Origin of the sequence: Microbacterium sp. CH1, from assembly GCF_001595495.1 — a bacterium.
GTDB lineage: Bacteria > Actinomycetota > Actinomycetes > Actinomycetales > Microbacteriaceae > Microbacterium.
In genome coordinates this window covers 1-55482 of sequence record NZ_LOSO01000019.1, presented here as the reverse complement: position 1 = coordinate 55482, position 55482 = coordinate 1, and the positions used below count along the sequence as shown (strand labels likewise).

Here is a 55482-nt window from a genome sequence, read left to right as displayed (position 1 = left end):
ACCTCGTGCCGCTCGAGGCGCACCCGATGGACGAGGTGCGCACCGCCGTGAGCCTGATCGGCGCATCCGACCCCGAGGCCGGCGGTTCCGTGCTCGACGCCGGTGGCAGCCCCGAGCAGAACCTGGCGCGCAGCATCCGCCTGTTCGCCGCGCTGCCGGCCATCGTCGCCTACGGCCAGCGTCGCCGTCGCGGCCAGGAGCTCATCGCTCCGCGCGACGACCTCGACTACTCGGCGAACTTCCTCTGGATGACCTTCGGGGAGGAGGCCGACGATGTCGTGGTCGACGCGTTCAACCGATCGATGATCCTCTATGCCGAGCACTCCTTCAACGCCTCGACCTTCACCGCCCGGGTCATCACCTCGACCCTCAGCGACATCTACTCGGCGGTCGTCGGCGCCATCGGCGCGCTCAAGGGCCCGCTGCACGGCGGGGCGAACGAGGCGGTGCTGCACATCTTCACGGAGATCGGCTCGGCGGACGCCGTCGAGGCCTGGCTCGACAAGGCCCTCGCGGAGAAGCGCAAGATCATGGGCTTCGGGCACCGCGTCTACAAGAACGGCGACTCCCGCGTGCCGACGATGAAGGCCGCGCTGGACACCCTCGTCGCGCACTACGGCCGGGAGGACGTCGCCGCGCTGTACGACGCGCTGGAGTCGCAGTTCGTCGAGCGCAAGGGGATCCACCCGAACCTCGACTACCCGTCCGGTCCCGCATACAGCCTCATCGGCTTCGACACCCTCACCTTCACGCCGCTCTTCGTCGCGGCACGGGTGACGGGGTGGACCGCCCACGTCATCGAGCAGGCCGGCGCGAACGCCCTGATCCGCCCGCTGTCGCACTACGACGGCCCCGACGAGCGGCACATCGCCCGCTGACGGCGTTCAGAGCGTGCGGAGCCAGCGGCGCAGCCGGCTCCGTGCGTTCGCGTACGGCGACGAGGTGTTGAGCGAGATCATGCGTCCGAGCGTCCACCGCCGGTACCAGGGGGCGCCGTAGAGCTCCTCCTCCGAGCGGTCGCGGACGAGCTCCACGATCCGGCGTTCGGCATCGTCGAGGCGGGCGCGGAGGTCGTCCCAGGACTCGTGCTCGTGCTCGCGGTAGAAGCGGAGCGCGAGTGACCCGAGGTCGTTCCACGCCGCACCGGGCGCCGGGAACTCGTCGGGGAGGCCGGCGGCGCGGCGCTCGTTCCAGACGAGGACCTGCTCGTTCCAGCCGATGAGGTAGGCCACGAGATCGGCGGGACTCATCGAGGTGCCGGCTGCGTGCCCCGGGAGCACCTTCTCCCGGACGTGGGTCGCAGGTACCCGGTCGAGGTCGTCGGACAGCCGGGCATAGGACGTCTCGATGGCGGCGAGCAGCTGCTCCTTCGTCGCGGGGACGCCGGACATCGCCCCACCTCCGTTCGAATCGCCTGATTGGCTCCATTCTCGCCCGGGATGGGGCCATTCGCGCGATTCGAAGCGGTAGCGTGCCGACGGCCCCGGGTCAAGCGGATGCGGCGGATTTCCGGGAGGAGTAAACCGGATCCGGGACGACAGCGTGTCCCGCGAGAAGGAGGCCCCCATGTCCGCGTCCGACGTCACCGTCAAGGAGGTCCGGTCGCTCGTCCCCGCGCGCATGGACCGGCTCCCCTGGTCGCGCTTCCACTGGATGATCGTCGTCGGACTCGGGTTCTCCTGGATCCTCGACGGCCTCGAGGTGCAGATCGTCGCGGCCAACGGCTACGCGCAGACGCTGGGGATGGGCCCGGCCGAGGTCGGCCTCGCCGGCACCTGCTACCTGCTGGGCCAGGTGTTCGGCGCCCTCGTGTTCGGCCGTCTCGCCGACCGCCTCGGCCGCAAGAACCTCTTCCTGCTCTCGCTCGGGGTGTACCTCGTCGGCTCGGCCGTCGCCGGCCTCGCGTTCGCCCCCTGGTTCTTCTACATCTGGCGCTTCGTCGCCGGGGCGGGCATCGGCGGCGAGTACGCGGCCATCAACTCGGCCATCGACGAGATCATCCCCGCGAGGTACCGCGGCCGGGTCGACATCGCCATCAACGGCACCTACTGGGGCGGTGCGGCCCTCGGCGCCGTCGCCAACATGTTCTTCCTCAACACCGACATCCTGCCCGCCGACATCGGCTGGCGGCTGAGCTTCTTCCTCGGCCCGATCCTCGGCCTCCTCATCATCTGGCTGCGACGGCACATCCCGGAGAGCCCGCGCTGGCAGATGACGCACGGCCGCGAGGAGGAGGCGGAACGCAACGTCGACGAGATCGAGGAGCGCATCCGCAAGGAGGGCAAGACGATCGAGCCCGTCGACGAGAGCAAGGCCATCACGGTCAAGGAATACGGCAGCGTCCCGTTCCTCGTGATCGCGAAGGTGCTGTTCAAGAAGTACCCGCGGCGCACGCTCGTCGGCATCACGATGATGGTCACGCAGTCCTTCCTCTACAACGCGATCTTCTTCACGTACGCGCTCGTGCTGGAGAACTTCTACGACACCCCGCCGGCATCCGCGTCGCAGTACTTCATCGTCTTCGCGGTGGGCAACCTCGCCGGCGCCCTCATCCTCGGCCACTTCTTCGACACGTGGGGTCGTCGGCGGATGCTGTTCGGCACCTACGTGCTCGCGGGACTGATCCTGCTCGTCAGCGCCTTCCTCTTCAACGCGGGCGTGTTGAACGCGGGCACGCACACGGCGTTCTGGTGTGCATCGTTCTTCTTCGCCTCGGCCGGGGCCTCCGCCGCCTATCTGACGGTGAGCGAGATCTTCCCGCTCGAACTGCGCAGCCAGGTGATCTCCTACGTCTTCTCGATCGGGCAGCTCGTCGGCGCCGTCGCCCCGGTGCTCTACGGCGCGCTGATCGGTGCGAGCGCGGAGTCCGGCGACCGCGGTCCGCTGTTCTGGGGCTACGTGCTCGGTGCGGCCATCATGATGTTCGGCGGTGTCGTGTGCGGCGTCTTCGGCGTCAGTGCCGCCGGGAAGTCGCTGGAGGACATCGCCGATCCGCTCTCGCTCGTCGAACCGGCGAAGAAGGGTGTCACCCCGGGTGCGGAGGCCGGCTCCTGAGGGGCGGCGCTAGCGGGCGAGCCAGTTCCGCAGGGAGCGCGTGACGAACGGAAGCACCCAGTACGTCATGATCGGCGTGAGCACGAGGGTGGTGATGAGCACGCGGAGCCACAGCGGCACGGCGTCCCATCCCGGCACCGGGCTCATGGCGTAGGTGAACGCGAGGTTCACGGGGAAGAAGCCGAGCCAGATCGAGACGGCCTGCTTCCACCGCGGCGGCGCGGGGGCGACGGTCACGGTGCTGGTCGTGCCATCCGGGTCGACGACGGGGATGGAGCCCGTGGACGGCTCGTCGAACCACCCCTCGATGCCGGAGCGGCGCTTGGACCGCTCGCTGCGGACGAAGCCCTGGCCCATCGACAGCCACCACGCGCGTTCCGCGGACTGCTCCCACGCGGTGAGCGCGTCCTCGCTCGCGAACCGGTAGAGCATGTGCCAGACCTGGGAGTCCTCGCCGGCACGGACCCAGCCGGAGCCGAGGAATCCCGGGTACTTCGTCGCGAGGTTCACCCCGGTCTGCACCCACGCGGTGGCCTCGGCGATGCGCTCCGGGTCGACCTCGCGGCGGATGGAGACGGTGACGGGCGCGGATGCGGACATGGTGCGGTCCTCGGGGGTGAACGGCGTCGGGGTGCGGACGCGGGGTGGCGGCGCCAGGGTCGCGGCGCCTGGTCGATTCTAGTTCCCGTTCGAGTCGCGCGATTGGCTGTAAATCCGGGCCGGATGCCGCCATTCGCGCGATTCGAACGCGGGGTCACCGCCCCAGCGCCGACGCCACACGGCGGATCAGTTCCTCGGGTCTGTGGAGGAGGGGTGCGGTGACCTCGATCACCGTCCACCCGGCAGCCCGCAGCGCCGCGACCCGCTCGACATCCCGTGCCCACTGCGCGCCGTGCACCATGCCGTGGTACTCCGCCGCGACGCGTTCGGCCTCCCAGACCATGTCAACGCAGGCCAGGAAGCGGCCCCGGTCGTCGAACACGTCCACGTTGAGCTGGGGCTCCGGGATTCCGGCCGCGACCAGGAGGCACCGCAGCCGGCTCTCCCGCGGCGACCACGAGTCCTCCCGCACCAGCTCGACCGCCTCCCGCAACCGTGCCGCCCCGCGCCTCCGCCCTGCCGCCAGCATCTCCCGCAGCTCGTCGACCGTCGCCCACGGCTGCCTCCCGAGGTCCGGCCGCCCGACGCCCGGTCTCCAGCGCCGGCAGAAGTAGTCGCCGAGGGCCACGAGGTCCACCAGCGGCAGCGTGCCGAGGGAGACCCAGGTCGCGGCGGGGGAGGTCACCCGGAGGCCGTCCCGATAGCGGATCGAGGTGAGGCTGGACAGTGTGCGGTGTCCGGTCACGCCGCGGGCGCGGGGGAACGGGATCCCGCCGGACGCACTGACGTGGAGGGCGAGGTCGTCCGCCGTCGCGATGCCTCCGTGATCGTCGAAGGCGAGCGGCAGTGGGCCTCCCCAGATCGACACGGCCGTCTCGTGACTGAAGAAGTGCCCCGTGTGCAGGATCGGGGCGTAGGACTGTGCTCGCGCCACCCGCGCGTGCCGCTGCCGCTCGTACGGGTCTGCGATGTCCAGCCCGGGAGCCGGGCGGGGGTGCACGCGGACCCCGTGGAACGGAGCCTCGAGGTCGGACCCGCGCAGCCGTCCGCGACTCACGCCGTGCAGTCGCGCCGTCCGGACCGCGAAGTCTGCCTCGAAGCGGGCCGGAAGCTGCTGTCGTCGTCCCATGCCCCCACGCTCCCACCCCCGGCGGCCGCGGCGGGGTCGGTCTCCACAGCCCCGGTTCGAATCGCGCACTGTGCTCCATCCCCGGCCGAAATGGAGCAAAGCAAGCGATTCGAAGGAAGAGAAGACCCCCGCCGACCCGATTCGGCGGGGGTCTCGGGAGCGAGAGTGCTCACCGTGTGCACGGGAGACGCGACTACCCGATCCGGTCTGAGTCTGTGCCGTGCATCTGCAGTTGTAATCGGCCCGGATGTCCGGCGGGTGAACGGCCGGAGAACGGGCGACGGCGGCATCCGAACGCACGGCGACGAGAGATACAAGGACGTCCTCGTATTTTCACGGTCGTCGGAGTAAACTCGCCGATGTGCCAAAGTGGGCACGGAGGGATGTCGCACAATGACCCGTACTATCCCGCACTTCGTGGGCGGAACGCATGTCACCCCGGAAGACGGCCGCTTCGCCGACGTCTTCGACCCGAGCACCGGAGCCGTGCAGGCCCGGGTGCCGCTCGCGTCCGCGGAGGAGGTACGCCGCGTCATCGCGAACGCCGAGCAGGCTCATGCCGCGTGGGCGGCGACCAACCCGCAGAAGCGCGCCCGCGTCCTCCTGCGGTTCCTCGACCTCGTGCAGCAGGAGATGACCTCGCTCGCCGAACTCCTCGCGAGCGAGCACGGCAAGACCGTCGACGACGCCAGGGGCGACATCCAGCGAGGGCTCGAGGTGATCGAGTTCTCCGCCGGGGCCCCGCACCTGCTCAAGGGCGAGTACTCCACCGGGGCCGGGGCGGGCATCGACGTGTACTCGATGCGGCAGCCGCTCGGGGTCGTCGCGGCGATCACGCCGTTCAACTTCCCCGCCATGATCCCGCTGTGGAAGGCGGGTCCCGCGCTCGCCGCCGGCAACGCGGTGGTGCTCAAGCCCAGTGAGCGCGACCCCTCGGTGCCGGTGCGCCTCGCCGAGCTCTTCCTCGAAGCGGGGCTGCCGGCCGGCGTCCTCAACGTGGTGCACGGTGACAAGGAGGCGGTCGACACGCTGCTCACCGACGACCGGATCCGCGCGGTCGGCTTCGTCGGCTCCACGCCCATCGCCGAGTACATCTACGCCACCGCGGCCGCCCACGGCAAGCGCGCGCAGTGCTTCGGCGGCGCGAAGAACCACATGATCGTGATGCCCGACGCCGACCTCGACCAGGCCGTCGACGCCCTCATCGGCGCCGGCTACGGCTCCGCAGGGGAGCGGTGCATGGCCATCTCGGTCGCCGTGCCGGTCGGCGAGGAGACGGCAGACGCCCTCGCGGCCAAGCTCACCGAACGCGTCGCGCAGCTGCGGGTCGGACCGTCCCTCGCAGCAGACGTCGAATACGGACCCCTGGTCACCCGCGCAGCGGTCGAGCGGGTCGAGGGCTACATCCAGCAGGGGATCGACGAGGGCGCGACGCTGCTCGCCGACGGCCGCGGCTTCACGGTCGACGGGCACGAGGAGGGCTTCTACCTCGGACCGACCCTGTTCGATCACGTCACGACCGACATGGCGATCTACCGCGAGGAGATCTTCGGCCCGGTGCTCGTGATCGCCCGCGCCGCCGACTACGAGGAGGCGCTGCGCATGGCCTCCGAGCACGAGTACGGCAACGGCGTCGCCATCTTCACGCGCGACGGTGACGCCGCCCGCGACTTCGCCGCTCGGGTGGAGGTCGGGATGGTGGGCGTGAACGTGCCCATCCCGGTGCCGATCGCCTACTACACGTTCGGCGGCTGGAAGCGCAGCGGCTTCGGCGACCTCAACCAGCACGGCGCCGACGCCTTCCGCTTCTACACGAAGACCAAGACCGTGACGAGCCGCTGGCCGTCGGGGATCCGCGAGGGCGCCAGCTTCGTCATCCCCACCATGCATTGACCCTTCGACAGGCTCAGGGACCCTTCGACAGGGCTCAGGGACCCAGATCTTAAGGACACGCGATGACCATGACCACCGTCACCACCACCGATGAGGAGCGCGAGGCGATCCTCGACGCCGTGCGAGAGTTCGCCGATGCGGAGCTCGCCCCGTTCGCGGCCGAACGCGACGAGAAGCACCTGTTCCCGCGGGAGTCGCTGCAGCGCGGCGGCGAGCTCGGCCTCGGCGGGATCTACGTGAGCGAGGAGTTCGGCGGCACGGGCCTCACCCGCGTCGACACCGTCGCCATCTTCGAGGAGCTCGCCAAGGCCGACCCCGCCGTTGCCGCCTACATCTCCATCCACAACATGGTGGTCTGGATGATCGACACCTACGGCGACGACGAGCAGCGGTCGCGCTGGCTGCCGTCGCTGACCGCCATGCAGGAGTTCGGCGGCTACTGCCTCACCGAGCCGGGGGCCGGATCCGATGCGGCGAACATCGCGACCAGTGCCGTCCGCGAGGGCGACGAGTACGTGCTGACCGGGGTGAAGCAGTTCATCTCCGGAGCCGGTGAGGCCGCGGTGTACGTCGTCATGGCGCGGACCGGCGAGCCGGGAGCCCGCGGGATCAGCGCCTTCCTGGTCCCCGGCGACGCGGAGAACCTGAGCTTCGGTGCTCCGGAGAAGAAGATGGGGTGGCACGCGCAGCCCACCCGGCCCGTGATCATGGACGGCGTGCGGGTGCCGGCGTCGGCGATGCTCGGCGACGAGGGACGCGGTTTCGCGATCGCGATGTCGGCGCTCAACGGCGGCCGCCTCAACATCGCGGCGTGCTCTCTCGGGGGCGCGCAGGCCGCGCTCGACAAGGCCGTGCAGTACGTGCACGAGCGCGTCGCGTTCGGGGAGCCGCTGGCGGAGAAGCAGTCGATCCTCTTCGCGATCGCCGACATGCGCACCGACCTGCAGGCCGCGCGGCTGATGGTGCGCGACGGCGCGGAGGCCGTCGACGGGAAGGCTCCGGATGCGACGATGCGCTGCGCGATGGCCAAGCGCTTCGCGACCGACGCCGGCTTCGAGGTGGCCAATCGCGCCCTCCAGCTGCACGGCGGTTACGGCTACCTGCAGGACTACGGCATCGAGAAGATCGTCCGCGACCTCCGCGTGCACCAGATCCTCGAGGGGACGAACGAGATCATGCGCCTGATCGTCGGGCGGGAGATGCTGCGACCCGCGGGGTCGACGTCGATGCGGAGCGCATCATGACCCGCGTCGCCTTCCTCGGGCTCGGGCACATGGGGTTGCCGATGGCGAAGAACCTCGTCGCCGCCGGACACGAGGTGCACGGCTTCGACCTCGTGCCCGCGGCCATCGAGGCGGCGCGGGCGGCCGGGATCCCCGTGGCGGCGAGCGGCGCGGAAGCGGTGGCGGACGCGGAGGTCGTGGTGACGATGTTCCCGGCGGGAAAGCACGTCATCGAGGCCTACCGCACGGAGCTGCTGGCGGCCGCGCGCCCCGGGACGCTGTTCATCGAATCGTCGACCATCGCGGTGGACGAGGCGCGGGCCGCCCATGCGCTCGCGCTCGCCGCCGGCCACCGGCACATCGACGCTCCGGTCTCCGGAGGTGTGGTCGGGGCGGAGGCCGGGACCCTGGCGTTCATGGTCGGGGGTTCCGACGACGACTTCGCGGCGGCGCTGCCGCTGCTGGAGATCATGGGGAAGCGCATCGTGCACTGCGGCGGACCGGGGCTCGGACAGGCGGCGAAGGTCTGCAACAACATGGTGCTCGCGGTGTCGCAGATCGCCGTCGCCGAGGCCTTCGTGCTGGGCGAGCGGTTGGGACTCGAGCATCAGGCCCTGTTCGACGTGGTGTCCCAGGCGTCGGGGCAGTGCTGGGCGCTCACCACGAACTGCCCCGTGCCCGGTCCGGTGCCCACCAGCCCCGCGAACCGGGACTACCAGCCGGGGTTCGCGGGAGCCCTCATGGCGAAGGACCTCGGTCTCGCGCTGCAGGCCATCGAGCAGACCTCGACGGACGCGCGGATGGGTCGTCTGGCGCAGGAGCTGTACGCCGCCTACGCCGCCGGCGACGGCGCCGCCCGCGACTTCTCCGGCATCATCACGGAGATCCGCGGCTGACCTCCCGCTTTCGAATCGCCTGAATGGTCGCAAATCCGGCCGAAATGCAGCAAATCGGGCGATTCGAAGGAGAGGGTGGATGACGACAGGAAGGCGGGAGCGATGACCGAGTACGAGACGATCCTGGTGGAGCAGCGCGGACGCGTGGGCTGGATCACCCTCCACCGGCCGGAGGCGCTCAACGCGCTGAACAGCCGGCTCGCCGAGGAGGTCACCGCCGCCGCGCAGGCCTTCGATGCGGATGATGGTGTCGGAGCCATCGTCGTGACCGGCTCCGAGAAGGCCTTCGCGGCCGGCGCCGACATCAAGGAGATGGAGGGCATGTCCGCGGCGGAGATGCTCGAGACCGACCACTTCGGCGTCTGCCACGACTTCGCGGCCGTGCGCACCCCGGTCATCGCGGCGGTCTCCGGGTTCGCGCTCGGCGGCGGCTGCGAGCTGGCGATGATGTGCGACATCATCCTCGCCGCGGACACCGCGAAGTTCGGACAGCCCGAGATCAACCTCGGAGTGATCCCGGGCATGGGCGGCACCCAGCGGCTCATCCGCGCGGTGGGGTACTACAAGGCGGCGGAGCTCGTGCTGTCCGGCCGCTTCATGGGCGCCGAGGAGGCCGAGCGCTCCGGACTCGTGTCCCGTGTCGTCCCCGCGGGGGATCTCCTGTCCGAGGCGACCACCCTTGCCGAGACGATCGCGTCGAAGTCGCTGCCGTCGGTCTACGCCGCCAAGGCCGCGCTCGATGCCGCCTTGGAGACGGCGCTGTCCGAGGGCCTCGCCCACGAGAAGCAGGCATTCGCGGCGCTGTTCGACACGCACGATCAGAAGGAGGGGATGGCGGCCTTCCGCGAGAAGCGCACGCCGGACTTCCAGAACCGCTGACCGCGGGGCAGAGGTCAGCCGCGCAGGGACTCCACGATCTTCGAGATCCGGCGCTCGCGCGTCGCCTCCTGCTTGGCCTCGGCGACCGCCCTGGCGTGCTCCTTGCGCGCCGACGGGGAGAGGGCGTCGAAGGCCGCGCGCACGGCCGGATCGGCGTCGAGGGCGGCGGCCAGCGCCGGCGGCACCTCGACCGTGCGTTCCGCGGTGTCGAGCCGGATCACGGCGTCCACCTCCTGATCGATCTCGACCCCGAGGTCTGCGCGGGCGGCCTTGCTGAGACCGATCATGTTCTCGCCGCCCATGCGGGCCAGGCGCAGGCGCGCGGTGCGCCCGCCGATCGTGACCGCGACCGGGAAGGCCTTGCCGGCGTCGAAGGACGCCACCTGCTCGTCGGTGAGGAGGATCGCCGCGGCGGGGCCGCGACCGGTGAGGACGGTGTGCACGCGCAGTTCGCTCATGCAGGAAGAGTACGCCCGCCGTCCTCGATCGCGGCGACGAGAGCGGAGTTGCGTTCGGCGATCAGCCGTTCCATGTAGCGGCCGAGCACGAGGGCGTCGACGACGCGGCCGAGGGGCCCGAAGGGTGACCGGAACACGATCGTGTCGCGCATGAGTGTGCCGCGAGCTCGAACCGGGGCATCAGAGCGGTTCGGGGAGGGGGCGCGGGTCGATGAAGTCGCCGGCGTCGCGGCGCAGACGGGCGACGATGGCGACGAGCTCGGCGGCGTCGGCCTCGCTCATGCCGGGGTCGGCGAAGACGTCGGCGTTAAGGGCGGTCGTGGCGCGCTCGACGAGATCGCGGCCGGCCGCGGTGAGGGCGAGCATCGCGGCGCGCCCGTCGTGCGGGTGCGGTTCGCGGATGACGAGGCCGTCGCGCACGAGGCGCTCGGCGGTGCTCGTGATGGTGGTGGCGTGGACCTGCAGGCGCGCGACGACGCTCGACAACGGCAGGCGTCCGGCACGGCTGAAGGCGAGCAGCCGCAGCACCTCGTAGCGGGCGAAGCTCAGGGCGAAGGGCTTGAGGGCCGCGTCGACGCGGGCCAGGAGGAGCTGCTGGGCGCGCATCACCGAGGTGACCACCGTCATGCCGTCCGCGGCCTCGGTCCAGCCGTGCGCGATCCACTGCCGCTTCGCCTCGGCGAGCGGGTCGACGGGAAGCGGGCGGGGTCGGACCACGTCTCTACGGTACCGGGGGAGTCCGCCCCCGGCCGTCAGCGGCGAGCCGCGGGGCCCGACTGTCGACTATGTATACATTGGCGGCCGAAATCGGGGGTACCACCTGCGGATCCCTCCGCCTTTGGCTACATAGAAGAGCGTGCGGATAGACTCAGCGTGTCGTGAGGAGCATTCGATGAAGATCTTCGTCCTGGTCAAAGAGGTACCGGACACCTATGGCGATCGCACGTTGAATCTCGAGACCGGACTCGCCGAACGCGGGGCCGGGGATGTGGTCCTCGACGAGATCACGGAGCGGGCCCTCGAGGTCGCCCTGGCCCACGCCGACAAGAACGAGGGCACCGAGGTCGTGGCCCTCACGATGGCGCCCGAGAGCGCGACCGCATCCGTGCGGCGGGCCCTCGCGATCGGTGCCGCCTCTGCGATCCACATCGTCGACGAGCAGCTCGTCGGCGCCGACCTGGGCCTCACCGCCGAGGTGCTCGCCGCCGCGATCCGCCGCGGCGCCCCCGACCTCGTCATCACCGGCAACCTGTCCACCGACGGCGCCGGCGGCGTCCTCCCCGCGATGCTCGCCGAACACCTCGGCTGGGCGCAGGCCACCGCCCTCACCGCGGTCGAGATCACCGCCGAGGGCGTCACCGGCACCCGCGGCGCCGACGCGGGCAACCAGCAGGTGACCGCCCCGTTGCCCGCCGTGATCTCCATCACCGAGGCGCTCCCGGACGCCCGGTTCCCGAACTTCAAGGGCATCATGGCGGCGAAGAAGAAGCCGCTGGAGGTGCTGTCCCTCGCCGACCTCGACGTGTCGGCCGACCCGGCACTCGCTCCGCGCACCATCATGACCGCGGTCTCCGAGAAGCCTCCGCGGGCGGCCGGGGTCAAGATCACCGACGAGGGCGATGCCGCCGAGAAGCTCGTCGAGTTCCTCGTGCAGAACAGGCTGGTGTGACATGGCGTACCCCGAGAACCCGATCCTCGTGCTCCTCGACGTCGACCCGTCCGGTGCACTCGCCAGCAGCACCGCCGGACTCCTCGGCGCGGCGGCAGGCATCGGCACACCGGTCGCGGTGATCGTCGGCGGTTCCGAGGCGGCGGTCGCCACGGCCGCGGAGGCCGGAGCCGCGATCGTGCTCACGGCCGACGGCGACCCGTCCGCGCTGACCGTCCCGATCGTCGACGCGCTGCAGGCCGCCGCCGCGCAGGTGCAGCCCGCGGCCGTCCTCATCTCGAACTCGATCTCCGGACGCGATGTCGCCGGCCGGTTCGCGGTGCGGACGAAGAGTGCGCTCGCCGTGGACGCGGTCGGGGTCTCCCGCGACGACGAGGGCATCGTCGCCCACCACTCGGTCTACGGCGGGGCGTATCTCGTCGACGCCGCCGCGACGTACGGCACGCTCGTCGTCACGGTGCGCCAGGGTGCGGTGGAGGCCAGGGCCGAGGCGGTCGCCTCCCCGCAGGTCGAGCAGCTCGCGGTCGCTCCGTCCGGAGCGGTCGCCGCGACGGCGGGCCCCGTCGAGACCGTCGAGGCCACCTCGTCCCGGCCCGAGCTGCGCGGAGCGACCCGCGTCGTGTCGGGCGGCCGGGGTCTCGCCTCGAAGGAGAAGTTCGTGCTCGTGGAGGAGCTCGCCGACGCCCTCGGAGCCGCGGTCGGCGCCTCGCGCGCCGCCGTCGACGCGGGCTACATCCCGCAGTCCCACCAGGTCGGGCAGACCGGGGTCTCGGTGTCGCCGCAGCTCTACGTCGCGCTCGGGATCTCCGGCGCGATCCAGCACCGCGCCGGCATGCAGACGTCGAAGAACATCGTGGCGATCAACAAGGATCCGGAGGCGCCGATCTTCGACGTCGCCGACTTCGGCATCGTCGGGGATGTGTTCACGATCGTGCCGCAGGTGATCGCCGCGCTCGAGGCGCGGAAGAAGTAGCCATGGCGACGCGGGTGCTGCGCCGCGGGCTTCCGCGGGTGCCGGGCGGCGAGCCGTGGCCGCCCGCCGAGGTGACGGTCGAGACCGTCGATGCGGTCGAGGTGGCCGCCGTCGAGGCTCCGGAGTCGGCGCCGGTGTCCGCGACGACGGAGCGCGTGGAGCGCAGCGCCGCCGAGGTCGAGACCGCTGACGCGACCCCCTCTCTTCCGGAGGACGCCGCCCCGCGCCCGACTCTCCGCCGGGGCCTCCCGCGCGTCCGGGGCGGCGAGCCGTGGCCGCCGGCCCAGGCCGCGCCGGCGGTGTCGGCCGTCGCCGCGGTGCCGGCCGAGACGTCACGTGCCGCGGTCACGGCGCCCGACGCTCCCGCTGCCGAGCCGGCTGCCGCCACGTCCGCTGCCGCGACGCCCGCTGCCGCGACGCCCGCTGCCGCGACGCCCGCTGCCGCGACGCCCGCCGGAGCCCCCAGCATCCGCCGCGGACTGCCGCGTGTCCCGGGCGGCGAGCCCTGGCCGCCCGCCGGGACCGTGCCCGCTCGTGCGACCCCCGACACCTCCTCGGCCGCAGCGGCGGACGCCCCCGCGATCGCGGAGACTCCGGCTCCGGCCGCGGCACCCGCGGCGGCGGAGCCCGCGGTCCCCGGCACCGCGCTCGCCCCGGCCGCCGACATCAGCACGCCGCTGCCCTGGACCCGCACGGTCTGGAACGGTCGTGCCCCCCGACACCTTCCGGCCGCCGCCTCGACCACCCCGACCGCTCGCCGGCGTCCGACCTGGACCCAGGCGATCGCGGCGCTGTTCGGCGCCGCCGCTCTCGGTGTGCTCGCGGCCGCGGCCGTGGCCCTCGTCCGCACGCTGCTGAGCCTCCCCTTCATGCAGGACTTCCTGGCCGCCTTCCCGGGCGAGTACGAGCCGCCGATCCCGGTCGAGCCCGGCTTCGCGCCGTGGGTCAACTGGGCGCACTTCTTCAACATGTTCCTGATCGTGCTGATCATCCGCTCGGGGCTGCAGGTGCGCACCGAGAAGCGTCCGAGCGTCTTCTGGACGCCGCGGAACAACCCGAAGGGCAAGATCAGCCTGAACCTCTGGTTCCACCAGGCGCTCGACATCCTGTGGCTGCTGAACGGCGTGATCTTCGTGGTGCTGCTGTTCGCCACAGGGCACTGGGTGCGGATCGTGCCGACGAGCTGGGAGGTCTTCCCGAACGCGCTGTCGGCGGCGCTGCAGTACATCTCGTTCGACTGGCCGCACGAGAACGGCTGGAACAACTACAACAGCCTGCAGCAGCTCGCCTACTTCGTCACCGTCTTCCTCGCGGCACCGCTCGCCGCCGTCACCGGGTTCCGCATGTCGGGGCTCTGGCCCAAGAAGGCGGAGCGCCTGTCGAAGGCGTATCCGGTGGAATGGGCGCGCGCCCTGCACTTCCCGGTGATGCTCTACTTCGTGGCGTTCATCATCGCGCACGTCGCGCTCGTGATGCTGACCGGCTTCCTGCGCAACCTCAATCACATGTTCGCCGCGCAGGATGCCGCGACGTGGACAGGGTTCTGGGTGTTCATCGCCTCGCTCGTCGTGATCGCGATCGCGTGGGTCGCGGCGCGGCCGCTCGTGCTCGCGCCGATCGCGAAGGTCTTCGGCAAGGTCTCGGGGCGCTGATCCATGACCGACCGCACCGCCATCGAGGAGTACTGGCGCGAGGCCCGCATCGCGCTGCCGCACCTGCCCGAGGCCCTTCCCGAGGCGTGGGGTTTCGGCGCGACGCCGGAGCACGCCGACGAGCTCCTGGAGCTCGTGCTCCGCGGCATCAAGGTGGGCACCGCGTCCTCCGTCTGGGACTACGAGGAGACGGGGGATCCGCTGCCGACCGTCGGCGAGCTCAGCATCATCCTCGACGGAACCGGCGCCCCGCGCGCCGTGATCGAGACCACGGCGATCGACATCGTGCCGTTCGACGAGGTCGACGAGGCGCACGCGTTCGCCGAGGGGGAGGGGGACCGCACCCTGGCGCACTGGCGCGAGGTGCACGAGCGCTACTGGCGCACCCACTCCGAGAACCCGCGCGGCTACGAACCTGACATGCCGGTGCTGTGCGAGCGCTTCCGGCTGCTCCTGCCGGCCGGCACGGAGGACTGAGGAGAGGGAGATCATGGCAGAGGCCTACATCGTCGACGCGGTCCGTTCGCCGGTCGGACGCCGTGGCGGCGCTCTCGCGGAGATCCACCCCGCCGACCTCGGCGCGCACAGTCTGCGGGCCCTCGTCGACCGGACCGGCATCGACCCCGGCGCCGTGGACGACGTGATCCTCGGAGCCATCGATGCGATCGGCGGGCAGGCCGGGAACGTCGCGCGCACCGCGCTGCTCGTCGCCGGCTTCCCGGAGCACGTGCCCGGCGTGACGATCGACCGCCAGTGCGGATCCAGTCAGCAGGCCGTGCACTTCGCCGCGCAGGCGGTGCTCAGCGGCACCGGCGACCTCGTGATCGCCGGCGGGCTGCAGAACATGTCGCGGATCCCGCTCACCGCCGCCGCGACCGTCGGCCGGGAGTACGGCTTCACGACGCCGTACGCCGAGTCCCCCGGATGGCAGGAGCGGTACGGCGACCAGGAGATCTCGCAGTTCCGGGGCGCGGAGCTCATCGCCGAGCGCTGGGACATCTCGCGCGAGGAGATGGAGCGGTACGCGCTGGAGAGCCACCGCCGGGCGGCCGTGGCCCAGGACGAGGGGCGGTTCGCGGCGGAGATCGCGCCGCTCGCCGGGCTCGGCCATGACGAGGGCGTGCGCCGGGACACCACCCTCGAACGCATGGCCGGCTTGCCGCCGCTCGCGCCCGGCGGACGGATCACCGCCGCGGTCGCGTCGCAGATCAGCGATGCATCGAGTGCCGTGCTCATCGCCAGTGCGCGGGCGGTGCAGGAGCACGGCCTCACCCCGCGCGCTCGCATCCACCACGTCTCCGTCCGCGGCGACGACCCCGTACTCATGCTCACCGCGCCGATCCCGGCGACCCGGCACGCGCTGGAGCGCACCGGGCTCCGGATCGAGGACATCGACCTGTTCGAGGTCAACGAGGCGTTCGCCTCGGTCGTGCTCGCCTGGATGCGCGAGACCGGTGCGCCGCACGAGAAGGTCAACGTCAACGGCGGCGGCATCGCGCTGGGGCACCCGATCGGCGCGACCGGCACCCGCATCCTCGCGACCCTGCTCAACGAGCTGGAGCGCACCGGCGGCCGGTACGGCCTGCAGACGATGTGCGAGGGCGGCGGCGTCGCGAACGTCACGATCATCGAACGCCTCTGAGTGCAGACGAAAGGGCCGCCTCGCGGGGCGGCCCTTTCGGTGAAGACGAGGGTCAGGGGCGCACGAAGCGGACCTCGGTGAGCGTCTCGCCGAGGAACGGCTCGGTGTGCGCGGCGCCGTCGAGGTGGAATCCGTTGCGCGTGTAGAAGCGGTGCGCGCGGGGGTTGTCCTCGGCGACCCAGAGGTAGAGCGGCTCGTCCTTCTCGACGGCCGCATCGAAGAGCTTCTGCCCGATGCCGGTCGAGTGGTACGCGTCGAGCAGGTAGATGAAGTACAGCTCGCGGAACGCCGGGGCGTCCTTGTCGCGGGCCGGCCCCGAGCCGACGAAGCCGACGATCTCGCCGTCGACGAGCGCCGCGTTCATCTTGAAGTCGGGACCCTGCGCCGCCCAGTGCGTCCAGAGCTCGGCCATCCGGCGGGGGGAGACCTTCTCCAGCGCCGCCTTGCTGATGAGGTGATCGTAGGTCTCGTGCCAGCACTGCGCATGCACGCGACCGAGGGCTTCCGCATCCACATCACGGACCGGACGGACGATGACTTCGGGCTGGGCTTCGGCGCTCATGCGGTGACTCTACGGCGGGTCCGTGGAAATCGGAAATCGGGACGACGGCCCCCGAGAGGCACTCCGACGGCATGGAGGAATCGGACAACGAAGTTCGACCGTCGTGCGCGGATGGCTACGATCAGTCCTCGTGAATGTGATCTGGCGGACCCTCCTCGTGATCCTCGGTGCGCGTCGCCGCGTGCGGCAGGGGAAGACCCTCGACCCCACCGCCGTCGGCACCGTCACCGTGACCACCCTGCCGACCGACCTCGACATCCTCCGCCACATGAACAACGGCCGCTATCTGTCGCTGTTCGACCTCGGTCGCTGGGACCACCTCATCCGCGCGGGGTTGTTCGATGTGATGAAGGACCAGGGCTGGTACGCGGTCGTGTCGAGCGAGACGATCACGTTCCGCAAGTCGCTCCAGCTCTGGCAGCGGTTCGAGGTGCAGTCCCGGTTCATCGGGCACGACGAGAAGGCCCTCTTCCTGGAGCATCGCGCCGTGGTCGGCGGCGAGGTCTACGCCCGGGCCATCGTGCGGGCCCGCGTGCTGCGACGCTCCGGCGGCACGGTCAGCAACGAGGAGCTCTTCGCCGCGGTGGGCAAGCCCGACGGGGTTCCCGAGATCGACGCGTGGGTGCACGACTGGGCGGCCGCGTCCGCCCTGCCTCCCGTACGTACCCCCGCCCCCAGCATCTGGAACTGACCCGACTCCGGCCCGCACGGTCGGGCACCCCGGGATTCCGCGACCGGAGACCTAGGGTGGTCACATGGCAGAGTCGTCGTCATCCTCCGCGGAGGCGGGGGCATCCGCATCCCTCGCCGATCAGGCCGTCGAACTCGCGCGCCGCTGGGTGATCGAGGCGGCCGCGGCCGACGTCGACCCCGCCGCGGAACGCCTCGCCGGAGTCCTGCGCGACGCCAACGGTCTGCCGTTCACCCTCGGTTTCGTCGACGGCGTGATGCGCCCGGAGAGCCTGACCGCCGCGGCCGCCCAGCTGCGCCGGATCGCGCCCATCGTGCCGGAGTTCCTGCCGTGGTACCTGCGCTCCGCCGTGCGGCTCGGCGGCGGCGTCGCCCCGGTGCTGCCGACACCGGTCGTCCCCCTCGCGCGGCGGGCGCTGCGCGAGATGGTGGGGCACCTCGTGGTGGACGCGCGGCCCGCGAAGCTCGGACCCGCGATCGAGAAGCTGCGGGAGTCGGGGTCGCGTCTGAACCTCAACCTCCTCGGGGAGGCGGTGCTGGGCGAGGCGGAGGCGCAGCGGCGGCTCGACGGCATCCACGAGCTCATCCGGCGTCCGGACGTCGACTACGTGTCGGTCAAGGTCTCCGCGATCGTCAGCCGCATCTCGATGTGGGGCTTCGACGAGGTCGTCGACCGGGTCGTGGAGCGGCTGCTCCCGCTGTACGTGACGGCGGCGGCAGACGGCACCTTCATCAACCTCGACATGGAGGAGTATCGCGACCTCGACCTCACGATCGCCGTCTTCACACGGCTCCTGGAGGATCCGCGGCTCGCCGGACTCGAGGCCGGGATCGTGCTGCAGGCCTACCTCCCCGACGCGCTCCCGGCGCTGCAGGAGCTCACCGCCTGGGCGCAGGACCGCGTGATCCACGGGGGAGCCCGCATCAAGGTGCGCCTCGTGAAGGGCGCGAACCTCGCGATGGAGCACGTCGAGGCGACGCTGCACGGGTGGACGCCCGCGCCCTACGACACCAAGCTCGACACCGACGCCAACTACCTGCGCTGCCTCGACTGGGCGCTGCGGCCCGAGCACACGTCGGCCGTGCGGATCGGCGTGGCCGGCCACAACCTCTTCGGCATCGCCCACGCGTGGCTGCGGGCCGGGGAGCGGGGCGTCCGCGACGCGGTCGAGTTCGAGATGCTGCTCGGCATGGCTCAGGGGCAGGTGCAGGCGGTGTCCCGCGAAGTCGGTCCGGTGCTGCTGTACGTGCCGGTCGTGGCGCCCGCGGAGTTCGACGTGGCCATCAGCTACCTCGTGCGGCGGCTGGAGGAGAACGCGTCGTCCGAGAACTTCCTCTCCGCGGCGTTCCACCTGCACGACGACGAGACGCTCTTCGCCCGGGAAGCCGACCGCTTCCTCGACGCGCTCGACCGGGCGGCCGACCCCGCCCTCGCCCTCGGCCCGCGGCGCACGCAGGACCGCCTCGCGCCGGTGCACGAGTCCGTGCGGCCGGCGCCGGTCAGCCCAGTCGCGGAGGCCGATCTCACCAAGGCCGTCCTCGGCATCGTGCGCGGCTCGGACGACGCCGACACCGGCGCCTTCCTCGAGACCGCCGTGTATGCGGCGCGCGAGCGCGGGGAGGACACCGGGGGTGCCCCGGGCTTCGCGAACACGGCCGATACGGATCTCGCCCTCCCCGCCAACCGCGAGTGGGCGGCGGGGATCCGCGCACGGCTCGCGGACTCGACGGTCGGGACGGAGGTCCTGGACGCGGCCCGCGTCGACGACGCCGACGACCTCGGTCGCATCGTGCGCGGTGTGCAGGGTGCGGCGGCGGCCTGGGGTGCGCGTCCTGCAGCCGAACGGGCCGAGGTGCTGCTGCGGGCGGCGGCGGCGCTCGAGTCCCGGCGTGCGGAGCTGATCGAGGTCGCGGCGGTGGAGACGGGCAAGGTCTTCGCCGAAGCCGATGTCGAGGTGAGCGAGGCCGTCGACTTCGCCCGGTACTACGCCGCGACCTGCCGTGAGCTCGACGCGATCTCCGGCGCCGTGTTCGTCCCCGCCCGCGTGACCGTCGTCGCGCCGCCGTGGAACTTCCCCCTCGCGATCCCCGCGGGTGGCGTGCTGGCGGCGCTCGCCGCGGGCTCCGGCGTGGTCCTGAAGCCCGCCCCGCAGGCGCGGCGGTGTGCGGCGGTGCTCGTGGAGGCACTGTGGGACGGCGGCGTGCCCCGTGAGGCTCTCGCTCTCGTCGACATCGAGGAAGGCGACCTCGGCCGTGCCCTCATCACGGACGAGGCGGTGGACCGGGTGATCCTCACCGGGTCGTGGGAGACCGCGGCGCTGTTCCGCTCCTGGCGTCCCGACCTGCCCCTGCTCGCGGAGACCAGCGGCAAGAACGCCATGATCATCACGCCCTCGGCCGACCTCGACCTCGCCGTGGCCGACCTCGTGAAGAGCGCGTTCGGTCATGCGGGGCAGAAGTGCTCCGCGGCGTCGCTCGCGATCCTCGTCGGGCCGGTGGGGCGCTCGCAGCGTTTCGCCCGTCAGCTCGCCGACGCGGTGCGCTCGCTGCGGGTCGGCTGGCCTTCGGATCCGCTCGCCGAGGTGGGCCCGGTCATCGAGAAGCCCGAGGGCAAGCTCGCCTGGGCTCTCTCCGAGCTGGAGGGCGACGAGCGGTGGCTCATCGAACCCGCCCTCGACCCCGCCGACGACGGCAGCGGACGGCTGTGGCGCCCGGGCGTGCGGGTCGGTGTGCAGTCCGGTTCCCGCTTCCACACCGAGGAGTTCTTCGGACCAGTCCTCGGGGTCATGCACGCGCCGACCCTCGCCAAGGCCGTCGACCTGCAGAACGCCGTCGCCTACGGTCTCACCGCGGGTCTGCACACACAGGACCCCGACGACCTCTCCTTCTGGCTCGACCGCGTGCAGGCCGGGAACCTCTACGTCAACCGCGGCACCACCGGGGCGATCGTGCAGCGGCAGCCGTTCGGCGGGTGGAAGCGCTCCTCCGTCGGCGCCGGTGCCAAGCCGGGCGGGCCGAACCACCTCATCGGACTCGGGTCGTGGCGCGCCCAGCACGGGGCCCCGGCGTCGAGCACCCTCCATCTGCGGGGGCTCGACTCCCGGATCACGGGGCTCATCGAGGCGGCGCAGCCCTCCCTCCCGTTCGAGTCGTTCGAGTGGCTCCGGCGGTCCGCCCTGTCCGACGCGTTGGCCTGGGACCGGGAGTTCGGTCGGGTGCGGGACGTCTCGCGGCTGGAGATCGAGCGCAACCTCTTCCGGTACCGGCCTGTGCCGGTGGAGATCCGCGCCACCGAGGACGCCGCCCTGCACGACCTGCTGCGGGTCGTGATCGCGGGAGTGCGCGCGGGGGCAGGCTTCGTCGTGTCCACTCCGGTCGGGCTTCCGGCGGGCGTGCGGCATGCTCTGGGTGACCTCGACGCCGTGGTGTTCCTGGAGACGGAGGACGAGTGGCTCCAGCGGATGCAGGTGGCCGAGGAGTCCGGGGCCTCGGGAGATGCGGGTGTTCCGGTACTTCCGCGGCATGGGCGCGTGCGGCTCGTGGGCGGACGGGAGTCGGTGGCGGCGCTGCGCTCCGCGCTGGCGGTGGCCACCGGCGGTGACCCGGACCTCGCGGTGTACGACGCGGAGGTGACGGCGGCGGCCCGCATCGAGCTCCTCCCGTTCGTGCACGAGCAGTCCGTCTCGATCACCGCCCACCGCTACGGGAACCCCGACCCCTGGAGCGCCTCCGTCATCTGACCCCCGCCCGTTTCGGTGCGGAGGCAATAACGCGCCGCTCGGGCCCGCCAGGGGTCCGTTTCTGATCCCGGCCCGCCGTGGCGCCGCGCCCTCTCGGGTGCGGGTGCGAAAAGGCGCCACTCCGGGCTTGCGGGGGTGCGTTTCTGATCCCACCCGACCGGGGCCGGCGCGCCGCTTTCGGTGCGGGTGCGAAAGAGGGCCGCCTCGGTGCTGCTCGGGTGCGATTCTGATCCCACCTCGGGGCGTACGCGTCTCCACGACACGGGTGCAAAAATGTGCCGCTCCGGAGCGACGGGGGTGCGTTTTCGATCCCGCCTTCCGGGAATGGCCGGGCTCCGCTTCGGTACGGGTGCGAAAAGGTGCTCCTCCGGATCGATGGGGGTGCGTTTTCGATCCCGCCTGCGAGGGTGTGCCGGACTCGGCGGGGTGCTGCGGGGAGGGGACGGGAGGTTCCGGGGACGCGGGATCGAAACGGCGCCGTCGTGGGTCTGCGGAGGGGCGTTGTTGATCCCGCGGCGCGGGGTGTGGGGGAGTGGGCGGCGTGCGGGATCGGAAACGGGCGGGAGAGGCCGTGCGGGGGTGCGATTGTGATCCCGGGAGAGACTGCGGCGAGGGGCGAGGGGCGAGGGACGAGGGGCGGGAACCGGGGGTGTAAAAGATTCTTGACACGGGGGACGGGCGGGCGTAGTTTCGTGTCAAGAATTTTTGACACGAGGAGATTCGCATGGTCTACGAGGAGCGCAACGTCTGGGCCGGGCTCATCGTCAGCCCGATCGTCGCGGTCGTCTACGTCGTGCTGCTGCTGCAGCAGGCCGGCGGCGGACCGCTCACCGCCACGGACTGGTTCCCGCTGATGCTGTGGACGATCGGCGGGGGCATTGTCGGGACGATCGTGCTCAGCGTCCTCTGGGGCATCGTCGCCGGGATGTCCGATCCGGACGGCGTCGGCCGCTCCGACATCCGCGACCGGGACATCGGCCGGATGGGAGCCCGGGTGGAGCAGGCCTTCGTCACCATCGCCGGCCTCGGGGTCATCGTCCTCTGCGGTCTCGGCGCCGACGTGTTCTGGATCGCGAACACCATGTTCGCCGGGTTCCTCGTGGCGGCCGTCGTCGGCGGTGTCGCCCGGGCGATCGCGTACCGCCGGGGGCTCCGCTGATGGTCAAGCCCACCCTCGTCTCCAACACCATCCGCGCCCATCGCGAGCGCGCCGGACTCACGCAGGCCGAGCTCGCCCGCACGATCGGGGTCACCAGGCAGACCCTCATCGCGATCGAACAGCAGAAGTACTCGCCGACACTCGAGCTCGCGTTCCAGATCGCCCGGGCGTTCGGGGTCGGGATCGACGACCTGTTCGCGTATCCGACCGACCCCGGAGGTGCCGCATGACCGAGACCATGCCCGCCTGGACCCGCGCGACGTACGGCCCGGCCGCCGGGACGACGCTGACCCACGTCCCCGTCCCGCAGCCGCATCGGGGCGAGGTCGTGCTGCGTGTGCAGGCCACCGCCCTCAACGCCGGCGACGTGCGGCTGCTCCTCGGCGACCCGCTGCTCGTCCGGCCGTTCTTCGGGCTCACCCGACCGAAGAACCCGGTGCGGGGGCTCGACGTCGCCGGCACCGTCGTGGCGGTCGGCGCGGACGTGGTGAACGCCGAGCTCGGCGAACTCGTGGTGGGGGAGCTGCAGGGCGGAGGAGGGCTCGCCGGCGCCGCGCGCATCGCTGCCGACCGCGTCGTGCCCGTCCCGCCCGACGTGACACCCGAGGCGGCGGCCTGCCTGCCGATCGCTGGAGGCACCGCGTGGCAGGCGCTCGATGCCGCCGGGGTGGGGCTGCGGCACCGCGCGCAGCGGGTCCTCGTGATCGGAGCGTCCGGCGGCGTGGGGACGTTCGCCGTGCAGCTCGCGGCGCTCCGCGGGGCCGAGGTCTGGGCGACGTGCGGCGCGCACAACGCCCTGCTGCTGGAACGCCTCGGAGCCGTGCGCACGCTCGATCACCGCACGTCTCCGCTCACGCATCTGCCCTCCTCCCGGTTCGACGCCGTCATCGATGTGGCGGGAGGTGTGCCGATCCGCGAGCTGCAGCGGCTCGTCCGCCCGGGCGGTCGCGTGGTGCTGGTGACCGGAGACGGCGGACGAGTGCTCGGTCCGGTGCCGCGGATGATCCGCGCCGCCGTGCTCTCGCTCCGCGGACCCCGGGTGGTGTCTCTCGCGGCCACCTCGCGCCCGGAGATCCTCACGAAGCTGCTCGAGCTCGTGGAGGAGGGGCACCTCGTCCCCGTGATCGAGCGCGCGTATCCGTTCGACGAGGCCGTGTCGGCGCTGGCACACGTCGAGGCCGGGCACACGGTCGGCAAGGTCGTGGTGACGCAGCGCGAGGGCTGAGCGCGACACGGGACGGATGCTGGTGGCGCCCAGGGTCCGGTGGCACAATGGTCACCGGCGTGCCCGAGTCGCATCTTCCCCTCCGCCTCTTCCGAGCAGGGGGTCGAAGGACCGCCGGGCCCCTGGACAGCGTCCGCCGCGCCCGTTCACACGAGGAGCATCCATGTCGACGCCGGAGACCGCCGTCACCACCGCCCCCACGCGCACCGCGCACCGCCGCCACTACCTGATGTGCCGTCCCGAGCACTTCACGGTGAACTACTCCATCAATCCGTGGATGGAGCCGTCGCGGCCGACCGATACCGCCAACGCGGTCGCCCAGTGGCAGAAGCTGTATGACCTGTACGTCGAGCTCGGCCACGAGGTCGAGCTCATCGATCCGCTCCCCGGCTACCCGGACATGGTCTACACGGCCAACGGCGGCTTCCTCATCGATGGCCGCGCCTATGTGCCGGAGTTCCGGTTCGTCGAGCGCCAGGGCGAGGCTCCGGCCTTTGCCGACTGGTTCCGCGCCGCGGGCTACGACACGGTGATGCCGAAGGAGGTCAACGAGGGCGAGGGCGACTTCCTGCTCGTGGGCGATGTGATCCTGGCCGGCACGGGCTTCCGCTCCACGGGTGACAGCCACCGCGAGGTCGGAGAGGTCTTCGGCCGCGAGGTCGTGTCGCTGAACCTCACCGACCCCCGCTTCTATCACCTCGACACCGCGATCGCGGTGCTCGACCCCGTGCAGGGCGTGGAGAACGGCGGCCCCGAGCGGGCGAACATCGCCTACCTTCCCGGGGCCTTCGACGACGCCAGCCGTGCCGAGCTGGAGAAGCGCTTCCCGGACGCGATCCTCGTCTCGGACGAGGACGGCGCGGTGTTCGGCCTGAACTCCTCGAGCGACGGCTACAACGTCATCATCTCGCCGCGGGCGAAGGGCTTCGAGCAGCAGCTCCGCGAGCGCGGCTACAACCCGATCACCGTCGACCTGTCCGAGCTCCTGCTCGGCGGCGGCGGCATCAAGTGCTGCACGCTCGAGCTGCGGGGTGCGAAGTGACGATCGAGCAGACGGCGGACGCTTCGACGAGCTCAGCGACCCAGGCGGCGGACGCAGCGACCCAGGCGGCGGACGCAGCGACCCAGGGAACGGGCGCAGCGACCCAGGCGGCGGACGCAGCGACCCTTCGACAGGCTCAGGGACCCAGCGCGGTCGCGGAGCCGCATGTCGCGCACAACTACCACCCGCTGCCCGTGATGATCGCGCGCGGCGAGGGGGCGTGGGTCACCGATGTCGAGGGCAAGCGGTACCTCGACCTGCTCGCGGCGTACTCCGCGGTCAACTTCGGGCACCGGCACCCCGCTCTCGTCGCGGCCCTGACCGAGCAGCTCGGTCGGGTCACGCTCGTCAGCCGGGCGTTCCAGAGCGACACCCTGGAGCCGTTCGCCGCGGCGCTCGCCGAGCTCTGCGGCAAGGAGCTCGTCCTGCCGATGAACACGGGCGCCGAGGCCGTCGAGACCGGCATCAAGGTCGCCAGGGCCTGGGGCTACCGCGTGAAGGGCATCCCCGAGGGGAAGGCGCGGATCGTCGTGGCGAAGGGCAACTTCCACGGCCGTACGACGACGATCGTGAGCTTCAGCGACGACGAGACCGCGCACGACGACTTCGGTCCCTACACGCCGGGCTTCGACCGTGTGCCGTTCGGCGACGCGGAGGCGATCGCCGCGGCCATCACGGAGGACACGGCGGGCGTGCTCGTGGAGCCGATCCAGGGCGAGGCCGGCGTGGTGATCCCGCCGGAGGGGTACCTCCGCCGCATCCGCGAGATCTGCGACGAGAAGAACGTGCTGTTCATCGCCGACGAGATCCAGGCCGGGCTCGGTCGGGTCGGCGAGACGTTCGCGTGCGACCGTGAGGGCGTCGTTCCGGACCTGTACCTGCTGGGCAAGGCGCTCGGCGGCGGCATCCTGCCGGTCTCGGCCGTGGTGGGGAACACGGATGTGCTCGGCGTGATCCGCCCCGGCGAGCATGGTTCCACGTTCGGCGGCAACCCGCTCGCGGCGGCCGTCGGTCTCCGCGTGGTGGAGATGCTGCAGACGGGCGAGTTCCAGGAGCGAGCGCGGGCGCTCGGCGCGCACCTCGAGCAGGCGCTGCAGCCGCTGATCGGCCACGGTGTCACGGGCGTGCGCATCGCCGGGCTGTGGGCGGGCGTCGACATCGACCCCGCCATCGGCACCGGCCGCGAGATCGCGGAGAAGCTGCTCGACCGCGGTGTGCTCGTGAAGGACACGCACGGGCAGACCATCCGCATCGCCCCGCCGCTCGTCATCCGGGCCACCGAGCTCGACTGGGCCGTCGAGCAGCTCACGGTGGTCCTCGACGCCTGACCGCGGCCGACCCACCCCCTTCTGCACGAGCCACCCCCTTGCGAACGTTCGCAAGGGGGTGGCTCGTCTCGAAAGGGGTGGGTCGACGGCTCAGGCCGGCGGGGAGTCGGGGTCGAACGTGCGGAGGGTGTCCTCCTCGGCGGCGTTGTCGGCCGCGAGCTCGTCCTCGGTGCTCTCGTCGCCGCCCAGCGGAGCGTCGTGGCCCGGGCCGGAACTGCCCTGGATGGCGCCGCCGGTCGACTCGCCGCGAGAGCTGTCGCCCTGGATCGCGCCGCCGGTGCCGTCGCCCTGGCCGGAGTTCTCGTCAGGGACGTCGACGCCGGGAGCGCCTTCGGCCGGATCCTGCGGGTGCGGGGTGCTCATGTTCTCGTCCATGACCCGACGCTACGACCGTCGGGCCGCGATGAGGAAGGCGTTGACAAACGCCTTCGCAGCTCACTCGCCGTCGCGGCGCGGCAGCCGGATGGGCGTGGTCGCCGCCGCCTTCTCCGTGTAGTCGACCGGCTCGACCGCCTGCACGACCCGCAGCGGCCGGGTCTCGTCGAGCGTCAGCCGGAACCGGCTGCTCTCCTCACGGCGCAGACGCCCGGACGTGAGCACCCAGGTCACCCCGATCGCGCACGCGATGAAACCGGCGGTGCCGCCGAGCATGATGGCGGCACGAGGGCCGAACGCGTCGGCGACCCAGCCGGCGATCGGCGCGCCGACCGGGGTCGACCCCATGATGACGGCCATGTAGAGGGCGAGCACGCGGCCGCGCAGTGCCGGATCGGTCGTGATCTGCACGTAGCCGTTGGCCGTCGTCAGCAGCGTCACGATCATGAAGCCGGTGAACGTGAGCGTGACCGCATAGGAGAGGTAGGTGGGCATCGCGGCCGAGACGAAGGCCGCGATCCCGAAGCCGCCCGCCGCGAGGATCACCACGCGCACCCTCGCCCGGTCCCGACGCGCGGCGAGGAGGGCGCCGATCAGGGACCCGATCGCGAGCACCGAGCTCAGCACCCCGTACCCGTCAGCGCCGGCTCCGAACTCCAGCGCCATGGTCGAGGCGAAGATCGGGAAGTTCATGCCGAACGCGCCGATGAGGAACACCGTCACGAACACGACCTTGAGGTCGCTGCGCGCCCAGACGTACCGGAATCCCTCGGCGAGGCCGCCGCGGTTGCGGTTCTTGGGCCGCGGTGCGAGCAGGTGCGTGCGCATGAGCAGCAGCGCGACGATCATGGCGAGGAAGGTCGCGGCGTTGACGATGAACACCCAGCCGGAGCCGATCGCGACGATGAGCAGACCGCCGACCGCGGGGCCGATCATGCGGGCGAGGTTGAAGGAGGCGGAGTTGAGCGCCACGGCGTTGGAGGTCTCCGTCGCAGACACCATGTCCGACACGAAGGCCTGCCGCGCGGGGGCGTCGAAGGCGTTGACGATGCCGAAGCCGAGGGCGAAGGTGAGCATCATCGGCAGGGTCATCACCCCGGCGAGCAGCAGGGAGCCCACGGCGATCGCGAGGGCGAGGAGCGCGGTCTGCGTGGTCAGGAGGATCTTCCGCCGGTCGAAGCGATCCGCGACCCAGCCGGTCAGGCTCACGAGAACCAGGGGAGGGCCGAACTGCAGCGCCATGGTGACGCCCATCGCGGTCGCGTCGTTGTCGGTGAGCTCGGTCAGCACGACCCAGTCCTGCGCGGTGGCCTGCATCCACCCGCCGACGTTCGACACGAGGGCTCCGGCGAACCAGATCCGGTAGTTGATGTTCGCGAAGGAACGGAACATGGCGCTCATCGCTCCACCACCCTCCGCATCAGGGCGCTCGCTTCTCGCAGCGTCGCCAGCTCCGCCTCGGTGTAGTCGACCTCGCGGAGCATGTCGGCCAGCAGCACGTCGCGGCGGCGGATGGTCTCGACGACGATCTCGACGCCGGCGGGGGTGATGTCCACCTGCACGCGGCGGCGGTCGTCCTCGTCGGGGGTGCGGGCGACATAGCCCTGCTCCTCCAGGCCGTTCACGATGCTCGTCATCGAGGGGGCGGTCACGCGCTCGCGCTCGGCGAGGGTGGAGATCGTGCGCCGACCGTTCATGCGGAGGTCGGCCAGAACGGCGAGCTGGGTGTCGCTCATCATGTCGGCGGCACGGGCGCAGCGGAGCCGGCGGGCGAGCCGGAACGTGGCCATGCGGAGGTCTGTGGCGGTGAGGTGCAGGGAATCATCGGACGCAGACATACTTAGTTAGTCTATCTAATATTTCTGCCCCGGGGGCCGGGGGAGCCGAGGCCAGCGGGCACAATGGAGGGGTGACCCGAACGATCGCTCTCGAAATCGCCGTCCAGGATCCCGCCGGAGTGCGCATCGCCGCCGAGGTCGGCGCCGCTCGCGTCGAACTCGCCACGGCCCTCGCGCTGGGTGGGCTCACCCCGTCGCCGGCCACCCTGGAGCTCGCGCTCGAAGCCGCGGGGGCGAACGGCCCCGAGGTGCACGTCCTCATCCGTCCGCGCGCCGGCGGCTTCCACTACAGCGCCGACGAGCTGGCCGTCGCCGAACGCGACGTGCGGCACGCGGTCGCAGCGGGGGCCGCGGGAGTGGTGATCGGCGCGCTCGACGTCGAAGGCCGACTGGATCGCGACGCCATGGCCCGGCTGCGGGATGCGGCCGGGGGAGCTCCGGCGACCCTGCACCGCGCGATCGACGTGACCGCCGACCCGGTGGCGACCCTGCGGGCCGCGAGGGAGCTCGGGCTCCGGCGCGTGCTCACCTCCGGAGGGGCATCCGCCGCGATCGACGGCATCGACACCCTGCGCGCGCTCGTCGCCACCGCCGAGGGGCAGATCGAGGTGATGGCCGGCAGCGGCGTCGATGTCGCGAGTGCTCCGGTGCTCGCCCGGGCCGGGGTGGACGCCCTCCACTTCTCCGCGAAGCGAGCCGTGACCGAGGACGGCGGCGTGCGCATGGGCTCCGCCTCCGACGGGGTCGGCGGCTACGAGGTGACGGATCGCGACATCGCCTTCGCCATCCGCGACGCCATCCGCGACGCGCTCGCGGAGACCGACCGGTAAGGCAGGATCATGACCGAGACCCGCGAGTACACCGACGGCCACGGCATCGCCATCGTCTACGACGTCCACCCGGCGGAGGGGACGCCCCGGGGCGTCGTCCAGCTCCTGCACGGGGTGGGCGAGCACGCGGGACGGTATCCGGCGCTGATCGCCGCGCTCACCGGAGCCGGGTTCACCGTCTACGCCGACGACCACCGCGGGCACGGGCGCACCGGCATGCGCCAGCACGGCGACCCCGCCCGCCTCGGACGGCTCGGCCCCGGGGGTCTCCGGGCGGCCAAGGACGCGATCTGGCAGCTGACCGGCATCATCCGCAACGAGAACCCCGACCTCCCGCTCGTGCTCCTCGGGCACTCGTGGGGGTCGTTCCTCGCGCAGATGCTGGTGAACGAGCACGCGGAGGCCTTCGATGCGGTCATCCTGTCCGGCTCGGCGCTGCGCACGCCCCGCTCCCTGAACCCGGCGCCGCTGAACGCCGCGTGGGCCGCCGACGACGCGACCGGATACGAGTGGCTGAGCCGGGACCCCGCGGTGTGGAAGGCCTTCGAGGAGGATCCGCTCACGACGGGAGTGCCGCTGCTCAAGCTCTTCGGCCTGCTCGACGCGGCGCGGCTGTACGGGCGTCCGGCGAAGCACCTCGCGCGCGACATTCCGGTGCTGCTCCTCGTCGGCCGTGACGATCCGGTCGGCGGTCCCCGCAGCGTCCACAAGCTCGCCGACGCCTACCGCCGGCGCTCCGGGCTCACCGACGTGACGACTCTCGTCTACCCCGACGCCCGGCACGAGATCTTCCAGGAGCTCCAGCAGGACGAGGTGCGCGCCGACGTCCTCGCCTGGCTCGACGCCCACATCCCCGCCCGCTGACCCCCGCCGCCCCGGTCCGTCCCGCTCCGTCCGGGATCACTTTCGCCCCTCCCGTCCGCCACGCGGGATCACTTTGGTACCCAGGACGCGCCCCAGGGGAGCGTTTTCGAACACCCGCGGCGAGAGGGTGCGCAAGCGAGTCGGCGTCCACGGCGGCCTGTCCGGATCGCTTTCGTGCCTCCGGCCATCCCGCTGGATCACTTTCGTGCCCGGGACGGGGCGCGGGAGAGCGTTTTCGAACACGCACGGTGAGTCGGAGCGTGGGGGCAGGTGGGGCATCACCTGCGCGCCGCGAATGCGAGCGCGGCGTCTACGCGGCTCCCGACGCGGAGGCCGCGGGTGGCGGGATCAGAAACGGGCGGGGGAGGGGGTGGGGAGGGACGGGGTTGATCCCGCACCGGTTGGAGGGACGGGCCGAGGAGTGTGTGTGACGCGGGATGACGCGGGGTGAAGGCGTGTGACGGACGGGGACCACGGGCGACGGGGGCAGCCCTAGATTCGGGGCACATCCGCACGAGCAAGGGGGAGGGCCCGCGGCGATGAGCTTCCTGACGGACTGGCACGAGTGGCATGCGGCGCGCGAGCGCTACGCGGGGTCGGAGTACGGGCCGTCCGCGCTGGAGTCCACGAACTGGCTCATCACCGAACCCGCGGCGGTCGACGGCGTGCCCGGACTCTGGGCCCTCACCGGGCACGGCGGCATCCGCGGCACCGAACTGGGACCGTCGGGGTCGGTCGTCACCCTCCGCGGTACCCAGACCCTGCGCCTCGGGCGGCGAGAGCTGCGTGTGTTCGACCGCAACGGACTGCTGGCGCTCCGCGTCTGGAACCCCGCCCGTCCGCAGCGGGAGTGGTTCACCGCGATCGACGCCTACGCCCCCGACGAACGATGGCGGATCCCGGCCACGTTCGAGCCCGCGCCGGACGAGCGGATCGTCGTCACCGCGGTCGACGGCGAGGAGCGCGAGACCCCGATCGCCGGACGCCTGCGGTTCGAGCTCGCCGGGGCCCCGCACGAGCTCACGGTCACCCGCAGCGGGAGCGGAGCGCTGAGTGCGGTCTTCGCCGACGGGACGAACGGGCTGGAGACGTACCGGTTCCGGTTCCTCTCCGTCGACGAGCCCGCCGCCGACGGGTCCGCCGTGATCGACTTCAACCGCGCGTACCTGCCGCCGTGCGCCTTCTCCGATCAGTTCATCTGCCCCCTGCCCACACCAGGCAACCGCTACTCCACGCCGATCAGGGCCGGGGAACGCGTGGTCGTGCTCGGCGGCTGACCACGGCGGCAGCGCGCGCCTTAAGCTGGATCCGTGCACGGTGAATACAAGGTTCCTGGGGGCAAGCTCGTCGTCGTCGACCTCGAGGTCGAGAACGACCGGATCGCGCGGTTCCGGCTCGCCGGGGACTTCTTCCTCGAACCGGACTCCGCGCTCGACGACATCAACGCCGCCGTCGAGGGACTCCCCGCCGAGTCCGACGCCACGGCCATCGCCGCGGCCGTCCGCGGTGCCCTCCCCGAGGGGGCGCAGCTGCTCGGCTTCAGCCCCGAGGCCGTGGGCACCGCCGTGCGTCGCGCGCTGGTCACCGCGCCCGGGTGGCGCGACTTCGACTGGGAGATCGTCCACGAGAAGGCGGTCTCGCCGCGCATGAACCTCGCCCTCGACGAGGTGCTCACCTCCCGGGTGGGCGAGGGGCGTCGGCGCCCGACCCTGCGCATCTGGGAATGGGACGAGTCAGCCGTCGTCATCGGGTCGTTCCAGTCGTACCGCAACGAGGTCGACCCCGAGGGCGCCGCGAAGCACGGATTCGACGTCGTCCGGCGCATCTCCGGCGGCGGGGCGATGCTCATGGCTGCCGGGCAGATCATCACCTACTCGCTGTACGTGCCGGCCTCGCTCGTGGCGGGCATGACCTTCGCCGACTCCTACGCGTTCCTCGACGACTGGGTGCTGCAGGCGCTCCGGTCGCTCGGCATCGACGCCGTCTACCAGCCGCTCAACGACATCGCGAGCCCGACCGGCAAGATCGGCGGCGCCGCGCAGAAGCGCCTCGCGAACGGAGGTGTGCTGCACCACGCCACCCTCTCCTACGACATCGACGGCCAGATGATGACCGAGGTGCTGCGGATCGGCCGCGAGAAGCTCAGCGACAAGGGCACCACCTCGGCGGCCAAGCGCGTCGATCCGCTGCGGAGCCAGACCGGACTGGAGCGTGCCGAGATTATCGAGCGCTTCAAGGACACGTTCCGCTCGCTGACCTCCGCCGAGGACGGCGGCATCACGCCGGACGAGTACGCCGACGCCCAGGCGCTCGTGGAGTCGAAGTTCTCGACCGACGCGTGGCTGCACCGGGTTCCGTGAGCCCTTCGGCGGGGTCGGGCCCTTCGACAGGCTCAGGGACCCAGGGCCCTTCGACAGGCTCAGGGACCCAGGGCCCTTCGGCAGGCTCAGGCCCTTCGACAGGCTCAGGGACCCAAGGCCCTTCGACAGACTCAGGGACCCAGGGCCCTTCGACAGGCTCAGGGACCCAGGGCCCTTCGACAGGCTCAGGGACCCAGGGCCCTTCGACAGGCTCAGGGACCCAAGGCCCTTCGACAGGCTCAGGGACCCAAGGGGGTGGCTCAGGGGCGCACGATCCGGGGCGGGTGTCGGTGATCGAGGGGGACAACCTCGCGGTCGCGGCGACCCTGCCGTCCGGATCCTTCACGCTCGTCTACCTCGACCCGCCGTTCAACACCGGGCGGGTGCGGGAGCGGCAGGTGGTCACCGCCCGCCGCACGTTCCCACCGCCGGAGGAGCCGGCCGAGCCTGCGGCGGAGGGCCGGAGTCCGGAACGGGCGCCCGGCGAGCCCGAGGTGCGACACGGCTTCCACGGGCACCGGTATGAGCGGGTGCGCGGCATGCTGCGCGCGTACGACGACAGCTTCGACGACTACGGCGCCTTCCTCATGCCGCGACTGGAGGAGGCCTGGCGGCTGCTCGCCGACGACGGCACCCTGTACCTGCACCTGGATTACCGCGAGGCGCACTACGCGAAGGTCATGCTCGACGCGGTGTTCGGCCGGGACTGCTTCCTCAACGAGCTCATCTGGGCGTACGACTACGGCGCGAAGTCCCGGCGGCGGTGGCCCACCAAGCACGACACGATCCTGGTGTACGTGAAGAACCCGCGGACGTACGTGTTCAACTCCGACGACGTCGACCGGGAGCCGTACATGGCGCCGGGACTGGTGACCGCGGAGAAGGCCGCCCGCGGCAAGCTCCCGACGGACGTGTGGTGGCACACGATCGTCCCGACCACGGGGCGCGAGAAGACGGGGTATCCGACGCAGAAGCCGGAGGGCGTCCTGCGGCGCATCGTGACCGCGTCGAGCCGGCCGGGCGACCGGGTGCTCGACCTCTTCGCGGGCAGCGGCACGACCGGAGCCGTGGCCTCCGCACTCGGCCGGGAGGCGGTGCTCGTCGACGACAACCCGGAGGCGGTGCGCGTCATGGCCGCGCGCATCCCGCACGCGGAGGTCCGCCGGGCCTGAGCGGGCCTGGTCGGCAGCGGCCGTCAGATCCCGATCGAGACCTTCCGCAGGGTCTCACTCACCGTCCAGACCGTCCGCATGCCGGCCGTGAGCCGCATCACGGACCCGGGGCCGAGCTCCACCGGAGGGAGCGCGGGCGCGGTGAACGTCACGGTCGCGCGACCGGAGAGCACGACGAACACCTCGTCCTCCTCGACGTCCACCGCGGTGCCCGGCGTCATCTCCCAGACGCCGATCTGGATCCCGCCTGCGTCGTCGAGCACCGTGTATGCCGTGGTCGGCGCGCCGTCGCGGACGTCCTCCTCGGGCAGCGGGGTGTGCGTCAGCGCGAGGCTTCCCGCGTCGACGACGGCCCCCGGGGCGAGCGCGGTCACGAGTCGAAGCCCATGCCGAGCGCGTCGAGCGTCTTCAGGAACAGGTTGCGGCGCCCCTCGTTGTGGTCGGCCCTGTCCATCGCGGCGCGGACGAGGTTGATCCCGACGGACGCGGCCGGCTCCGGCGGGAACGGGATCGGCTTCTCGCGCACCATCCGGAGCTGCGTGCGCTCGGTCTCCTCGCCGGCGAGTTTGTCGAGCATGACATCGGCGGCGAACCGGGCGGCGCCGACCCCGAGGCCGGTGAACCCCGTGGCGTAGGCGACCCGGCCGCCGCGGGCGGTGCCGAAGAACGCGCAGAACCGGCTCGACGAGTCGATCGCCCCGGCCCAGCGGTGCGTGAAGCGGAGGCCGGCGAGCTGCGGGAAGGTGGTGAAGAAGTGCGAGGCCAGCCGTCGGTGGCTCTCCATCCGATCCTCGTAGGCGGGGCGCACCTTGCCGCCGAAGTGGTAGACCGCGTCGTAGCCGCCGAACAGGATCCGGTCGTCGGCGGTGAGGCGGTAGTAGTGGAACTGGTTGGCGCTGTCGGCGAGCCCCTGGCGGTTCCGCCAGCCGATGGAGGCGAGCTGCTCGGCCGACAGCGGCTCCGTCATCAGCACGTAGTCGTACACGGGCACCGTCATGAGGCGGTGGCGCTTGAGCAGCGAGGGGAACACGTTCGTCGCGAGCGCCACCGCGTCGGCGGTCACCCGGCCGTGCTCCGTGACGAGGGTCACCGGGCCGGAGTCCGCGCCCTCGATCCGCCGGACCAGGCTGTGCTCGTGGATCTCCACGCCGAGCTCGACGGCCACCCGCGCGAGCTCCAGGCCCAGCTTCGCGGGGTGCACGAGAGCGCTGCCCTCCCGGTCCCACGCCCCGGCGAGGAACGTGGGGGAGTGCACCTCCGCCTGCACCGCTTCCCGGTCGAGGAACCCCTCCTCCTCGCGCAGCCACTCGACTTGATGCGGCTCCACGGCGACCGCGAGCTGGCCCGTCCGCTCGAACTCGGCGTCCATGTCGTACCGCCGCACGGTCTCGGCGATGCCGTCGAGGTTCTCGTGGCCCAGCTCCTCCAGCCGGTCGATCTCCTCGGGCCAGCGGTTCACGCCGTTCTCGTGGCCATGGGTGAGGCTGGACTCGCAGAAGCCGCCGTTGCGCCCGGACGCCGCCCAGGCCACGCGGGACGCCTCCAGGAGGACCACCTTCCGCTCCGGATCCCGCTCCTTCGCGCGCACGGCCGTCCAGAGTCCGGTGTAGCCGCCGCCGACGACCACGAGGTCCGTGTGCACGGTGCCGCGCAGCGGCGGATGCGCGGGGCGCTCGACGTCGTCGAGCCAGAAGACCGACAGGGCCGTGTCGCGCAGGGCGTCGTCGATGACGGACTGCGGAGGACGCCGGCGTTCGAAGACCGTGGTGCCCATGTTTACTCCGATGCGAGGGGAGCGCGTCAGCGCGTTCCCCAGTTGTAGAGGTCTTTGTAGAGGCCGGCGTAGAGCAGGCTCTCCGTCTGGATGATGCCGGGGATGGTGCGGATGCGGGTGGCGATGAGGTCGAGCAGGTGGTCGTCGTCCTCGCACACCGCTTCGACGAGGATGTCGAACGTCCCGAGGGTGACCACGACGTACGCGAGCTCCGGGATCGCCGTGAGCTCCTCCGCGATCGCGCGGGGGTCGCCCGACACCCGGATCCCGATCATCGACATGCGGTGGAAGCCGAGCTGCAGTGGGTCGGTCACGGCGACGATCTGGATCAGGCCCGATTCGGTCAGTCGCTGAACCCGCTGGCGGGCCGCGGCCTCGCTGAGCCCCACCTCGCGGGCGATCTCCGCATAGGGACGCCGCCCGTCCTCCTGCAGCAGCTCGACGATGCGCTTCGAGATGTCGTCGAGGGCGGGGGGAGGCGTCTTCGGACTCATGTACCGATCGTGACATTCCGACGGGTGCTGCGCAACTGAATCCGTCGATCTGTGGACGAAAAGCTACAGATTCCGCGTCCGGATGGCTACCATGGCGCTATGTCCTCACCGTCGACGATGACCGTGCCCCTGCAGAACTTCATCGGCGGTCGCGCCGTCACCGCAGCGGGGAGCGGGCGACTGCCGCTCATCGATCCGGTGACGGAGGAAGCCTACGGCGAGATCCCGATCTCCGACCGTGCCGATGTGGATGCCGCGTATGCCGCGGCCGCGGAGGCGCTCCCGATCTGGCGGGACATGCCGCCGTCCGCGCGCCAGCTCGCGCTGTTCCGCATCGCCGAGGACATGGCCGCGCGGGCCGAGGAGTTCGCCGACCTCGAGTCGAAGGACACCGGCAAGCCGCGGGCGACGCTCGTCGCCGACGAGATCCTGCAGTCGGTGGACCAGCTGCGGTTCTTCGCCGGCGCCGCGCGGAGCCTCGAGGGTCGCGCTGCCGCGGAGTACCTCCCCGGGCACACCTCCTTCGTGCGCCGGGAGCCGATCGGCGTGATCGGGCAGGTGACGCCGTGGAACTACCCCCTGAACATGGCGGTGTGGAAGATCGCTCCTGCCCTCGCCGCCGGGAACACCGTCGTGCTGAAGCCGGCGGAGTCCACGCCGCTCACCACGCTGCTGCTCGCGGAGATCGTCGCGCGACACACCCCCGCCGGCACCCTCAACGTCGTGCTCGGCGACCGCGAGACCGGAGCGGCCCTCGTCGAGCATCCGACGCCGCAGATGGTGGCCATCACCGGCTCGGTGCGGGCAGGCATGGCCGTGGCCCGCTCGGCAGCCGACGACGTCAAGCGCGTGCACCTGGAGCTCGGCGGCAAGGCGCCCGCGATCGTCTTCCCGGACGCGTCGATCGAGAAGGCGGTCGAGGGCATCGTCACCGGGGCCTTCTTCAACGCGGGTCAGGACTGCACCGCGGCCACCCGGGTGCTCGTGCACGCGTCGGTGCACGACGAGCTCGTCGCCGCACTGGTGGAGCGGACCCGCACGCACGCGCGGACCGGGGCCCCGGATGAAGACGGCGTGCTGTACGGACCGTTGAGCAGCGCGGCCCAGCTCGCGCAGGTGCAGGGCTTCGTCGACCGGCTTCCCGCGCATGCGACGGTCGCGACCGGCGGGGCACGGCAGGGCGACCGTGGCTACTTCTGGGAGGCGACCGTCGTGACCGGCGTGCAGCAAGACGACGAGGTCGTGCAGGGGGAGATCTTCGGACCCGTCCTGACCGTGCAGCCCTTCGGCACCGAGGAGGAGGCGCTCGCGATGGCGAACGACGTGCCGTACGCGCTCGCCGCCTCGGTGTGGACGCGGGACCATGCCCGCGCCATGCGCCTCTCCCGCGACCTCGACTTCGGCTGCGTGTGGATCAACACCCACATCCCGTTCGTGTCGGACATGCCGCACGGTGGTTTCAAGCACTCCGGATACGGGAAGGACCTGTCGCAGTACGGCTTCGACGACTACACCCGGATCAAGCACGTGATGAGCGCGCTGGACTGACGGCGGGACGGCTCAGCGCGGGGCGAGGTGCTTGACGCGGCGGTGCTCGCGGAGCGTGAACTGCGGACGCTGATCGATCTTCGTGGCTCCGTCGAGCTCCCACCCGTGCCGGGCGTAGAAGCCGTCGGCCCGGTCGTTGCCGTCGAGCACCCAGAGGTAGGCGCGTGTGTGGCCGGCGTCGATCATGCGCTGCTCGGCCGCGTCGAGGAGGGCATGCCCCGCCCCCGTCGACCACGCGGTGGGATCGGCGTAGATACCGTACAGCTCGGCGTCGTCCAGGCCGTCGGGGTCGCGGCCGGAGCCGAACGACGCCCAGCCGACGACGGCGCCGTCACGCTCGGCCACCAGGGTCCCGAGGCTCGTGGGGAGGGGGTCGGCGAAGATGCGGCGCCACCCGTCGGCCCGCTCCGAGACGGACAACCCGTCCAGCACTTCCTGGTCGATGAGGCCCTCGTAGGCCGCCTGCCACGAGCGCACGTGCACTCCGGCCACGGCCTCGGCATCGTCGGCGACGGCGTCTCGGATCACCAGGGGCGTCATCCCTCCACCCTATGCGGACCCCCGGACGTCCTTTCGTCCCCTCCCGTCCCTTCCCTCCTCCGGACACCCGGGCACACCTGCACGACCCGGGTACGTCTGTGGGGACGAATCCCGGGTTCCGTCGTGCAACCGTGCCCGGGTCGTGCAGGTGTCGCGGGTGTGAACGAGACCCCGGTTTCACGACAGTCTTCGGTCATGGTCTTGGTCTTGGTCTCGGTCTTGGTCTTGGTCTTGGTCTTGGTCTTGGTCTTGGTCTTGGTCTCGGTGCTCGTCCCCGGGTTCGGTCCGTCGTCCCGGGTTACGTCTGCACGACCCGGGTACGTCCGTAGGACCGGAACCCGGGATCCGTCGTGCAACCGAGCCGGGGTCGTGCAGGTGTCGCGGGTCCCGGGGAGAGGACGGGTCGACGGGTGCGACGCGATGTGGCAGGCTGGCGGGCACCGACTCCGCACGAGAATCGACCCCAGAGGTTCCGCCGCATGTCACGACCCCTCGCAGGACCGCAGACCCTGCTCCGTACGCTCAACGGCCGCGCGATCCTGGAGCGTCTCGCCCGGAGCGGACCGCAGACCCGGGCCGAGCTCATGGCGGCGACCGGCCTCTCCCGCACGGCCGTGACCCAGGTGCTGCGGATGCTCGACGCCGCGGGAGCCGTCACCGCGGCCGGCGTCGACCGCGACACCCGCGGACCGGCGGCCGGCCGCGTCGCGCTGCACCCCGCCCTCGGCTTCGCGGCAGCGGTGCACGTGGACCACCACGCGGCCCACGTCGTCCTCGTCGACGCGACCGGCACCGTCAGGGCTGAGCGGCACGGCGCCTTCCCCGCGGGTGAAGACCGGGTCGCGCACATCGCCGCCCTCGTCGCGGCCTGCCGCCGATCCGTGAAGGGCGCGCTCCACCTCGCCGTCGTCGGAGTGCCGGGCATCGTCGCCGCCGACGGCACGATCCGCGACGACCAGGGACCGGACGGCGGCGCCTTCCGCTCGGCCCTCGCGACCGCCCTCGACTGCCCGGTCCGCGTCGAGAACGACGTCAACCTCGCCGCCCTCGCCGAGTCGACCACCGGCGTCGGCACTGACCTCGCGAGCTTCGCGCTCCTGCTGCTCGACGACGACCTCGGCGCCGGCATCGTGATCGACGGGGCGCTGCATCGCGGGTTCTCCGGTGTGGCGGGCGAGGTCATGTACCTCCCGCAGACGCCGGTGCCCATCGGCGCCCCGGTCGCGGGCGCCACGGTGGTGCGGGACCTCGCCCTCGGCCTCGGGCTGGATGTCGACGCGCCGTTCCTCGCCCACCTGGAGGCGGCGCGGCACGGCGACGAGGCGGCGCAGGCCCTCGTCGCCGAGATCGGACGGCGGCTCTTCCTCGCGGCGGGCAGCGTCGCGCTCGTGCTCGATCCCGAGGCCTTCATCCTCGGCGGGGAGGCGGTGCACCCGGCGCTCCTGGACGCGATCGAGCGGGTCGCGGACGAGTTCTCCGCGCAGCTGCCGCTCCGCTTCCTCGCCTCGGCGTTCGGGCCGGAGGCGCCGCTCGTCGGAGCCGTGGGCGAGGCGGCCTCCGCGCTCCGTGCCGACGTCTTCACCCGGATCCTCACCCCCTCCCGCGCAGCCGCCGCCGGCCGCTGACCGCCCGCCCGACAGGACACGCCATGACCGCCTCCTCCGCCCTCGCCGACCGACTCGGACTGCCGTCCGGTGCCAGGGCGGTCATCCTCAACGCCGACGACTTCGGGATGTGCCATGCCGCGAACGCCGCGATCTCCGGACTCCTCGTGCGCGGCCGGATCGACTCGGCGACGGTGATGGTGCCCTGCGCGTGGTCCCCGGAAGCTCTGGCCTTCGCGGCGTCGCGCCCTGACCTCGACGTGGGCGTGCACCTCGTGCTCACGAGCGAGTGGCGCCGGTACCGATGGCGCCCGCTCACCGGCGCCTCGACCCTGGTCGATGCCGACGGCTTCTTCCCCGCCGACGTCGCGACGGTGGAGCAGCACGCCTCCGAAGAGGACGTCGCGGCCGAGATCGCCGCGCAGCTGCAGACCACGCTCGATGCCGGCGTCGACGTGACCCACCTCGACAACCACATGGGCTCCGTCTACGGGCTGCTGACCGGCCGGGACTTCCTGCGCCCCGTCTTCGAGCTCGCCGCCCGGCAGGGCCTCCCCTTCCGCCTGCCCCGCGAGATGGAGGGGGCGGACGCCGATCCGATGCTGCAGGCGAAGCTCACCGAGGCGGCGGCGGTGGCCGATGCGTTCGGCGTCGAGATCGTCGACCGGCTGTGGACGCACCCGTTCGAGCTGCGCGGCGAGGGCACCGCCGACGAGGAGTCGTACGAGCAGGTCCGAGACGGCTTCCTCGCGGTGCTGCGCGCCGTCCCGCCCGGGGTCACCGAGATCTACCTGCATCCGATGGCCGACGGCGAGGAGCTGCGCGCGGCGGTGGACTTCGCGGCGGCCAAGCGCGGCTACGAGCTGCGGCTGCTCGACGATCCGCTCGTGCAGCAGACGATCGCCGAGGAGGGCCTGGTCCGCGTCGGCTGGCGCGCGCTACGGGAGCTGCAGCGCGGAGACGCCCGGTGACGGCGCTCGGCGAACGGCTGCGCGACCGACGTCTCGACGCCGCTCCCACCCGCGCCCAGACCATCGCCTTCGGGGCCTCGGGGTTCCCGACGCAGCTGATGACGCAGACGTTCTCGGCATTCGTCGTGTACTTCTACGTCTCGCACCTCGCCGTCCCCGCGGGGTGGGTGGCGGCGGCGATGATCGCGCACGGCATCCTCAACGCGGCGCTCAACCCGGTCGTCGGGGCGCTCTCCGACCGGATCCGCACGCCATGGGGCCGCCGCATCCCCTGGATCGGACTCGGCATCGTGCCGCTCGTCGTCGCCTTCGCCCTCGTCTGGATGCCGCCCGCGCTCCCGGCGGCCGGGCTCATCGTCTGGTTCCTCGTGGTCGTGGCGGTCTACGACATCGCCTTCGTCGTGGTGGTGCTGAACATCTCCGCGCTGTTCCCGGAGATCTTCCGCACCACGGAGGAGCGCGCCCGCGGGAACGTGCCGCGGCAGATCTTCGCGATCCTCGGCATGGTCCTCGGCACGGCCGGCGCCCCCGCGCTCTACGACGCGATCGGCTGGCCGGGGATGGCGCTCGTGCTGTCCGGCGTCTGTCTCGTGCTGCTCGCCTGGTCGTTCCTCGGCGGGATGATCGAGCGCCGGGTGCCGGAGGCCGCCTCCGAGGCGATGCGCTGGCGGGATCAGCTCGTCTACACGTTCCGCAACCGCGCCTTCGTGCCGTACGTGCTGGGCTCGCTCTGCGTGCAGACCTCGATCGCCGTGATCCTCGCCGCCGTGCCGTTCTACGTCCGCTACTCGCTGGGGGCGGCCGAGGGCGAGGGCAGCCTCCTGCTCGGTGCCATCTTCGTCACGGCCATCCCGTCGATCGTGCTGTGGAGCGCGGTGGTCCGGCGCACCTCCCCGCGCACGGCGTTGCTGTGGAGCGTCGCGGTGTTCGGGGTGGCGGTGCTCGGCTACCTCATCCCGACCTCCGTGGGGGCGGCGGCTCTCGTCGGCATCGCGGTCGGCGTCGGCGTCGGCGGGCTGCTGCAGCTCCTCGAGGTCGTGCTCGCCCAGATCATCGACGACGACGCGCACCGCACGGGCCACCGCCGCGAGGGCGCCTACTTCGGCGTGAACGGGTTCGTCGTGCGCGGCTCCGTGGTCCTCCAGGCGATCGTCGCCGCGGCCGTGCTGACGGCGACGGGGTTCGACGCGGACCTCGGCGACGCGCAGCCGGAGGCCGTCGACGGCGGCACCCGGCTCATGCTGGCGGTCATCCCGCTGGCGTTCACCGCCGTCGGGTGGCTGTGCTTCTGGCTCTACCCGCTCCGCACGCGCGACGTGTGAGTCAGCCGGCGGCGGCGCGGCGGGCCTCCCAGCCCGTGCGCACCATCTCGTCGACCGTGTAGCGCATGGTCCAGTCGAGGTCGCGGGCCGCGAGTTCGCCGGTCGCCACGATCCGATCCGGGTCGCCCGGGCGCCGCGGACCGATCTCGGGGGTGAAGTCGATGCCGGTGACGCGGGCGACCGCATCCATGATCTGCTTCACGCTGAGGCCGTCGCCGGAGCCGAGGTTGTACGCGGGCTCGATCGGAGCGCCCGAGGCCAGGCGCTGCGCTGCGGCGACGTGGGCGGCGGCGATGTCGCCGACATGCACGTAGTCGCGGACGTTCGTGCCGTCAGGGGTGTCGTAGTCGTCGCCGAAGATCTTCGGGGTGCGGCCTTCGATGAGCGCCTCGAAGACGATGGGGAACAGGTTGTGGGGGCTGACGTCGTAGACCGTCGGGTCGGCCGAGCCGACCACGTTGAAGTACCGCAGCGAGGTGTGGCGCAGCGGGCGGTCGGAGTCGGCCGTGGCGATCGCCTGGTCGCGGAGCAGCCATTCGCCGATGAGCTTCGACTCGCCGTAGGGGCTCGCGGGCCGCTTGGCGGTGTCCTCGACGACGAGGGAGACGTCCGGCGTGCCGAACACGGCTGCCGACGACGAGAAGACGATGTTCGCGACGCCCGCCGCCGCCATCGCCTCGAGGATGATCCGCGTGCCCTCGACGTTCTGGGCGTAGGTGTGCAGCGGGCGCTGGACCGAGACGCCGGCGTACTTGTAGCCCGCGACGTGGATCACGCCCTCCGCCTCATGCGTGCGCAGCGTCTCCTCGACGAGGGCACGGTCGAGGATGCTGCCCTGCACGAACGGCACGCCCTCCGGCACGAAGGACGCCACGCCGCTGGAGAGGTCGTCCAGGACGACGGGGGAGAGGCCGGCCTCTGCGAGGGCGCGGACGACGTGGGCACCGATGTAGCCGGCGCCGCCGGTGACGATCCAGGACATGCGTTCCTCTCCTGCCGCAGGGGTGGCGGCTCGACCCTCCATTGTGTCAGGAGTCGCGGCGGGGACCTGCGGACGGGCTGACCGCGAACAGGTGCGGGACGACGAAGCCTTCGGCGGCGAACCGCGCCCGCACCGCGTCCGTGAGGTGGGGTACGGCATCGCGGTCGACGAGGGCGATCGCGGCACCCCCGAACCCGCCGCCGGTCATGCGTGCACCCACCGCGCCCGAGGTGAGGGCGGTCTCCACGGCGGCGTCGAGCTCGGGCGTCGAGATCTCGAAGTCGTCGCGCATGGACGCGTGGGAGGCGACGAGGAGGTCGCCGATGCCGCGCGCGCCCGCGGTGCGCAGCGTCGCGACGGTGTCCTGCACGCGCTGGTTCTCCGTGACGATGTGGCGCACGCGGCGGAAGGTCACGTCGTCCATCAGGCTCGCGGCACGGGCGAGGTCGGCCACCGCGACGTCGCGCAGCGCCGGCACGCCGAGGATCGCGGCCCCGCGCTCGCACGCGGCGCGGCGCTCCCGGTAGCCGCCGGTGGAGTGCGCGTGCGTGACGCGGGTGTCCATCACGAGCACCGCGAGTCCGGCGTCGGCCATGCCCAGCGGCACGACCTCGGCGGCGAGGGAGCGGCAGTCGAGGAAGATCGCGGCGTCGGGCTCGCCGAGCATCGAGGCCATCTGGTCCATGATCCCGGTGGGCGCGCCCACGGCCTCGTTCTCCGCCGTCCGCCCGATGCGGGCGAGGGCCACGGCGTCGAGATCGGTGCCCCAGAGCTCGTTCAGCGCCGCGGCCGTCGCGCCCTCGATCGCGGCGGACGACGAGAGCCCGGCGCCGACCGGGACGTCGGAGGCGATCGCGATGTCCAGGCCGGAGACCGCGGTCACGCCAGCCGCTGCACGGAGCGCCCAGGCGACGCCCAGCGGGTAGGCGGCCCACTCCGGCACCGCGGGCTCCGTCCCGGGAGGGGTGGGGAAGAGGCGGTCCAGCTCGTCGAGGGCCACTTCCACCGGCTCGTCCGCGAAGGTCGAGGCGACGCGGAGCCGGCCGTCGGCGCGGCGACCGACCGCGGCGATCGTCCGCTGCGGGATGGCGAACGGGAGCACGAAGCCGTCGTTGTAGTCGGTGTGCTCGCCGATGAGGTTCACCCGCCCCGGGGCAGACCAGACGCCGTCCGGGGTGCGTCCGGCGAGGGCGGCGAAGAGCTCGGCGGCGGCGTCGTGTGCGGAGGTCATGCGGAAGCTTCCTGATCGGTGCGGGCGATCGCTTCGCGGAGTCGGGCGGCGCCCTGCTCGGGCGCGACCTCGGCGGCCCACGCCCACATCGCGGCCTCGGAACCTGCGAGGAACTTGAGCTTGTCGGCGGCGCGCCGCGGGCTCGTGAGCTGCAGGTGCAGGCGCACGGTGTCGCGGCCGACGTGGACCGGAGCCTGGTGCCAGGCCGCGATGTACGGCGTCGGGCTGTCGTAGAGCGCGTCGACACCGCGGAGGAGGCGGAGGTAGAGCGGGGCGAGCTCGTCGCGCTCCTCCGCCGTCGTCTCGGCGAGGTCGGGCACGTGACGATGCGGCATGAGGTGCACCTCGAGCGGCCACCGCGCTGCGAAGGGCACGAACGCCGTCCAGTGCTCGCCGCGGAACACCACCCGCTCGGACGCCTGCTCCTCGGCGAGGATGCGGGCGAAGAGGTCGGGCGCGGTGCGGTCGACCGCGTCCAGCACCCGGGCGGTGCGCGGGGTCACGTAGGGATACGCGTAGATCTGGCCGTGCGGGTGGGGGAGAGTGACGCCGATCGCCTCGCCGCGGTTCTCGAACGGGAAGACCTGCTGGATGCCGGGGAGGGCGGACAGGGCGGCGGTGCGGTCGGCCCAGGCCTCGATCACGGTGCGGGCGCGGGTCACGGTCTGTGTCCCGAAGGAGCCGGAGTGCTCGGGGCTGAAGCACACGACCTCGCAGCGGCCGACCGCGGTACGGGTGCGCCCGAGTCCGAGGGCCGCGAGGTCGTCGAGGCCGCGCGGGGGGTTCGTGGCCCCGGGGGCGGTGCCGACCGGCTCGGCGAGGGCGGGGCCGAACGCGGGGGAGCGGTTCTCGAACACCGCCACGTCGTACCGGGACGGCACCTCGGACGGATTCCCCGGCGTCTGCGGCGCGAGCGGGTCGGCATCGGCTCCCGGCATCATGACGCGGTTCTGGCGGTTGGCGGCGACGGTGATCCAGTCGCCCGTCAGCACGTCGAGCCGCATGGTCGCGGTGTCCGGCCGCGGGGCCAGGGTGCGGGCGTCGACCGACCGTTCGGCGACGAGAGTGGTGTCCGGGTCGTCGTAGTAGATGAGGTCGCGGCCGTCGGCGAGGGTGGTCGGGCGCTTGACGACACCGGCGCCGAGACGCTCCGTGGGGATCTCCGCAGATTCGGGCGTGTTCACGTCAACATGTTAGGTGGGGCCGCGTGCTAACGTCAACACGACGGACTTGTGAACGGAGGTTCCCGTGGCCGAGAAGCCCACGACGGCCGCGCGCGTGTCCATGGCGACCGTCGCGGCGCGCGCCGGCGTCTCCGGACAGACCGTCTCCCGCGTCGTCAACGGCAGCCCCCGCGTAGACCCGCAGACCCGGACGCGGGTCGAAGCCGCCATGGCCGAGCTCGGCTACCGACCGCATCGGGCGGCGCGGGCCCTGCGCACCGGGCGCAGCCACACCCTCGGTCTCGTCGTCACGACCTTGGCCACGGTCGGCAACTCCCGGATGCTGCAGGCCACGGCCGAAGCGGCGGCGGATCGTGGATACGCGCTCACCGTCGTCACGGCCGCGGACGGCGTGGAGGCCGCGTTCGCCCGGCTCGCCGATCAGGGCGTGGACGGGGCTCTCGTGCTGAACGAGGCCTCCGCGCTCGTCCCCGCCGCGACCCTGCCGCCGGAGCTGCACCTCGTCGTCGTGGATGCCCCCGCCGGCGCCGGAGCGGCCGTGGTGCACAGCGATCATGCCGCGGGCGCGCAGGCCGCCACCCGCCACCTGCTCGACCTCGGGCACGAGACCGTCCACCACCTCGCGGGACCGGCGGGCTCGTTCGCCGCCGCCGAGCGCGAGCGGGGCTGGCGCGAGGCCCTGGCGGATGCCGGCGTCGTGCCACCGCCGGTCGTGCGCGGCGACTGGAGCGCGGAGTCGGGCTTCGCCGCGGGCGCGGCTCTCGGCGCGGCGACCGCGGTGTTCTGCGCCAACGACCAGATGGCGCTCGGGCTGCTGCGGGCGGTGGCGGAGTCCGGGCGCGCGGTTCCGTCGGACGTCAGCGTGGTCGGCTTCGACGACATCCCCGAGGCGGCGAACTTCCTCCCGCCGCTCACGACCGTCCGGCAGGACTTCCCGGCGCTCGCGCAGCAAGCGGTCACGGCGCTCATCGCGGCCGTGGAGGGCGACGGGACGGCGACCGATCCCGCCGTACCCGTGGTGGTGCCGACCCGGCTCGTGGAGCGGGCGAGCACGGCATACCGCTGACGCTCATCCGCGGGGCAGCTGCTCGTCCGGGCGAAAGGTCGTCGCGGCGCCGTCCGGCCACGACACCGTCGCCTCCCCTCCCTGCAGCTCGAGTTCCGGTGGAACGGGCGAGCCCCCGAGCAGCACGCCGACCGCGATCCAGGTGTCGGGTCGCACCGGCGCGGAGAGCCAGGGAGTGACGGTCTCGGGGCCGAGCGGGGTCACGTCCCGCTCCCGCCGGACCCCCGCGGTCGCGTCGTCGAGACCGTGGAGGCCGAGCACCCGGCTCTGCATCTCCCCGGCGGCGGTGACGGCCGCGGGGCCGGTCTCGACGACGGTGACGGCGGACAGCGCCCATCCGCCGATGCGGAGGACGTCGCCGTCGTGGATCGCTCCGTCCGGCCCTGCGCCCGCCCGCACCCGCACGAGCCGCACCTCCCACGGTCCGCGCACCGCCGATACCACATCGACCACCGGGCCGACCGTGGTCTCGACGGCCGTGCCGCCTCCGCCGACGTCGAACTCCGTGCGGACGCCCTCGTGCCAGTGCACGGGTCCGGAGGAGCCGCCGAGCGCCGTGCCGTCCGTCTCCCTCAGGCGCCCCGTCAGGAAGCCGGAGCGGTGGCTCGCTCGGCCGCCGCGCACCACGGCGACCGTGCCGTCGAGCGGGTCGCGTCTCCCGAGCCCCGCGAGCACCGGAGCGGTCGCCGTGGAGTACGCGAGCTTCGCGTACAGCGGCGCATCGGGCTGGAACGCGCCGGGGGTGCGGTGGTCGGTGCCGTGGCTGACCACGCGCACGATGCCGTCCGCGGTGCCCGTCGCCAGCCACCCCGGGGCGAGCAGGACGCGGGTGAACGGCCCCCGCTCGATCGGCAGGGGTTGTTCGACGGCGGTCCAGAACGGATGCGCGGCGGGGAGGGCGAGCGGCAGGAGACCCTTCGCCGCCCAGTACGGAGAGCCGGGGCCGGAGTAGTCCTGGGCGAGCGGGCGCCAGGCGCCGTGCCAGCCGAGGGGCAGCACTCCGGTCGCATCCGGCGCGCCGCGGGCGGTGAAGTGCCGGACCTGACCGCTCACCGCCCGGCGCAGGAGACCGGGGTCGTGCCGCGAGGTGCCGGAGAACGCCGCGACCCCGGCCGCGGCGGCCGTCGCGAAGCGGTAGGTGAGGCTGCGTCCCTGGATGAGGGGTCCGCCGTCGGCGCCGACGAGATGCAGTGCGTCGTCGAGGAACGCGTCCAGCCGGCGGCGGTACCGGGCGACCCGGTCCGTGTGCCGCGGATCCCCGCCGACCATGTCCGCCCAGAGCAGCGGGTAGAACGACAGCGCCCAGCCGGCGTAGTGGTCGAACGACCGGGCGGCTCCGTCCGCGCTCCAGCCGCCCGCGCGTTCGAAGCCGTCGAGGAGTGCGAGGTCGGTCGCGCGGTCCGCGGCGGAGGTCGGCCCGCCGACGCTCTCCAGGAACTGCTCGACGAGCACCCGGAACCACGCCCAGTTGTTCGGCGGGTAGCTGCCGCCGATGAACGTCGCGAGGTAGTCCACGGTGTGGGTCCGCGCCGTGTCGTCGAGGCGCGCCCACACCGTGTCGCGCGTGAGGTGCAGGCCCAGCGCGAGCGCCGCCGCCTCGACCTTCGCCTGGTCGACCTCATCGGGGCGCGGCCACCGCTCGGCACCGTCGGGGTCGACCCCCGCAGCGAGGCCTCGGGCGTACCGGTCGGCCAGCGACTCGGTGCCGAGCGGGTCGCCGGCGATGCGGAACGCGGCCAGCAGGAACGTGCGGCTGAATCCCTCGAGCGCATCGACCGCGGAGCCGAAGCCGCCAGGAGCGCCGGGGTAGCGGATGCCCGCGCCCGCCGGGCTCGCGTGACGGGCGGCCCCGTCGAGGATGGCATCGGCGATCGTCGTCAGGTGTGCGCGCGTCCATCCCGTGTGCGGGGAGAGCGCGCGGTCCTCCGGAGGCAGCGCGAGGAGTGTCATGCGCTGTGCGCGAGGTCGGCGCGGTGCACGGGGTGCCGCGGCGGACGGCCGGCGACCCACGCCTCCAGCTCGTCGAGGGCGGCGTCGGCCAGCCGGTGCGCCTCGGTGCCGAGGGAGCCGGCGAGGTGCGGGGTGACCGCGACGTTCGGCAGGTGCAGCAGCGGGTGGTCAGGCGGAAGCGGCTCCGGGTCGGTGACGTCGAGGATCGCGTCGAGGCGACCGGAGGCGCACTCCGCGAGCAGGGCGTCGTGGTCGAGGAGGGCTCCGCGGGCGGTGTTGAGCACGGTGGCGCCGTCACGCAGGACAGCGAGCTGCGCGCGGCCGATCATCCGCCGGGTCGCGGGCAGGGCGGGGGCGTGCAGGGAGAGCAGATCGACGGCGGGGAGCAGGGCGTGGAGCGGGACGAGCCGGGCACCGGCCGCGGCCACCTCCTCGGCGTCCGCGTACGGGTCGGCGACGAGCACCTCGAGGCCGGGGAAGGGTCGCAGCAGGTCGACGACGCGGCGCCCGATGCGGGAGAACCCGACGATGCCGACCGTGCGGTCGAGGTTGCCGATGCGGCCCCCGACGCGGGGGCCGACGCGCAGGTCGTGCTGTGCATCGGCGGTACGGAGCGGGAGGAGGGCGCGCTTGCCGGAGAGCAGGATCATCGCGAGCGTGTACTCCGCGACGGGGGCCGCGTTCGCCTCGGCGGCCGAGGTGAGCAGGATGTCGCGCTCCCAGAACGCGTCGGACACGAGGCCGCGCACGCTTCCCGCCGCATGGAACACCGCGCGCAGCCGGGGGAGCCGATCGAGCAGGGGCGCGTCCAGGACCGGAGCGCCCCAGCCCGTCACCAGGACCTCCACGGCGGCGAGGCGGTCGTCCAGCGTCGGAGCGTCGAGAGCGGGAGCGTGCAGCGGACCGCCGGGCGCGGCGAGGGTCTGCAGGCGGGCGCGCCGCGCGTCGTCGAACACGAGGTCCCACGCCTCCGTCGAGAGGGCGGCGAGGACGGCTGGTCGAGGGGTCATGGGTCTCCGGGTATCTCGGGTATGCGCTTGCCGAAGCGCGCGGTTCCAGTGAAGACTGTGCGTTCGAGTGCAGGCAACGTGATCGAACCGAAACCCTGCTGATCGAACACACTCGAACAACGAAGGCGAGAACCGGATGCTGATCCCCCGCGGCACCCTGAGCGATCTGTGGCGAGAGCACGGCGCCGTCGATCGGCCCGTCGTGCCGCCGAGCACCGACCGGGCGGCATGGACGTCCGTGGCGCCCGAACTCCGCGCGACCATCCTGGCGGCGGCGGACGGCGAGCGCGGCACCGCGTGGGCGCAGCCGCTCCTCTCGCAGTGGGCCGCCTACGCCCGCACCGGTGACCGAGCCGGCTGGGAGGGGGCGGTGTTCCGTCGCGACCTCCGGCTCCGTCGCGCCGTCCTGGCCGCTGCCGTCGACCCGGTGGCCGAGCGGCTGGACGAAGTCGCGGACGGCCTGTGGCTCCTGGCCGAGCAGTCGACCTGGTGCTGGCCTGCTCACGACGACGCCTTCGCCCGCGGGCGCCGTGTGCCCGACATCGAGCGCCCCGTCCTCGACCTCGGCGCGGGGGAGGCGGCGGCGCTGGCGGGGTGGGTCGTGCTGGTGCTCGGCGAGGCTCTCGACGCGCACGCGCCCGGTCTGGTCGCACGGGTACGGGACGAGACGGTCCGCCGGGTGCTGCGCCCGTTCGTCGACCGCCGCGAGTGGGCATGGGAGGGGTCGGAGGAACGCGTGCACAACTGGGCGCCGTGGATCCACGGCAACCTGCTGCCGGCAGCGCTCGCCTTCGCGGACGAGCCGCTGCGTGCGCGGGTGCTCGCCCTCAGCATCGACGGCCTCGATCGCTATCTCGCCCAGCTTCCCTCCGACGGCGGCATCGACGAGGGCTTCGCCTACTGGTGGCAGGGAGCGGGGCGGGCGTTCGACGCGCTCGGCCTCCTCGACGCGCTGACCGCCGGTGCGGTGGCCGCCGCGATCCAGGATGGACGCCTCGCCGGGCTGCGCGAGCTCGCCCTCTTCCCGGAGCGCGTGCAGTTCGGGGAGGGGTGGGTGGCGAGCTTCTCGGATGCAGAGGCGCGCACGGGGGAGGCCCTCCCGTGGTCCGTGCTCCACCGGGCCGCCGTCCTGTGCGGTCTGGAGGCGACGGCCGCGTTCGCCGCGCGGCACCGCCGTCCGGGGCGCGTCATCGGAGACGAGGCCGATGTCGTCGCCGGCCTCGGCCGGACGCTGGCCGAGCTGTTCGACGCCGACTGGCATGCGGCGCATCCGGGGCCTGCGCCCCTGCCCGGACGCGTCGAGTTCCCCTCCCTCGGCGTGGGTCTGCGCCGTGAGTGGAGCGGCGATCCGCGGGGGCTCGCGGTCGTCGTCAAGGGCGGTCGCAACGACGAGAACCACAACCACAACGACCTCGGCGCGGTCGCGATCGCCGTCGACGGCATCCCGGTCGTGATCGACGTCGGTCGGGCGACGTACACCGCGGCGACCTTCTCGGATGCCCGTTACCGCCTGTGGCACGTCACCAGCGGCTGGCACTCCACGCCTCTGGTCCGCGGGCGCGAGCAACAGCCCGGCGGCGCCTGGCGGGCCGCGGTGCAGGCGCGGAGCGACGGCTGGACCCTCGACCTCGGTGCGGCGTTCCCCGGCGGCGACCCGTGGCTGCGGACGGTGCTGCTGCGCGGCGGCGCGGTGACCGTGCGCGACGAGAGTCCGGCACTCGCCGACCCGGCCACCCGCCTCGTGCTCGTGTGTGCGGGGACGCCCGAGGTGCACGGTGACGGCGTCCTCCTCCCGGGCCCGGATGGGAAGCGGGGTCTGCGCATCGCCCACGATCCGGCGGACGTCGTCGTCGAGAGCAGGGCCGTGGACGATGCGCTCCTCGAGCGTTCGTGGGGGCCGGTGGTCTCGCGCGTCCTCTTCGCACCGCTCGACCGTCCGGAGCGCTGGGAGCTCCAGGGGAGGGCGGCATGACCGAGGAGCGCCCGACCCCGCGTTTCGGCCTCTCCCGCCGGGAACGGATACTGGACGAACTGCGCCGCACGGGGGCGGTGCGCGTGGCCGATCTCGCCCGCGACTTCGGGGTGGCGGAGCTCACCATCCGCCGCGACATCACGATGCTGGCGGACCGCGGGCTGCTGACCAGGGTGCACGGCGGAGCGGTGCTGCGGAGCACGCTGGACACGACCGTCGCGCGGGCGGCTCTCCCCGGGCCGCAGTTCCGCATCGGGATGGTGGTGCCGTCGCTGAGCTACTACTGGCCGCAGGTCGTCGTCGGCGCCCGGAGTGCCGGGGCGGAGGCGGGGGTGCAGCTCGTGCTCCGCGGAGCCAGCTACGCCGCGCAGGACCAACGCCGCCAGATCGCGGCGCTCCTGGAGTCCGGGACGGTGCACGGGCTGATCGTGGCCCCCGAGACACAGGGGGCCGACGGGCACGCGCTGCTCTCCTGGTTGGACACGCTCCCGGTGCCGGTCGTGCTCGTGGAGCGCCGGACCCCGCCCGCTCTCACCCTCACCCGGATGCAGACCGTGGCGACCGACCACGCGTTCGGGGGCGCGCTCGCCGCCGGGCACCTCGCCGCACTCGGACACCGACGGGTCGGGATCCTCACCTCTCCGCAGTCACCGACCTCCGCCGGGCTGCGGCAGGGCTGGTCGCGGGCCGTCGCCGAGCTCGGGCTCACGGTGTCGGTGGACCGCGACACGGCCCTGGACCGGATGGAGGGATCGGCGCAGGCGGAGGTGGTCTCGGCACTGCTCGCCGAGATCCGTGAGACGGGGGCGACGGCGCTGCTCGTGCACTCCGACCCGCAGGCGCTCCTGCTCCAGCAGCATCTGCAGGACGCGGGCTGGCGGCTGCCCGACGACCTCTCGCTCATCGCCTACGACGATGAGGTCGCCGAGCACGGGTCCCCGCCGCTCACCGCTTTGCGGCCGCCCAAGCAGCATGTCGGGCGCCGTGCGGTCGAGCTCATCCGCGACCGCCTGCGCGAGGGCCCGAACCGGCCCGCGGAGCGCGTGGAGGTGGCTCCGGCGCTGCACGTGCGCGCCAGCACGGCACCTCCGCGCTAGGGGCGGTTGCGAGGTCGTGCGTCTCATGCCATGATCTCGGAAAGCGCTTACCAAGATTCTCCTGTCAGCGCCGACAGCTTCCACCGAGAGGAACGGACCGAGATGGCACAGGCCCCCACCCGCGAGATCGGGATCATCATGAACGGCGTCTCCGGGCGCATGGGATACCGGCAGCACCTCGTGCGGTCGATCCTCGCGATCCGCGACGAGGGCGGGATCGAGCTCCCGGACGGCACGCGCGTTACCGTGCGGCCGATCCTCGTCGGACGCAGCGAGGCCAAACTCGCCGAACTGGCAGCGAAGCACGGCATCGAGGACTGGACGACCGATCTCGACGCCGCCCTCGCCGACCCGCGGTGGGAGATCTACGCCGACTTCCTCGTCACGAAGGCCCGGGCGTCCGCGATCCGCAAGGCCATCGCCGCCGGCAAGGCGATCTACACCGAGAAGCCCACCGCCGAGTCGCTGGACGAGGCCCTGGAGCTCGCGCGGCTGGCGCGTGACGCCGGCGTGAAGACCGGCGTCGTCCACGACAAGCTCTACCTCCCGGGGCTGCAGAAGCTCAAGCGCCTCATCGACTCCGGCTTCTTCGGCCGCATCCTCTCCGTCCGCGGCGAGTTCGGCTACTGGGTGTTCGAGGGCGACTGGCAGCCCGCGCAGCGTCCGAGCTGGAACTACCGCACCGAGGACGGCGGCGGCATCATCACCGACATGTTCCCGCACTGGAACTACGTGCTGGAGAACCTCTTCGGCGAGGTCAAGAGCGTCTACGCCCAGGCCGCCGTGCACATCGCCGACCGCTGGGACGAGAAGGGCGAGCACTACACGGCCACGGCCGAGGATGCCGCCTACGGCATCTTCGAACTCGACGGCGGGGCGATCGCCGAGATCAACTCCTCGTGGACCGTGCGGGTGAACCGCGACGAGCTCGTGGAGTTCCAGGTCGACGGCACGCACGGCTCCGCCGTCGTGGGGCTGTTCGGCGCCAAGATCCAGCCGCGCAACGCCACGCCGAAGCCCGTGTGGAACCCCGACCTGGAGGACAGCCACGACTACGACGCCGACTGGCAGCAGGTGCCGACGAACGACGTGTTCCAGAACGGCTTCCGGCAGCAGTGGGAGGAGTACCTCACTTCGTTCGTCCTCGGCACTGACTACCCGTTCGACCTGCTCGCCGGTGCGCGCGGGGTCCAGTTCGCCGAGGCCGGACTCGCGTCCAGCGCCGAGGGGCGCAAGATCGTGCTCGAGCCGCTGACCCTGGACCACGCATGACCACCCTCCGCCTGCTCACCGCCGACGGCCGGACCGCCGAGGCGGAGCTCCGGGAGGCCGGCGCCGTCACGCGGCCGGAGGGTCCGCTCCGCAGTCGGGTGGCCTACGCCGCCGCGCACGTCGTCCCGAAGGCGTACGCGGACAACACCCCGGGGCAGCCGGCCGACATCGACTGGGACGCGACGCTCGCGTTCCGCCGCAACGTGTACTCGTGGGGACTCGGCGTGGCCGACGCGATGGACACCGCGCAGCGCAACATGGGTCTGGATGCGACGGCGGTGCGCGAGCTCATCGCCCGCAGTGCGGAGGTCGCCCGCGAGGAGGGCGGCGCGGTCGTCGTCGGGGTCAACACCGACCACATCGAGGAGGCGCGCATCCCGCTCGATCAGGTGATCGCCGCCTATCTCGAGCAGCTGCACTTCGCCGAGGAGCAGGGGGCGGGGCCGGTGCTCATGGCCTCGCGGCACTTGGCCAGGGTCGCGGAGAGCGCGGACGACTACCGCCGCGTGTACCGGGAGGTGCTCTCCCGCGCATCGGTCCCCGTCGTGCTGCACTGGCTCGGCACCGCGTTCGATCCGGAGCTGGCGGGGTACTTCGCGCCCTCGTCCTCCGGGGGGAGCGGTGGTCCCGCGTGGCAGGAGGCCGCCGAGGTGCTGCTCGACATCATCGGCGAGAACCGCGCCGCGGTCGCCGGGGTGAAGATGAGTCTGCTCGACGCGGAGTCCGAGGTCTGGGTCCGCGAGCGGCTGCCGGAAGGCGTGCGCATGTTCACCGGCGACGACTTCCACTACGTCGGCCTCATCGGCGGCGACAGTCTGACCGATGCGGCCGCCCCCGAGGGGTCCGCGCCGCGCGGGCACTCGGATGCGCTGCTCGGCGCGTTCGCCGCCCTCGCCCCGGTGGCCTCCGCCGCGATCCAGGCGCTCGACGCGGACGACCCCGATCGGTACCTCGCCCTCCTCGGACCGACGGAGGAGCTGAGTCGGCAGGTGTTCGCGGCGCCGACCTTCTACTACAAGACCGGGGTCGCCTTCCTGTCGTGGCTCAACGGTCATCAGCCGGCGTTCCAGATGGTCGGGGGGCTGCACTCCGCGCGGAGTCTGCCGCACCTCAGCCGCATCGTCGAGCTGGCCAACGGGGCGCTCGCCCTGGAGCGGCCGGAGCTCGCGCGGGAGCGTTGGCACGGCCTGCTCCGGCTGAACGGGGTGGACGCATGACCGGCCCGCGGAGCCTGGCGGCGGAGCACGAGTCCCGGGCGGCCGCCGTCGGGACCGTGCCGCACCCGCGGCTCTCGATCAACCAGGCCACCGTGAAGCACGCGGACCTCGCGACGGCCCTGCGCGTCACGGCGGCGGCGGGGGTCGAGGCCATCGGCCTGTGGCGGGAGCCCGTGCAGGAGGTGGGGCTCGATGTCGCCGCCCGCATGCTGACCGACTCCGGTCTGCGCTTCACGACGCACTGCCGCGGGGGCTTCTTCACGCTTCCGGCGGGTCTGGAGCGCGAAGCCGCGCTCGACGACAACCGCCGGGCGATCGAGGAGGCGGCCACCCTCGCGGCGGCCGGTGCGGAGGGCTCGACCGCGGTGCTGGTCCTCGTCGCCGGGGGGCTGCCCGAGGGGTCGCGCGACCTCATAGGGGCGCGCGAGCGTGTCCGCGACGCCATCGGCGCCCTTGCGGACGACGCCCGGGCCGCCGGGGTGACCCTCGCGATCGAGCCGCTGCATCCGATGTACGCCTCGGACCGCGCGGTGGTCTCCACCCTCGGTCAGGCGCTCGACATCGCCGCGGACTTCGACCCTGCCGTGGTCGGTGCCGCCGTCGACACGTTCCACATCTGGTGGGATCCGCAGGTGCTCGACCAGATCGCCAGGGCCGGACGCGAGGGCCGCATCGCCACGTATCAGGTGTGCGACTGGAAGACCCCCCTCGCCGCAGACCCCCTCCTCTCCCGGCACTATCCGGGGGACGGTGTTATCGACTTCGCACCCCTCACCCAGGCCGTGCAGGACACCGGCTACGACCGTGACATCGAGGTGGAGATCTTCCATGCCGACGTCTGGGCCGACGACCCGGCTCGTGTGGTCCGCCGCACGGCCGAGGCCTTCGCGACGGCCGTCGCCCCCCACCTGTGAGTCCCGGTGGCCCCCGTCCCGTCCCTGTCCCGTCCCGTCCCGTCCCGTCCCCGTCCCGTCCCGTCCCCGTCCCGTCCCGTC

Annotated in this window: 52 protein-coding genes (1 of these 52 only partly in view); 33 read left to right on the top strand and 19 right to left on the bottom strand. The window is 72.2% G+C overall.

Going from position 1 to position 55482, the window contains the following annotated elements; genetic code table 11:
• Positions 1-878: the 3' portion of a bifunctional 2-methylcitrate synthase/citrate synthase gene (locus tag AUV07_RS13860; protein WP_062637016.1), read on the top strand. The gene continues 256 nt to the left of window position 1, outside the view; only the last 878 of its 1134 coding nucleotides appear in the window; its start codon lies beyond the left edge, outside the window; it ends in the stop codon at positions 876-878.
• 6 nt (positions 879-884) lie between these two features.
• On the opposite strand, the gene AUV07_RS13855 is transcribed toward AUV07_RS13860, so the two are convergent.
• Positions 885-1391 carry a ClbS/DfsB family four-helix bundle protein gene (locus AUV07_RS13855; protein ID WP_062637014.1) on the bottom strand — a complete coding sequence of 169 codons (507 nt, stop codon included), beginning with the start codon at positions 1389-1391 and terminating at the stop codon, positions 885-887.
• A gap of 175 nt (positions 1392-1566) precedes the next feature.
• Here AUV07_RS13855 and AUV07_RS13850 point away from each other — a divergent pair, with 175 nt between their 5' ends.
• A complete protein-coding gene (locus AUV07_RS13850) occupies positions 1567-3054 on the top strand; it encodes an MFS transporter (protein WP_062637011.1) in 1488 nt (495 codons plus the stop codon).
• A 9-nt stretch (positions 3055-3063) separates the two neighbouring features.
• On the opposite strand, the gene AUV07_RS13845 is transcribed toward AUV07_RS13850, so the two are convergent.
• Together AUV07_RS13845 and AUV07_RS13840 are read right to left on the bottom strand one after the other, a co-directional pair.
• Positions 3064-3654 (bottom strand): antibiotic biosynthesis monooxygenase, encoded by a 591-nt coding sequence (locus tag AUV07_RS13845; RefSeq protein ID WP_062637008.1) that lies wholly within the window; start codon positions 3652-3654, stop codon positions 3064-3066.
• Positions 3655-3808: 154 nt separating this feature from the next.
• Positions 3809-4783, bottom strand: a complete 975-nt coding sequence (locus AUV07_RS13840; RefSeq protein WP_062637006.1) for a hypothetical protein — start codon at positions 4781-4783, stop codon at positions 3809-3811.
• 393 nt (positions 4784-5176) lie between these two features.
• Between AUV07_RS13840 and AUV07_RS13835 the strand changes: the two genes are divergently transcribed.
• The 4 genes from AUV07_RS13835 (at position 5177) to AUV07_RS13820 (ending at position 9674) form a co-directional block, all read left to right on the top strand.
• Positions 5177-6676 (top strand): CoA-acylating methylmalonate-semialdehyde dehydrogenase, encoded by a 1500-nt coding sequence (locus AUV07_RS13835; RefSeq protein WP_062637004.1) that lies wholly within the window; start codon positions 5177-5179, stop codon positions 6674-6676.
• Between the two features lie 62 nt (positions 6677-6738).
• Positions 6739-7920, top strand: a complete 1182-nt coding sequence (locus AUV07_RS13830; protein WP_062637002.1) for an acyl-CoA dehydrogenase family protein — start codon at positions 6739-6741, stop codon at positions 7918-7920.
• Complete coding sequence (mmsB, locus tag AUV07_RS13825) at positions 7917-8795, top strand: 3-hydroxyisobutyrate dehydrogenase (RefSeq protein WP_025105414.1); 879 nt, start codon at positions 7917-7919, stop codon at positions 8793-8795. Before AUV07_RS13830 ends, mmsB begins: the two co-directional genes overlap by 4 nt.
• A gap of 102 nt (positions 8796-8897) precedes the next feature.
• Positions 8898-9674 (top strand): enoyl-CoA hydratase-related protein, encoded by a 777-nt coding sequence (locus AUV07_RS13820; protein WP_062637000.1) that lies wholly within the window; start codon positions 8898-8900, stop codon positions 9672-9674.
• A gap of 14 nt (positions 9675-9688) precedes the next feature.
• On the opposite strand, the gene AUV07_RS13815 is transcribed toward AUV07_RS13820, so the two are convergent.
• The 3 genes from AUV07_RS13815 to AUV07_RS13810 are packed head-to-tail and all read right to left on the bottom strand — an operon-like array spanning position 9689 to position 10849.
• Positions 9689-10132 (bottom strand): YdeI/OmpD-associated family protein, encoded by a 444-nt coding sequence (locus AUV07_RS13815; protein WP_062636998.1) that lies wholly within the window; start codon positions 10130-10132, stop codon positions 9689-9691.
• Positions 10129-10284: a hypothetical protein gene (locus AUV07_RS17670; RefSeq protein WP_157524082.1), complete on the bottom strand. Its 156-nt coding sequence runs from the start codon at positions 10282-10284 to the stop codon at positions 10129-10131. Before AUV07_RS17670 ends, AUV07_RS13815 begins: the two co-directional genes overlap by 4 nt.
• Before the next feature lie 28 nt (positions 10285-10312).
• Positions 10313-10849 (bottom strand): MarR family winged helix-turn-helix transcriptional regulator, encoded by a 537-nt coding sequence (locus tag AUV07_RS13810; protein WP_062636996.1) that lies wholly within the window; start codon positions 10847-10849, stop codon positions 10313-10315.
• A 175-nt stretch (positions 10850-11024) separates the two neighbouring features.
• On the opposite strand from AUV07_RS13810, the gene AUV07_RS13805 reads away from it, so the two are divergent.
• The 5 genes from AUV07_RS13805 to AUV07_RS13785 are packed head-to-tail and all read left to right on the top strand — an operon-like array spanning position 11025 to position 16068.
• Complete coding sequence (locus AUV07_RS13805) at positions 11025-11801, top strand: electron transfer flavoprotein subunit beta/FixA family protein (protein ID WP_062636994.1); 777 nt, start codon at positions 11025-11027, stop codon at positions 11799-11801.
• 1 nt (position 11802) lies between these two features.
• Positions 11803-12774, top strand: coding sequence for an electron transfer flavoprotein subunit alpha/FixB family protein (locus AUV07_RS13800; RefSeq protein ID WP_062636992.1), 972 nt, complete (start codon positions 11803-11805; stop codon positions 12772-12774).
• 2 nt (positions 12775-12776) lie between these two features.
• The gene (locus AUV07_RS13795) at positions 12777-14426 is read left to right on the top strand and encodes a cytochrome b/b6 domain-containing protein (RefSeq protein WP_062636989.1); all 1650 of its coding nucleotides are present in this window, start codon (positions 12777-12779) and stop codon (positions 14424-14426) included.
• A 3-nt stretch (positions 14427-14429) separates the two neighbouring features.
• Complete coding sequence (locus AUV07_RS13790) at positions 14430-14903, top strand: ASCH domain-containing protein (RefSeq protein ID WP_062636986.1); 474 nt, start codon at positions 14430-14432, stop codon at positions 14901-14903.
• Positions 14904-14916: 13 nt separating this feature from the next.
• The gene (locus AUV07_RS13785; protein WP_062636984.1) at positions 14917-16068 is read left to right on the top strand and encodes an acetyl-CoA C-acetyltransferase; all 1152 of its coding nucleotides are present in this window, start codon (positions 14917-14919) and stop codon (positions 16066-16068) included.
• Between the two features lie 52 nt (positions 16069-16120).
• Here the strand turns inward: AUV07_RS13785 and AUV07_RS13780 are convergent, their stop codons facing one another.
• Complete coding sequence (locus tag AUV07_RS13780) at positions 16121-16630, bottom strand: GNAT family N-acetyltransferase (protein ID WP_025105423.1); 510 nt, start codon at positions 16628-16630, stop codon at positions 16121-16123.
• 130 nt (positions 16631-16760) lie between these two features.
• On the opposite strand from AUV07_RS13780, the gene AUV07_RS13775 reads away from it, so the two are divergent.
• The 7 genes from AUV07_RS13775 to rocD all read left to right on the top strand — a co-directional run bounded on the left by AUV07_RS13775 (position 16761) and on the right by rocD (position 25814).
• Positions 16761-17321, top strand: coding sequence for an acyl-CoA thioesterase (locus AUV07_RS13775; RefSeq protein WP_062636981.1), 561 nt, complete (start codon positions 16761-16763; stop codon positions 17319-17321).
• A 64-nt stretch (positions 17322-17385) separates the two neighbouring features.
• Entirely contained in the window at positions 17386-21060 is a 3675-nt protein-coding gene (locus AUV07_RS13770; protein WP_062636979.1) for a proline dehydrogenase family protein, read from the top strand.
• A gap of 724 nt (positions 21061-21784) precedes the next feature.
• A complete protein-coding gene (locus AUV07_RS13765; RefSeq protein WP_062636978.1) occupies positions 21785-22219 on the top strand; it encodes a hypothetical protein in 435 nt (144 codons plus the stop codon).
• On the top strand, positions 22219-22449 hold the full coding sequence (locus AUV07_RS13760; RefSeq protein WP_060922632.1) for a helix-turn-helix transcriptional regulator: 231 nt from the start codon (positions 22219-22221) through the stop codon (positions 22447-22449). The genes AUV07_RS13765 and AUV07_RS13760 overlap by 1 nt, the downstream gene beginning before the upstream one ends.
• On the top strand, positions 22446-23444 hold the full coding sequence (locus tag AUV07_RS13755) for an NAD(P)-dependent alcohol dehydrogenase (RefSeq protein WP_062636975.1): 999 nt from the start codon (positions 22446-22448) through the stop codon (positions 23442-23444). The genes AUV07_RS13760 and AUV07_RS13755 overlap by 4 nt, the downstream gene beginning before the upstream one ends.
• Before the next feature lie 163 nt (positions 23445-23607).
• Positions 23608-24486 (top strand): dimethylargininase, encoded by an 879-nt coding sequence (gene ddaH, locus AUV07_RS13750; protein ID WP_060922634.1) that lies wholly within the window; start codon positions 23608-23610, stop codon positions 24484-24486.
• The gene (gene rocD / locus AUV07_RS13745; RefSeq protein WP_062636973.1) at positions 24483-25814 is read left to right on the top strand and encodes an ornithine--oxo-acid transaminase; all 1332 of its coding nucleotides are present in this window, start codon (positions 24483-24485) and stop codon (positions 25812-25814) included. Before ddaH ends, rocD begins: the two co-directional genes overlap by 4 nt.
• 90 nt (positions 25815-25904) lie before the next feature.
• Here the strand turns inward: rocD and AUV07_RS13740 are convergent, their stop codons facing one another.
• The 3 genes from AUV07_RS13740 to AUV07_RS13730 are packed head-to-tail and all read right to left on the bottom strand — an operon-like array spanning position 25905 to position 28027.
• Positions 25905-26189 (bottom strand): hypothetical protein, encoded by a 285-nt coding sequence (locus AUV07_RS13740; protein WP_062636971.1) that lies wholly within the window; start codon positions 26187-26189, stop codon positions 25905-25907.
• A 60-nt stretch (positions 26190-26249) separates the two neighbouring features.
• On the bottom strand, positions 26250-27581 hold the full coding sequence (locus tag AUV07_RS13735; protein WP_025105432.1) for an MFS transporter: 1332 nt from the start codon (positions 27579-27581) through the stop codon (positions 26250-26252).
• A 5-nt stretch (positions 27582-27586) separates the two neighbouring features.
• Positions 27587-28027, bottom strand: a complete 441-nt coding sequence (locus tag AUV07_RS13730; protein WP_062636968.1) for a MarR family winged helix-turn-helix transcriptional regulator — start codon at positions 28025-28027, stop codon at positions 27587-27589.
• Between the two features lie 71 nt (positions 28028-28098).
• Between AUV07_RS13730 and AUV07_RS13725 the strand changes: the two genes are divergently transcribed.
• The 5 genes from AUV07_RS13725 (at position 28099) to AUV07_RS13705 (ending at position 33253) form a co-directional block, all read left to right on the top strand.
• On the top strand, positions 28099-28857 hold the full coding sequence (locus AUV07_RS13725) for a copper homeostasis protein CutC (RefSeq protein ID WP_062636967.1): 759 nt from the start codon (positions 28099-28101) through the stop codon (positions 28855-28857).
• A 9-nt stretch (positions 28858-28866) separates the two neighbouring features.
• Positions 28867-29721 (top strand): alpha/beta fold hydrolase, encoded by an 855-nt coding sequence (locus tag AUV07_RS13720; protein WP_062636965.1) that lies wholly within the window; start codon positions 28867-28869, stop codon positions 29719-29721.
• Positions 29722-30260: 539 nt separating this feature from the next.
• Positions 30261-30998: a DUF1684 domain-containing protein gene (locus tag AUV07_RS13715; protein WP_062636963.1), complete on the top strand. Its 738-nt coding sequence runs from the start codon at positions 30261-30263 to the stop codon at positions 30996-30998.
• A gap of 33 nt (positions 30999-31031) precedes the next feature.
• Positions 31032-32081, top strand: coding sequence for a lipoate--protein ligase family protein (locus AUV07_RS13710; RefSeq protein WP_025105437.1), 1050 nt, complete (start codon positions 31032-31034; stop codon positions 32079-32081).
• Positions 32082-32365: 284 nt separating this feature from the next.
• The gene (locus tag AUV07_RS13705; protein ID WP_062636960.1) at positions 32366-33253 is read left to right on the top strand and encodes a DNA-methyltransferase; all 888 of its coding nucleotides are present in this window, start codon (positions 32366-32368) and stop codon (positions 33251-33253) included.
• 23 nt (positions 33254-33276) lie between these two features.
• Here the strand turns inward: AUV07_RS13705 and AUV07_RS13700 are convergent, their stop codons facing one another.
• Genes AUV07_RS13700 through AUV07_RS13690 form a run of 3 tightly spaced genes read right to left on the bottom strand, consistent with a single transcriptional unit; the run spans position 33277 to position 35521 of the window.
• Positions 33277-33627 carry a cupin domain-containing protein gene (locus tag AUV07_RS13700; RefSeq protein WP_062636958.1) on the bottom strand — a complete coding sequence of 117 codons (351 nt, stop codon included), beginning with the start codon at positions 33625-33627 and terminating at the stop codon, positions 33277-33279.
• Complete coding sequence (locus tag AUV07_RS13695) at positions 33624-35027, bottom strand: NAD(P)/FAD-dependent oxidoreductase (RefSeq protein WP_062636956.1); 1404 nt, start codon at positions 35025-35027, stop codon at positions 33624-33626. The genes AUV07_RS13700 and AUV07_RS13695 overlap by 4 nt, the downstream gene beginning before the upstream one ends.
• Before the next feature lie 26 nt (positions 35028-35053).
• Entirely contained in the window at positions 35054-35521 is a 468-nt protein-coding gene (locus tag AUV07_RS13690) for an Lrp/AsnC family transcriptional regulator (RefSeq protein WP_025105441.1), read from the bottom strand.
• Positions 35522-35620: 99 nt separating this feature from the next.
• Here AUV07_RS13690 and AUV07_RS13685 point away from each other — a divergent pair, with 99 nt between their 5' ends.
• Positions 35621-37069 (top strand): gamma-aminobutyraldehyde dehydrogenase, encoded by a 1449-nt coding sequence (locus tag AUV07_RS13685; RefSeq protein WP_062636954.1) that lies wholly within the window; start codon positions 35621-35623, stop codon positions 37067-37069.
• A gap of 12 nt (positions 37070-37081) precedes the next feature.
• Here the strand turns inward: AUV07_RS13685 and AUV07_RS13680 are convergent, their stop codons facing one another.
• Positions 37082-37609: a GNAT family N-acetyltransferase gene (locus AUV07_RS13680; RefSeq protein ID WP_062636953.1), complete on the bottom strand. Its 528-nt coding sequence runs from the start codon at positions 37607-37609 to the stop codon at positions 37082-37084.
• Positions 37610-38088: 479 nt separating this feature from the next.
• Here AUV07_RS13680 and AUV07_RS13675 point away from each other — a divergent pair, with 479 nt between their 5' ends.
• From AUV07_RS13675 to AUV07_RS13665, 3 genes are read left to right on the top strand one after another with little or no spacing between them, the layout of a single operon-like run.
• A complete protein-coding gene (locus AUV07_RS13675) occupies positions 38089-39234 on the top strand; it encodes an ROK family protein (protein WP_062636951.1) in 1146 nt (381 codons plus the stop codon).
• Positions 39235-39257: 23 nt separating this feature from the next.
• Complete coding sequence (locus AUV07_RS13670) at positions 39258-40184, top strand: polysaccharide deacetylase family protein (RefSeq protein WP_062636949.1); 927 nt, start codon at positions 39258-39260, stop codon at positions 40182-40184.
• Entirely contained in the window at positions 40181-41506 is a 1326-nt protein-coding gene (locus AUV07_RS13665) for an MFS transporter (RefSeq protein WP_062636948.1), read from the top strand. The genes AUV07_RS13670 and AUV07_RS13665 overlap by 4 nt, the downstream gene beginning before the upstream one ends.
• 1 nt (position 41507) lies before the next feature.
• Here AUV07_RS13665 and galE read toward each other — a convergent pair whose 3' ends face one another.
• The 3 genes from galE to galT are packed head-to-tail and all read right to left on the bottom strand — an operon-like array spanning position 41508 to position 44903.
• A complete protein-coding gene (gene galE, locus AUV07_RS13660) occupies positions 41508-42488 on the bottom strand; it encodes a UDP-glucose 4-epimerase GalE (RefSeq protein WP_062636946.1) in 981 nt (326 codons plus the stop codon).
• Between the two features lie 46 nt (positions 42489-42534).
• Positions 42535-43719, bottom strand: a complete 1185-nt coding sequence (galK, locus tag AUV07_RS13655; RefSeq protein WP_062636944.1) for a galactokinase — start codon at positions 43717-43719, stop codon at positions 42535-42537.
• Positions 43716-44903 carry a galactose-1-phosphate uridylyltransferase gene (gene galT / locus AUV07_RS13650; protein ID WP_062636942.1) on the bottom strand — a complete coding sequence of 396 codons (1188 nt, stop codon included), beginning with the start codon at positions 44901-44903 and terminating at the stop codon, positions 43716-43718. Before galT ends, galK begins: the two co-directional genes overlap by 4 nt.
• A gap of 100 nt (positions 44904-45003) precedes the next feature.
• Between galT and AUV07_RS13645 the strand changes: the two genes are divergently transcribed.
• Positions 45004-45969, top strand: coding sequence for a LacI family DNA-binding transcriptional regulator (locus tag AUV07_RS13645; protein ID WP_062637216.1), 966 nt, complete (start codon positions 45004-45006; stop codon positions 45967-45969).
• 3 nt (positions 45970-45972) lie between these two features.
• Here AUV07_RS13645 and AUV07_RS13640 read toward each other — a convergent pair whose 3' ends face one another.
• A complete protein-coding gene (locus AUV07_RS13640) occupies positions 45973-47919 on the bottom strand; it encodes a DUF2264 domain-containing protein (protein WP_062637214.1) in 1947 nt (648 codons plus the stop codon).
• A complete protein-coding gene (locus AUV07_RS13635; RefSeq protein ID WP_062636939.1) occupies positions 47916-48929 on the bottom strand; it encodes a hydroxyacid dehydrogenase in 1014 nt (337 codons plus the stop codon). Before AUV07_RS13635 ends, AUV07_RS13640 begins: the two co-directional genes overlap by 4 nt.
• 136 nt (positions 48930-49065) lie before the next feature.
• On the opposite strand from AUV07_RS13635, the gene AUV07_RS13630 reads away from it, so the two are divergent.
• The 5 genes from AUV07_RS13630 to AUV07_RS13610 all read left to right on the top strand — a co-directional run bounded on the left by AUV07_RS13630 (position 49066) and on the right by AUV07_RS13610 (position 55401).
• A complete protein-coding gene (locus AUV07_RS13630; RefSeq protein ID WP_062636937.1) occupies positions 49066-50901 on the top strand; it encodes a heparinase II/III family protein in 1836 nt (611 codons plus the stop codon).
• Entirely contained in the window at positions 50898-51998 is a 1101-nt protein-coding gene (locus AUV07_RS13625) for a substrate-binding domain-containing protein (protein WP_062636935.1), read from the top strand. Before AUV07_RS13630 ends, AUV07_RS13625 begins: the two co-directional genes overlap by 4 nt.
• Before the next feature lie 102 nt (positions 51999-52100).
• Entirely contained in the window at positions 52101-53270 is a 1170-nt protein-coding gene (locus AUV07_RS13620) for a Gfo/Idh/MocA family protein (RefSeq protein ID WP_062636933.1), read from the top strand.
• A complete protein-coding gene (locus AUV07_RS13615) occupies positions 53267-54487 on the top strand; it encodes a DUF993 family protein (RefSeq protein ID WP_062636931.1) in 1221 nt (406 codons plus the stop codon). The genes AUV07_RS13620 and AUV07_RS13615 overlap by 4 nt, the downstream gene beginning before the upstream one ends.
• On the top strand, positions 54484-55401 hold the full coding sequence (locus tag AUV07_RS13610) for a sugar phosphate isomerase/epimerase family protein (protein WP_082802971.1): 918 nt from the start codon (positions 54484-54486) through the stop codon (positions 55399-55401). The genes AUV07_RS13615 and AUV07_RS13610 overlap by 4 nt, the downstream gene beginning before the upstream one ends.
• Positions 55402-55482: the final 81 nt, after the last annotated feature.

Coding starts and splice junctions, on each gene's coding strand:
- AUV07_RS13735 (WP_025105432.1), bottom strand. CDS start 27,581: ATGTTCCGTTCCTTCGCGAACATCAACTACCGGATCTGGTTCGCCGGA.
- AUV07_RS13830 (WP_062637002.1), top strand. CDS start 6,739: ATGACCATGACCACCGTCACCACCACCGATGAGGAGCGCGAGGCGATC.
- AUV07_RS13840 (WP_062637006.1), bottom strand. CDS start 4,783: ATGGGACGACGACAGCAGCTTCCGGCCCGCTTCGAGGCAGACTTCGCG.
- AUV07_RS13805 (WP_062636994.1), top strand. CDS start 11,025: ATGAAGATCTTCGTCCTGGTCAAAGAGGTACCGGACACCTATGGCGAT.
- mmsB (WP_025105414.1), top strand. CDS start 7,917: ATGACCCGCGTCGCCTTCCTCGGGCTCGGGCACATGGGGTTGCCGATG.
- AUV07_RS13690 (WP_025105441.1), bottom strand. CDS start 35,521: ATGAGTCCGAAGACGCCTCCCCCCGCCCTCGACGACATCTCGAAGCGC.
- AUV07_RS13785 (WP_062636984.1), top strand. CDS start 14,917: ATGGCAGAGGCCTACATCGTCGACGCGGTCCGTTCGCCGGTCGGACGC.
- AUV07_RS13645 (WP_062637216.1), top strand. CDS start 45,004: ATGGCGACCGTCGCGGCGCGCGCCGGCGTCTCCGGACAGACCGTCTCC.
- AUV07_RS13770 (WP_062636979.1), top strand. CDS start 17,386: ATGGCAGAGTCGTCGTCATCCTCCGCGGAGGCGGGGGCATCCGCATCC.
- AUV07_RS13680 (WP_062636953.1), bottom strand. CDS start 37,609: ATGACGCCCCTGGTGATCCGAGACGCCGTCGCCGACGATGCCGAGGCC.
- AUV07_RS13740 (WP_062636971.1), bottom strand. CDS start 26,189: ATGGACGAGAACATGAGCACCCCGCACCCGCAGGATCCGGCCGAAGGC.
- AUV07_RS13800 (WP_062636992.1), top strand. CDS start 11,803: ATGGCGTACCCCGAGAACCCGATCCTCGTGCTCCTCGACGTCGACCCG.
- AUV07_RS13755 (WP_062636975.1), top strand. CDS start 22,446: ATGACCGAGACCATGCCCGCCTGGACCCGCGCGACGTACGGCCCGGCC.
- AUV07_RS13760 (WP_060922632.1), top strand. CDS start 22,219: ATGGTCAAGCCCACCCTCGTCTCCAACACCATCCGCGCCCATCGCGAG.
- AUV07_RS13675 (WP_062636951.1), top strand. CDS start 38,089: ATGTCACGACCCCTCGCAGGACCGCAGACCCTGCTCCGTACGCTCAAC.
- AUV07_RS13815 (WP_062636998.1), bottom strand. CDS start 10,132: ATGAGCGAACTGCGCGTGCACACCGTCCTCACCGGTCGCGGCCCCGCC.
- AUV07_RS13625 (WP_062636935.1), top strand. CDS start 50,898: ATGACCGAGGAGCGCCCGACCCCGCGTTTCGGCCTCTCCCGCCGGGAA.
- AUV07_RS13835 (WP_062637004.1), top strand. CDS start 5,177: ATGACCCGTACTATCCCGCACTTCGTGGGCGGAACGCATGTCACCCCG.
- galE (WP_062636946.1), bottom strand. CDS start 42,488: ATGTCCTGGATCGTCACCGGCGGCGCCGGCTACATCGGTGCCCACGTC.
- AUV07_RS13795 (WP_062636989.1), top strand. CDS start 12,777: ATGGCGACGCGGGTGCTGCGCCGCGGGCTTCCGCGGGTGCCGGGCGGC.
- AUV07_RS13790 (WP_062636986.1), top strand. CDS start 14,430: ATGACCGACCGCACCGCCATCGAGGAGTACTGGCGCGAGGCCCGCATC.
- AUV07_RS13820 (WP_062637000.1), top strand. CDS start 8,898: ATGACCGAGTACGAGACGATCCTGGTGGAGCAGCGCGGACGCGTGGGC.
- AUV07_RS13715 (WP_062636963.1), top strand. CDS start 30,261: ATGAGCTTCCTGACGGACTGGCACGAGTGGCATGCGGCGCGCGAGCGC.
- AUV07_RS13610 (WP_082802971.1), top strand. CDS start 54,484: ATGACCGGCCCGCGGAGCCTGGCGGCGGAGCACGAGTCCCGGGCGGCC.
- AUV07_RS13850 (WP_062637011.1), top strand. CDS start 1,567: ATGTCCGCGTCCGACGTCACCGTCAAGGAGGTCCGGTCGCTCGTCCCC.
- AUV07_RS13855 (WP_062637014.1), bottom strand. CDS start 1,391: ATGTCCGGCGTCCCCGCGACGAAGGAGCAGCTGCTCGCCGCCATCGAG.
- AUV07_RS13780 (WP_025105423.1), bottom strand. CDS start 16,630: ATGAGCGCCGAAGCCCAGCCCGAAGTCATCGTCCGTCCGGTCCGTGAT.
- AUV07_RS13685 (WP_062636954.1), top strand. CDS start 35,621: ATGTCCTCACCGTCGACGATGACCGTGCCCCTGCAGAACTTCATCGGC.
- AUV07_RS13615 (WP_062636931.1), top strand. CDS start 53,267: ATGACCACCCTCCGCCTGCTCACCGCCGACGGCCGGACCGCCGAGGCG.
- AUV07_RS13720 (WP_062636965.1), top strand. CDS start 28,867: ATGACCGAGACCCGCGAGTACACCGACGGCCACGGCATCGCCATCGTC.
- AUV07_RS13630 (WP_062636937.1), top strand. CDS start 49,066: ATGCTGATCCCCCGCGGCACCCTGAGCGATCTGTGGCGAGAGCACGGC.
- AUV07_RS13620 (WP_062636933.1), top strand. CDS start 52,101: ATGGCACAGGCCCCCACCCGCGAGATCGGGATCATCATGAACGGCGTC.
- AUV07_RS13670 (WP_062636949.1), top strand. CDS start 39,258: ATGACCGCCTCCTCCGCCCTCGCCGACCGACTCGGACTGCCGTCCGGT.
- AUV07_RS13635 (WP_062636939.1), bottom strand. CDS start 48,929: ATGACCCCTCGACCAGCCGTCCTCGCCGCCCTCTCGACGGAGGCGTGG.
- ddaH (WP_060922634.1), top strand. CDS start 23,608: ATGTCGACGCCGGAGACCGCCGTCACCACCGCCCCCACGCGCACCGCG.
- AUV07_RS13765 (WP_062636978.1), top strand. CDS start 21,785: ATGGTCTACGAGGAGCGCAACGTCTGGGCCGGGCTCATCGTCAGCCCG.
- AUV07_RS13730 (WP_062636968.1), bottom strand. CDS start 28,027: ATGTCTGCGTCCGATGATTCCCTGCACCTCACCGCCACAGACCTCCGC.
- AUV07_RS13640 (WP_062637214.1), bottom strand. CDS start 47,919: ATGACACTCCTCGCGCTGCCTCCGGAGGACCGCGCGCTCTCCCCGCAC.
- AUV07_RS13695 (WP_062636956.1), bottom strand. CDS start 35,027: ATGGGCACCACGGTCTTCGAACGCCGGCGTCCTCCGCAGTCCGTCATC.
- galK (WP_062636944.1), bottom strand. CDS start 43,719: ATGACCTCCGCACACGACGCCGCCGCCGAGCTCTTCGCCGCCCTCGCC.
- AUV07_RS13845 (WP_062637008.1), bottom strand. CDS start 3,654: ATGTCCGCATCCGCGCCCGTCACCGTCTCCATCCGCCGCGAGGTCGAC.
- AUV07_RS17670 (WP_157524082.1), bottom strand. CDS start 10,284: ATGCGCGACACGATCGTGTTCCGGTCACCCTTCGGGCCCCTCGGCCGC.